The sequence below is a fragment of the Aquimonas voraii genome (assembly GCF_900101825.1).
Lineage (GTDB): Bacteria > Pseudomonadota > Gammaproteobacteria > Xanthomonadales > Xanthomonadaceae > Aquimonas > Aquimonas voraii.
Genome location: NZ_FNAG01000001.1, coordinates 229945 through 286497 on the forward strand (window position 1 = coordinate 229945; position 56553 = coordinate 286497).

Below are 56553 nucleotides of genomic sequence, written 5' to 3' on the forward strand. Positions count from 1 at the left end.
ATCGTGCATAAGGGCAGCCCAAGGCGAAAGCCGGGCCAAATCCTTGACGTTGCCGCAGGGCTCGCGAGCGAACGGCTTCCGGAACCGCCTTCGTACCTAAAACCATCGGTGAACATAATGAGCAAGCGAAAAGCAGAAGCCGCGGCCAACGAAGCCGCTGACCTCCAAGCCGGCGAAATGCCGGCGGGAACCTCCCGTCTGGACGAACTGCTGGGCCTGTCCCTGCGCCGTGCCGAGTCGGCCGCTTCGGAAGTTCTGGCCGCGCAGCTGAACGCGCACGACAGCACGCCCACCCGCATGATGGCGCTGATGATCGTGGCCGAACGCCCGGGCCTGAAGCTGGTCGATCTGGCGCGCGCGCTGGGCATCGCCCGTTCCGGCGCGGTCGTTCTGGTCGACGAGTTGGAGAACCGTGGCCAGGTCAAGCGTCGCCCGATGCCTGGCGATCGTCGCGCGCACAGCCTGGTGGCGACGCCGCGCGGCCTGAAGGTGCTGGAGAAGCTGGTCGACGTGGCCAAGGCCTCCGACGACAAGGTCTTCGAAGTGCTGGGGCCGCGTGATCGCCAGACCCTGCTGAAGCTGCTGTCGAAGATCGCGCCGCTGCCGGCGGCCTGATCCCGACAGCGATGCGCCCGGCCGGGAAGCCCGGTCGCGTCGAGATGGAATCGCGAGGCGGCGCCAATGGCGTCGCCTCGCTGCTTTTGGGGAGCGCCGGAGGTCGATGTCCTCGCGAGCAGCGTATGGTGCGGGATTCAGTGAATTGGCCCGAGCCGAAGTGCGGACGTCTCAGCCGTCACCGAGCATCCAGCGAACGAAGTTGAGCGACGCCAGCACCACGACCACGATCAGCAGCGCGAGGCGGACTTTGCTGGCCGTCGAGACACGTTTCTTTTCAAGAGTCAACGGGGTGTTATGACCTCCAAGGGCCAAGGCTGACTCTCTGCGTTCTGTTTCCAGAAGACCCGCGTCAGCCATCACCTGCCGAGCGCGGGTGATGTCATCCCCGTGCACGATCCACAGCGCGGACTCCGTGGCGTTGTCGTCGGTGAAGCTGAAGCTGCGGCGACGGTTGCCCTTGTAGGAGCGCGGCTGGCTGATGTGGGTCTCGATGCCATGCTCGGCGAGCAGGCGCGCCACCCCCTCGACGTTTTCCAGCCGGCGCGAGCGGAAGATCTGGCGCATGCCTCAGCCCTCCTTCTCGACCAGGCGGATCAGCCCTTCCTGCGCGGTCGAGGCCACCAGCACGCCTTCGCGGGTGTAGAAGCTGCCTCGCGCCAGGCCGCGTGCGCCGTGGGCGCTGGGGCTGTCGCAGGCGTAGAGCAACCACTGGTCGACGCGGAACGGGCGGTGGAACCACATCGCGTGGTCGAGACTGGCCATATGCATGTCGCGCGACAGGTAGGACATGCCGTGCGGGAAGGTGCTGGTACCGATCAGATGGAAGTCCGACACGTAGGCCAGCAGGCTGCGGTGCAGGATCGGATCGTCCGGAATCTGGTCGATCAGCCGCACCCAAACCTGGTTGTAGGGCGGACGTTTGGCGGGGTGCAGCTCGTCGCGCGGATACACCGAGCGGAACTCGAAGGGCCCGCTGCGGGTGAGCCAGCGCTGGGTGATCGCCGGCAGCTGCGCCAGCGCTTCGGCCGAGATCGGCGACGGCGGATCGATGTCTTCGGGCTTCGGCACGTCCGGTGCCGAGATCTGATGGTTCACCCCGTCCTCGGGGCGATGGAAACTGGCCGAAGCGACGAAGATCGGCTGGCCGTGCTGGATTGCCGTGACCCGGCGCACCGAGAAGCTGCCGCCGTCGCGCGAGTTCTCGACCTGGTAGACGATCGGATGCTCGATGTCGCCGGCGCGCAGGAAATAGGCGTGCAGCGAGTGCAGGGCGCGCTCGGCGGTGACGGTCTGCTGGGCCGCCGACATCGCCTGGCCCAGCACCTGGCCACCGAACACGCGCCGCGTACCGATGTCGCGGCTCTCGCCGCGGAACAGGTTGACTTCAAGGCGCTCCAGGCGGAGCAGGTCGATCAGTTCCGATACCAGAGGATGCATGGGGCGGGCTGCAGCTGGGTTGGCCGCGGAGTATACGGCCCCGCCTGTCGAGCCCCGGTTCAGTCCCCGGCCGCGGTTGCGGCGATTCGCGCAAGTGGAAGATCGGCGAGCACCTTGCTCCACGGGAACAGCGGGCCCGGATCGCGCTTGCGGAACACGAGGCGGCTCGGGTCATCGCTGGCCGGCACCTGCTCGGTGTCGAGGTCCTCGTGGCCCGCGATCTCGCGCAGGTTCGGCAGTCGGACCTGCAGCTCGCGCAGCAGCGCGCGCAGGGCGGCGATCTGCTCGGCGGGGTAGGGCTGGTCCATGCGCTGGCTGCCGCTGGCCAGCCAGTCCGGATAGCGCCCGCGGTTGACCAGCTCGATGCCGACCGAGCGCGCGTTGTGGCCGCGCACGTGGTGGGCGACGCGGTCCAGCGGCACCCACACGTGTACTTGGCCGTCGCGGTCGATGTAGAAATGGCCGCTGTTGCCGGTGCCGCTGGGATAGAGCACGCGCTCGCCGGCGACGCGCGCCTCGGCAAGGTCCGGCAGCTCGGTGCAGTGGATGACGACCAGCTCGATCGACTCGACTGGACGCGCTTCGAGTTTCTCGATGTAGGCAAGCGGCGCCACGTTCCAGGCAGGATCAGTCGGGGGCAGATCGGGCGTCATCGACAGCGTTCCAGGGCGCGCTCCGCAAGGCCGGAAGCGGGCTGCATGCTACCATCCGGCCCCATCTCGAAAGCCCGCCGCAGGGCGCTGGAACCCGCATGAGCCCTCGCGGCCACGTCATCCTCTCGCATGGGCTGGAGAGCGGCCCGCAGGCCACCAAGGTCACCGCGCTGGCCGCCGCCGCAGAAGCCCTGGGCTGGACCAGCGAGCGCCCCGACTACCTCGATCTCGACGCCACCCGCGATGTCGCGCGCCTGCCGGATCGGTTGGCGCGCCTGCTCGGGTGTTGTCGCGCGGCGCTCGCCGCGGGCCGCGGCCCGCTGGTGCTGGCGGGCTCAAGCATGGGCGCCTTCATCTCGGCGCTCGCCTCGCTGGAGGTCGACGTGCGCGGTCTGTTCCTGCTGGCGCCGCCGGTGCGTATTGCCGGGTATCGCGATCTTGATGCGGCGCGCGTGCCGACGTCGATCCTCCACGGCTGGCGCGACGAACTGATTCCCGCGGCTGACGTCGTGACCTGGGCCGCGCCGCGCTGCGATGAGCTGACGCTTGTCGACGACAGCCACCGTCTCGCCGAGCACGTCGAGTACGGCGCGCAGGCCTTCGCACGCTTTCTGGAGCGACTGTCGTGAGCGAGTCCGAAAGCCGCCGTTACTTCGCGACCTGCCCGAAAGGGCTCGAGTACCTGCTGGTCGACGAGCTGAAGGCGCTGGGCGCCGAGGGCGTGCGCGAGGCCCTGGCTGGCGTCTACTTCGAGGGCCCAGTCGAGATCGCCTACCGGGCCTGCCTGTGGTCGCGGCTGGCCAGCCGCATCCTGCTGCCGATCGCCGAGTTCGCCTGCGCCGATGAAGAGGCCCTGTATTCGGGCGTGCAGGCCATCGACTGGCGCACCCACCTGCGCGCCGACGGCACGCTCGCGGTCGACGCCAGCCTGGTGCAGTCGCAGCTGAAGCACGCGCGCTATGCCGAGCAGAAGACCAAGGACGCCGTCGTCGACCAGTTCCGCCAGGCCAGCGGCCAGCGGCCTTCGGTCGATACCGATCAGCCGGATCTGCGCATCAACCTGTTCGTGAAGCGCGACCGCGCCACCGTGTCGATCGATCTGTCAGGCGACGCGCTGCACCGCCGCGGCTGGCGGCTGGAGCAGGGTGCGGCCCCGATCAAGGAGAACCTCGCCTGCGCGGTGCTGATCCGTGCCGGCTGGCCGCAGCGCATGCGGGACCAGGCCCTGTTCGATCCGCTGTGCGGCAGCGGCACCCTGCTGATCGAAGGCGCCCGCATGGCCGCCGACATCGCGCCGGGCCTTGAGCGCGATTACTACGGGTTTCTGGGCTGGCTGGGCTTCGACGCGGTGCTCTGGCAGGGCCTTTTGGACGAAGCCCGCGAGCGCGCGCGGATCGGCCGCGAGTCCTTGTCGCCGCGTTTCTTCGGCTCGGATGCCGACCGTCGGGTGATCGAAGCGGCGCGTGCCAATGCCTCCGTGGCCGGCGTCTCGGCCTTCGTCCGATTCGATGTGCGCGCGCTCGAGGACATCAGTGAGGCGCCCGCGCCGAAAGGCCTGGTGGTGAGCAATCCGCCCTATGACGCGCGTCTCGCCGCCGACCCCGGCCTGTACCGCGCGCTGGGTGCGCTGCTGCGCGGGCCCTGCCGCGCCTGGGCGGCGGGATTCATCGTCGCCGACGAGGCGCCGGGCCAGGCCATCGGCCTGCGCGCCGAGAAGCGCTATGCGCTGTACAACGGCGCCATCGCCTGTTCGCTGCTGCGCTTCGCGCCGGTGGCCGAGCAGCCCGAGCGCGCCCCGGCGCTGCCGAAAGAGCTCACGGCCGGCGCCGAGATGGTGGCCAACCGCCTGCGCAAGAACCTGAAGAAGCTCTCACCCTGGCTGAAGCGCGAGGGCGTCAGCTGCTACCGCGCCTACGATGCCGACCTGCCGGAGTATTCGGCGGCGATCGACGTGTACACGGCGGCTGACTCTGCGCCGGTCGAGGACCGCGGCGTCTGGCTGCACGTGCAGGAATACCAGGCCCCGCGCGAGATCCCCGAAGAGACCACGCGGCGGCGCCTGTCGGAGCTGCTGCAGGCGGCGATGGCGGTGTTCGAGCTGCCGCGCGCGCGCATCGCGCTCAAGACCCGCGCCCCGCAGACCCGCAGCACCCGCTACCAGAAGCAGGACCTGCGCGGGCACTGGCTGCCGGTCGAGGAGGACGGCCTGAAGCTGCAGGTCAACCTGTTCGACTATCTCGACACTGGCCTGTTCCTCGACCATCGCCCGGCGCGGCGGCTGATCCGCCAGCAGGCGCGCGGCAAGCGCGTGCTCAACCTGTTCTGCTACACCGGCGTGGCCAGCGTGCATGCGGCGGCCGGCGGGGCGGCCTCGACCACCAGCGTCGACCTGTCGACGACCTATCTGGAGTGGGCCGCGCGCAACCTCGGCATGAACGGTTACACCGGCGAGCGTCATCGCTTGATCCAGGCCGATGTGCTGGCCTGGCTGGCGCAGAACCGCGAGCGCTTCGAGCTGATCTTCTGCGACCCGCCGACCTTCTCGAACTCCGCGCGCGCGGCGGATTTCGACATGCAGCGCGACCACGCCCGCCTGATCCGCCTGTGCATGGATCGGTTGGCGCCCGGCGGCCAGCTGCTGTTCTCCAACAACTACCGGCGCTTCCGCATGGACGCCGGGATCGAGGCCGACTTCCAGGTCGAGGAGATCGGCCCCGCATCCGTGCCGCCGGACTTCGCCCGCGACCTGAAGATCCACCGGGCCTTCTGGATCCGCTGATCCCGATGCAAATTGCCGCCGCCAGGTTCACCGTGGCGGCGGTGTTCACGCTTCGGTCATACTCGACGCCCGGTCTGCCCATGGACGGGGCAGCCGTAGAGAATCGGGGAGGAGATCGATGTCCAACCAGCGCCACACACCTTCGCGCAGACCGGCGCGCACCGACCACTGGACCTTCTTCAGGCAGTGGCTGCGCAATCCGCTGGCAACCGCGGCCATTTCGCCCTCCGGTGCGCAGCTGGCGCGGCTGATGCTGGCCGAGCTGCCCGTCGATGCGCGTCGCGTGATCGAGCTGGGCGGCGGCACCGGCGTGTTTACCGCGGCCCTGCTGGATCACGGCATCCGCGAGTCCGACCTGATGGTGGTGGAGCTCAACGAGGAGCTGCACCAGCACCTCAGCCAGCGCTTTCCCGGTGCCCACGTCGCCTGCGGAGACGCCCGCGAGCTTGCGAGCCTGGCCGAACGCTGCGGCTTCCCCGAGGGCGGCCTGGCGGACGCCGTGGTCTCGGGCCTGGGATTGCTGTCGATGAGCCGCAGCACCCAGCAGGCGATCGTCGCCTCGGCCTTCGAGTGCATGCGTCCCGGCGGCTGTTTCATCCAGTTCACCTACGGGCCGACCTGCCCGGTGGGCCGTGATGTGCAGCGCGCGCTCGGGCTGCAGGTCAAACGTGCGGGCGTCGCCCTGTGGAACGTGCCGCCGGCGACGGTCTACGTGTTCTCCCGCGCGGCCTGAGGCACGCGGGCTCGCGCGCCGGGCGCTGTGGACTTGACGCACGTTCTGGTCCGTCAATTGCAGGCAGGCTTCCCGACCATGCGCGCGCCCGCTTCCGCCCCCTTCCTGCTGTCCATCCTGCTGCTCGTGCTGCAGTTCGCCGGCGCCGTGGCCCGTGCGCAGGAGGCGGTGGAGGACGCCGTGGAGTCCACGCCCCCGGCTGCGGCCCTGCACGAGTTGGCCCGGCGCACCTGGACCACCCGCGAAGGCCTGCCGCACAACTCAATCAATGCGCTGGCGCAGACCGCCGACGGCTACCTCTGGCTGGCGACCTGGGAAGGCGTGGCCCGCTACAACGGCCGCGAGTTCAAGCTGTTCGGCCGTGAGCAGCTGCCGCCGCTGGAAGACGTCGCCATGCGCAGCCTGCATGTGGACCACGAAGGCGGGCTCTGGGTCGGCGGCGTGCGCGGCGACCTGCTGCGCTACCACCGCGGCGAGTGGACCCGGCTGGAGCCGGCCTCGGCCTTCGTCAATGCCCTGCTGCTGGACCGCGCCGGCCGCCTCTGGGTCGGCCAGGAAGGCGGTGGCCTGCTGCGCGTGGACCCGGACGGCAGCCGCCACGCCTATGGGCGGGCCCAGGGCATGCTGGGCGACAGCGTGTTCGAGCTGGTCATGGATTCGTCCGGCCGCGTGTTCGCCGGAACCTCTGGCGGACTGGTGCGGATCGAGGGCGAACACGCCATCGAGGTGCGCTACAGCGAGGATGGCGGCAATCCCGCAGTGCTTGGCCTGAATCTCGATCGGCAGGGACGCATCCTGCTGTCCACCGCGCGCGGCGCGTTCCGCACCCTGAGTGCGGACTACGCCAGTGGCTTCGAGCCGCTGCACCCGCAGCTCAGCGGCCGCGGCGTGTTCCGTATGGTCGAAGGCCCCGACGGCGCGCTTTGGATCGGCCTGGCGGTGGATGGCCTCGGGCGCCTGCTGGATGGCGAGCTGCAGACCCTGGGCACGACCGAAGGCCTGCCCAACAGCCGTGTCCTGTCCCTGCTGCTGGACCAGGAAGGCGCCCTGTGGACGGCCACCAACGGCGGCCTGATGCGGCTCGGCTCGGCGCCATTTTCGACCCTGACCGACGCCCAGGGTCTGAGCGACAACTTCGTGCGCGCGGTGCTGCGGACCACCGGCGGCGAGCTGTGGATCGGCACGGGCCGCGGCTTGAACCTCTGGAAGGAGGGCCGCCTGCAGCCGCCGCTGGAGGACCCGCGCCTCGCCGGCGCCTCGGTGCTGAGCCTCGCCGAGGATCGCGACGGCAGCCTGCTGGTCGGTACCTTCGACCGCGGCGTGCTGCGCGCGCGCGACGGTCGTGTGGTCGAAACCATCGATACGCGCCGCGGGCTGGCCTACAACCAGGTACGGGCGCTGGTGGTCGATCGCGAAGGGGCAATGTGGATCGGCACGATTGCCGGGCTCGCCGTGCTCGACCCCGGCGCCGAGCGCGTGCGACCGATCTTGGCTGGCCCGGCCGGCGATTTCGTCAACACGCTGCACGAGGACGCAGCAGGGCGGATCTGGGTCGGCACCACCCGCGGCCTGGATCGGGTCGTCGACGGCAGTCGCGCGGAGGCTGGGGTGGCACTGCCTGCGGATGCGCGCTCGGTATTCTCGATCACCGCCGACAGCGCGGACGACGCGCTGTGGGTGGCGAGCGATCGCGGCCTGATGCGCCTGAATCCGGAGAGCGGCCGTCTTGGCTTGATCAGCCGCGCCCAGGGCCTGCCGATGGAGAAGGTGTTCCATGCGCTCGCCGACGGCAGTGGCCACCTCTGGCTGTCGACCAATCGCGGCGCCGTGCGCATTCGCCGCGAGGACGCGCTGGCGGTGCTGGGCGGCAGGCTGCCGCGCCTCACCGCTGACCTGTTTGACGAATCGCACGGCATGGCCAGCAGCCAGTGCAATACCGGCAGCCCACCGGCCGATCTCGATGCCGAGGGCAATGTCTGGATCGGCACTGCGATCGGCGCCGTCCGCATCCGCCGCGAGCGCCTCGCCGAACGTACTGCGCGGCCGCTGCCGACCGTGCTTGAGCGCGCCGCCGCGGAAGGCCGCGAGCTGCCGCTGGATCGTCCCGCCCAGCTGCCGCCCGGCACCAGCCGCATCGACTTCAGCGTCGCCGGGCTCGGCTTCGTGATGCCCGAGCGGATCAGCTACCGCTACCGGCTGGAAGGCTTCGACACCGACTGGGTGGAACGTGGGCGCCTGCACGCGGTCGAGTACACCAACCTCGCGCCGGGCAGCTACCGCCTGCGTGCCCAGGCCGCTTATGCCGGCACCGCCTGGGACTCTCCCGAGGCCAACTTCGAGTTCGAGATCCTGCCCGCACCCTGGCAGCGCCCCTGGGTGCAGGCTCTGATCGCCCTGCTGATGCTGGCGTTGGCCTTCGGCATCTACCGCCTTCGCGTGCGCGCGTTGCGGACCCGTGCGGAAGGCCTGCAGGCCGCCGTGGAGCGCAAGACCGCCGAGCTGCGCGCGTCGACCGAGCGCCTGTTGGCCGCCGACGCCGACAAGACCCGGCTGATGGAGCAGCTGCGCGAGCAGGCCGAGGCCTTCGAACGGCAGGCGCGCGAAGACGCCTTGACCGGGCTTGCCAACCGCCGCGCGTTCGATGAGACGGCGGCCCGCGAGTTCAGCCGCGCGCGCCGCATGGGCACGCCGCTGTGTCTGGCGATGATCGACATCGACCACTTCAAACGGGTCAACGATACCTACAGCCATGCGGCCGGCGATGCCGTCATCGTGCGCCTGGCCCAGCTGATGAAGCGCCAGTGTCGCGGCATGGACGTGATCGCACGCTGGGGCGGCGAGGAGTTCGCCCTGCTGCTGCCGCAGGCGCGCCTGCAGGATGCCGAAGGCGTCTGCGAACGCCTGCGCGCAGCTTTCGAGGAGCAGCGCTACGAGGACATCGATCCGAACCTGCGCCTGACCATCAGCATCGGTCTGGCTTCGGAGGAAGGTGTCAACAGCCATGAGCAGCTGCTGGTGCGCGCCGATGCCGCGCTGTACGCGGCCAAGCGTGGCGGTCGCAATCGCGTGGTGCTGTCCTCCACCGAATAGTCGGCTGCAGGCCTGAGCCGACATCCTGCGCCGGATTCAGCCGCCGCGGTCGGAGCGCAGGGCCTTGAGCGCGGCCTCCCGTCCCGCCGCCTCGCGTCCGGCCAGCAGGCCGAGTGCGACGATGCCGGCCATCACGATCGCCGCCCCGGTCCAGGCGGTCGCGCCGGGCAGGGCTTCGGCGAACAGCAGGGCGCCCAGCACCGAGGCGAAGACGATTTCCGCGGCCTGCATCGCTTCCACCGCACCCAAGGCACCCGGTTGGTCCTGCACGCGGCCGGTGGCCTCGAAGAACAGCACGGTGGCGATGATCCCGGCGAACAGGGCGACGCCGCCGGCCAGCCAGACCTGCTCCGCGGGTGGCGCCCCGCTGCGGGCAAACGCGAGGGCAGCGATGGCGAACCACAGCGGCTGGCTGGCCAGCGTCATGCCGAACACGCGCTGGGTCGCGTTCAAGCGCTCGCCGGTCTTCTCCAGATGCAGCAGCAGGCCGCGATTGCCCAGCGGGTAGGCGAAGGCCGAGACCCCGACCACGCCGAGCGCGATCCAGTCGGCGAGACGCAGCGCGCCGCCGGCGGCATCGAACTGCATCAGCAGCACGCCGCCGATCATCGCCAGCGCGACCGCGAACACGGCCCGCGGCACGCGAGCTCTCGAGTCGCGATACAGCAGCGGCGCGCACAGCATTCCGGCCACCACGGTCAGCTGGAAGCTGCCGGCGATCAGCCAGGACGGCCCGGTCGAGGCCGCCCAGGCGAGGCAGACATAGAACAGTCCGAAGCCGATGCCGCTCCACAGCAGCCAAGGCCCCGGTCTGCGGCGAAGGCTCGCCCACACGGGTGCCACGCCGCCCTGCCAGGCCATCAGCGGCAGCATCAGCGGCAGGGTGATCAGGTAGCGCAGGCAGGCCGTCCACAGCCAGTCGCCCTCGGCATCGGCGGCGGCGCGGTTCAGCACATAGGTGGCGCTGAAGAACAGGGCCGAAGCCAGACCCAGCGCGATCGCGAGATACGCGCCGCGCTTCGCGCTCGCCGGCATGTCAGTCCTGGGCGAAGCGCCGGTAGGCGCCGCGCAGGTAGAGCAGGGGTTCGAGCTCGGAGGACTCGAAGCCTTCGACCTCGGCCAGCAGGATCACGTGATCACCGCCGGCGTAGCGCTCGACGATCCGGCAGGCGAAGCGAGTCACGCAGCCCGGCAGCAGGGGCAGCCCACCCGGCCCGCGTTCGAGCTCGATCCCCGCAAAGCGATCGATGCCGTGGGTGGCGAAGCGCTGCGACAGCTCGCGCTGATCGGCGCCGAGCACATGCACCGCGTAGTGGCTGGCGCGCTGGAAGGCCTCGAACGAGGCTGCGCGCCGGGCGATGCACCACTGCACCAGCGGCGGCTCCAGCGAGACCGAGGAGAAGCTGTTGACCGTCAGGCCGACATCGTGGGCCGCCACGCCGTCGGCGCCGGGGTCACGCGCGGTGACGATGGTGACGCCGGTGGCAAAGCTGCCAAGCGCGCGGCGGAGTTCGGCGTGGGGTTTGGTCATTGCCGGGGCTGTGCAGTAGGGATGGCGATAGTAGCGTCGGGTGGTCGGGATTGGGCGCACGGACCGCGCGTCAAGCCCCTCTCCCCGTGTGGAGCGGAGCGGGCCGTGATCAAGCTCCCGATGGGAGCTTGAGGCCCGATGAGCCCGAGCGAAGCGAAGGTAGGGGTTGGGGAGAGGGGGAGCAGGCCTCGCGGGGCGTTTGCCCCCTCTCCCCCGACCCCTCTCCCACGAGGGGAGAGGGGAGACAGGCTCTGGCTTGCCCGCCAGAGATCAAGTCCCTTCAGCGCTCGACTTCACCAGCGCCTCCACCTGCGGCCACACATGCGCCAGCAGCCGCGGCTGCGCCTCTGCGGTCGGATGCAGGTTGTCCGGAAGAAAAGCCTCGCGATCGGTGGCGATGGGCTCCAGCAGGAAGGGCAGCAGCGCCGTGCCGTGGGTCTCCGCCAGCTCTGCGAACATCCCGTGGAAAGCCTGCGTGTAGTCCGGGCCATAGTTCGGTGGGATATGCATGCCGATCAGCAGCACCTTGGCGCCCGCGGCCTGGCTGGCGCTGATCATGCGCGTCAGATTGGCGCGGGCTTGCCCCAGGTCGAGGCCGCGCAGGCCGTCGTTGGCGCCGAGTTCAATGATCACGACCGAGGGCTCATGCGCCTTCAGATCCGCCTCGATGCGCGCAGCGCCGCCAGCGGTGGTTTCGCCGCTGATGCTGGCGTTCACGACGCTCCAGCCGGGGTGTTCCTGGGCGAGCTTCTCGCCCAGCAGATGCACCCAGCCCTGTTCCTTCGACAGGTTGTAGGCGGCCGAGAGCGAATCGCCGACCACCAGCACCGTGCGTTTGGGCACTGGGCTTTCGGCCATCGAGGCCGCAGAAAGCAGCAGGGCCAGCAGCATCACCACGAATGTGATGACGCCACGTTCAGATCGGCTGGGCGAGGCTGCGCGGGTTTGCAGGATCAAAGACATGGAGTTCCCGTGATGGATGGATCGAGCGAGCCGCGCCGCGAGGGCGCTGGCAGTGGGGCGGCTTCGACGCGCGAGGCGCTGCGTGCGCAGGCCTTGGGCAAGCGGGTACAGCTGCCGACCGGGCCGCTGACCATACTTGAGGACGTCAGTTTCTCGATCAAGGCGGGTGAAACCGTTGCGATTGTCGGCGCCTCCGGTTCAGGCAAATCGACCCTGCTCTCGCTGTTGGCCGGGCTGGACACGCCCTCTTCGGGCGAGGTCGAGCTGGCCGGCGAGCCGCTGTCCAAGCTCGATGAGGACGGGCGCGCCGCGGTGCGTGGGCGCCATGTCGGCTTCGTGTTCCAGAGCTTCCAGCTGCTGCCTTCATTGACGGCGCTCGAGAACGTGATGCTCCCGCTGGAGCTGTCCGGCGCGAAGGACGCCGAAACGCAGGCCCGCGAGATCCTGCGCCAGGTCGGCCTGTCCGAGCGCCTCAGCCACTACCCGCGCCAGCTCTCGGGTGGCGAGCAGCAGCGCGTGGCCCTGGCCCGCGCCTTCGTCACCCGGCCGGCGGTGCTGTTCGCCGACGAGCCCACCGGCAACCTCGACACCAAGACCGGCGAGTCGGTGGTCGAGCTGCTGTTCGAGATGAACGCCAGCAGCGGCACCACGCTGGTGCTTGTCACCCACGACCCCAAGCTCGCGGCCCGCTGCGGCCGCGTGCTGCGCATCGATGCCGGGCGGCTGCTGGCATGAGGCTGCTCAAGCTCGCCTGGCGCTTCACCCGCCGCGACCTCGCCTCGGGCGAGGTGCGCGTGCTGCTGGCGGCGCTGATGCTGGCCGTGGCCGGCGTCACCGCAGTGGCTGCGCTCACCGATCGCGCCGAGCGCGCGCTGGCGATGGAGGCCAACCGCCTGCTCGGCGGGGATGCCGTGCTGCGCGCCGACCAGCCGATCGGCGAGGGCCCGCGCGCGCTGGCCGCCGAGCTCGGCCTGCAGGTCGCCGAGACCCACGGCTTTCCGAGCATGGTCCGCGCCGGCGAGGCCCTGCGCCTGTCCGACATCCGCGCTCTCTCCGAGGGCTATCCGCTGCGCGGCGAGTTCCTGCTGATCGACGCGCAAGGCCGCGAGTACGCGGCCGACGGCATCCCTGCGCGTGGCGAGGTCTGGATCACCCGTGCGGGTGCCGAGGCCCTTCAGGTGGGCATCGGCGATACGCTCAAGATCGGCAGCAGCGAGCTGAGGCTGTCGGCCCTGATCGCGCAGGAGCCGGACGCCGCGCTCGACTACTTCAACGTCGCACCCAAGGTCTCGATCAACCTCGCCGACCTCGAAGCCACCGGCCTGGTGCAGGTCGGCAGCCGCATCAGCTATCGCTTCGCGGTGGCCGGCGATGCGTCCGCGGTGGCGCGCTGGATCCGCGCCCAGCGCGAGGACCTCGGCCGCGGCCAGCGGCTGGAAACGGTGCAGGACGCCCGCCCCGAGCTGCGCAACGCGCTGGAGCGTGCGGATCGCTTCCTCGGCCTCGCCGCCCTGGTCGCGGTGGTGCTGTCGGCCATCGCCGTGGCCATGGCCGCACGCCGGCACAGCGCGCGCCATCTCGATGCCTGCGCGGTGCTGCGCTGCCTCGGCGCCGACCAGCGTGCGATCGTGGTGATCCAGCTCGGCGAGCTGCTGTTCCTCGGGCTGATGGGCAGCCTCGTCGGCGCCCTGATCGGCTACGGCCTGCAGGCCGGAGTCACCGCCTGGCTGGCGCAGGTGCTCGGTCTGTCGGTGCCTGCCCCCGGCCTGCTGCCGTTGGCGCAGGGCTTGGCCGTGGGCCTGATCGTGCTGTTCGCCTTTGCCGCGCCGCCGGTGCTGGCGCTGCGGCGGGTGCCGGCGCTGCGCGTGCTGCGGCGTGATCTCGGCGGCGTCGAGGCCAGCGCGGTCGCGGTGTCGCTGCTCGGGCTGGGCGCGCTGGCGGCGCTGCTGTGGTGGAAGGCCGGCTCGGTCAAGCTGGGCGCAGCCATGCTCGGCGGCATGCTCGGCACCTTCATCGTGCTGGCGCTGCTGGCGCTGGCGCTGGTGGCCGTGCTGAAGCGCGTGCGCGGCCGCCTGCGCGGCGTCTGGCGCTACGGGCTGGCCAACGTCTCGCGGCGCGCGGCGGTCAGCGTGGCGCAGATCAGTGCGCTGGGCCTGGGCCTGATGGTGCTGCTGATGCTCGGACAGGTGCGCGGCCAGCTGCTGGACCGCTGGCAGCAGGCCATTCCCGAGGACGCGCCAAATCGCTTCGTGGTCGGCGTGCAGGCCGACCAGGTCGAGGGCGCGCTGGAAGTCATGCAGGCGCGCGGCGTCGAAGCGCCGGGCCTGCTGCCGATGGTGCGCGGGCGCCTGGTGCAGCACAACGGCGAGGCGGTCACAGGCGAAAGCTATGCGGAGCGCGGCCAGCGCGCGCGCCGGCTGGCCGAGCGCGAGTTCAACCTGAGCTGGGCGCAGGATCTGGCCGTCGACGGCAACCCCGTGGTCGCCGGCCGCGCCTGGGATCCGTCCGGCACCGCGCCCGAAGTCTCGGTGGAGCAGGGCATTGCCGAGACGCTGGGCTGGTCGCTCGGCGACCGTATCGCGTTCGATGTGGCCGGCCGCGTGTTCGAGGCCGAGATCACCAGCCTGCGCGAGGTGACCTGGGAGGGCTTCCGACCCAACTTCTTCGTCATCGCCAACGCGCCGGCGCTGAAGGATTCGGCGGCCAGCTACATCACCGCGGTCAATGTGCCCCGCGGCGATGTCGAGTTCACGCGGACCCTGGTCGGGCGCTTCCCCAATGTCTCGGTGATCGACGTCGACGCCATCATCGAGCAGGTCCAGCGCACCGCGCGCCAGGCCACGCTGGCGGTGGAGTACGTGTTCTTCTTCACCCTGGGCGCCGGCCTGCTGGTGCTGGTCGCTGCGGTCACCAGCAGCCAGGATGAGCGCCTGCTTGAGGGTGGGGTGATGCGCGTGCTTGGCGCGCGCGGCCTGCAGCTGCGTCTCGCCCAGGCCAGCGAGTTCCTGGCGATCGGCATCATCGCCGGCGGTATCGCTGCGCTGGCGGCGACCGGGCTGACCGCGCTGGTGGCGGACATCGTGTTCGAGCTGCCCTTCGCACCCGATTGGGGGCATGTCGCCGCCGGCTTCGGTGCTGGCGTGCTGGCGGTGCTGGTGACCGGGCTGGCCGCCACGCGGCGTGTGGTCAGCACCCCGCCGGCCATCACCCTGCGGGCGCTGCAGGGGTGAGACCCGTCGCCGGAACATAGGGTGGGGCCCTGGCCCACCGCGGCATCAAGTCTCGCCGGAGGCTCGGAGAGACGAGTCATAGGGTGGGCCCTGGCCCACCGTGAGCTTTGCGCTCGCCTCGGTCCACCGTGTTTGTCGCCCCATTGTTCGCGCACCGCGGCAAAGTTCAAGGCCATGGTGGGCCAGGGCTCACCCTATGCGCTCGGCGTTGGCTCGCGCCGCGCCGTGCTCCGGCTAATCCCGAATCCCGAATCCCGAATCCCTCGCCGCAGCGTTGAGTTTCGCTGGGGCAGGACCCACTCTATGCAGGCTCGAAACACCGCCGTGACGCAGCACCTGCCCGCGGCACGCCCCAAGGAACTGGAATGCCCGACATCAAGATCTACAGCACGGCCGTCTGCCCCTACTGCGTGGCGGCCAAGAACTTCCTGAAGCAGCGCGGCCAGAGCTGGGAGGAGGTCCGTGTCGATCTCGACCCTGCCGTCCGCAAGGAAATCGTGGAGAAGACCGGCCGCACCTCGGTGCCGCAGATCTTCATCAACGGCCAGCACATCGGTGGCTTCGACGACATGGTGGCGCTGGACCGCGCGGGCGGCCTCGCGCCCCTGCTGGAGGCAGGCGCATGAGCAGCCGCGTGCAGGAGTTCACCGATTTCCGCAAGCGCATGAACGAGCGCATCCTGTCCGAGGACAATCAGGTGGTGCGCCGCTTCTTCGCGCTCGACACCCAGACCTACAAGGACGGCGCGCTCGACCACAAGACCAAGGAGCTGCTGGGTCTGGTCGCCTCCATGGTGCTGCGCTGCGACGACTGCATCAGCTACCACATCGCCCAGTGCAAGGAAGCCGGCGTCAATCGCGAGGAGTTCTTCGAGACCTTCTCGGTGGCGCTGGTGGTGGGCGGATCGATCGTGATCCCGCACCTGCGCCGCGGCGTGGATTTCCTGGATCAGCTGGAGGCTCCGGAGAGCACCTGACGGTGCTCTCCGGAGCGGGGATTCGGGAGTGGGGATTCGGGATTCGCTCGCGGCCTTCGACACCAGGGTGCGGCGACTCCGAAGCGCCTTGCCTCAGTCGGGAGACCGCTGGACCCCCGTTCCCATCTCCGCGAGCACAGGCTCTTCGCGGAGATGGCCCGCCAAGATTTCTCAAGAACAGGTGAGCCGCTACGCGGGGCAGGCTGTTCCCAGGTCAAGCACTCGCTTGGCATCCGCGACGCGTCATGCTCTGAACCGATTCCCGATTCCCGATTCCCGATTCCCGATTCCCGGCTCTCCATCGCACAACATCAACGCCCCAACAGCGAGGCCGCGCCCCATGAGCTCCCTCTACGACTTCAGCGTGCAGGACATCGACGCCCAGCCCCAGTCGCTGCGCGACTACGCCGGCCGCGTGCTGCTCATCGTCAACACCGCGAGCAAGTGCGGCTTCACCCCGCAGTACAAGGGGCTTGAAGCCCTGCATCGCAAGTACGAGGGCAAGGGCCTTACCGTAATGGGCTTTCCCTGCGACCAGTTCGGCCATCAGGAGCCCGGCGACGAGGCGGAGATCAAGAACTTCTGCAGCCTGAACTACGACGTGCACTTCCCGCTGTTCGCCAAGGTCGAGGTCAACGGCAAGGACGCCCACCCGCTGTTCCAGTACCTGAAGAAGGAAGCCAAGGGCATCCTCGGCAGCGAGGCGATCAAGTGGAATTTCACCAAGTTCCTGATCGACCGCGAGGGGCGGGTGGTCCGTCGCTATGCGCCGACGGACACCCCGGAGTCGATCGAGCGGGACATCGTAGAACTGTTGGGGTGAGACGCCGCGGTGCGTGAATAGGGTGGGCCCCGGCCCACCATGGGCTCCGCTCTCGCCTCGGTATTGCTTCATCGCTTCATCGCTCGAAGCGCGAAGGAACACCAAGAGCCTTCTGTCGGCCCTTCGGCCGGCCCGACCTTGGTGTTGTCATAGGGTGGGCCCTGGCCCACCATGAGCTCGACGGTCTCCTCTGTTCTGTTTCGCCGTTTCGCCGTTTCGCTGCTTCGTCGCGTGAAGCGAAGAGCAAGAGCTTTCGGTCAGCCCTTTGGGCTGCCCGACCTACCTTTCTTTGCGTGGCCAAAGAAAGGTAGGCCAAAGAAAGGCCACCCCTCGTCCGCGCCCTTCGCGCATCCGTGCGCGAAGGGTTCGCGTGAGTCGGTCGGGGTTTTCGGACAGGCCGTCCCTGGCCTGTCGAAAACCTTGGCCGCATCCCTGCGGCCAACCCTGCGGGCGATTCGACCGCCTCCCGCCGCTCCCCAGGGGCCCCGTTGAAGAGCGCGGGCTCCTGCCCGCAGAAGCCAAAACCAAAACCAAAGCCAAAGCCGAAGCCGAAGCGCAAAGCCGAAGCGCAAAGCCGAAGCGCAAAGCCGAAGCGCAAAGCCGAAGCGCAAAGCCGAAGCGCAAAGCCGAAGCGCAGGGCCGGGTGAGGGCTGGCGCCGCGCGAACCCAGGCACTGAACCTCGCCACTGCCCGCCCCAACGCCTTCGTGCCGCACAATACGCGGCTCTGCTCTCGAACCCCTCTCCCCGCGGGAGAGGGGCAGGGGTGAGGGGTCGGCCAGGCGACAGCCCTGACACCGCCGGCTCCGAATCCCGAATCCCCGCTCCCGAATCCCGGCTCCCCAATGCCCCTACTGCAACTGCTCAACCTCAGCCACAGCGTCGGCGGCCCGCCGCTGCTCGACCATATCGACCTCACCATCGAAGCCGGCGAGCGTGTCTGCATCGTCGGCCGCAACGGCGCCGGCAAGTCGACCCTGCTGCGCATCATCGCGGGAGAAATCGCGCCGGATGAAGGCGAGCGCCGCGTGTCCTCGGGCGTGCGTGTGGCACGGCTGGCGCAGGAAGTGCCGCAGGCGACCTCGGGCAGCATCTTCGAGGTGGTGACCGCGGGCTTGGGCGATCTCGGGCACTGGCTGGCGCGCTACCACGCGCTGCTGCCGCGCATCGAAGAGCCTGCCATCGCCAACGAGATCTCCGACCTGCAGGAGCGCATCGAGTCTGCCCAGGGCTGGGACCTCGACCAGCGCGTCGAGGCCGTGCTGACGCGGCTCGGCCTCGATGGCGAAGCGCAGTTCGCGGCGCTGTCGGGCGGCATGAAGCGCCGCGTGCTGTTGGGCCAGGCGCTGGTGTCGGCGCCGGACATCCTGCTGCTGGACGAGCCCACCAACCATCTCGACATCGACTCCATCGACTGGCTGGAAGAGACGCTGAAGTCGCTGCAGACGGCGCTGGTGTTCATCACCCACGACCGTCGCTTCCTGCGCGCGCTGGCCACGCGGATTCTCGAGATTGATCGCGGCCAGCTCACCAGCTGGCCCGGCGACTTCGACAACTACCTGCGGCGGCGCGAGGAGCGCCTGCATGCGGAAGCCCAGGCCGCCGCGCATTTCGACCGCAAGCTGGCCGAGGAAGAGGTGTGGATCCGCCAGGGCATCAAGGCGCGGCGCACCCGCAACGAGGGCCGCGTGCGTGCGCTGAAGGCGATGCGCCGCGAGCGCATGCAGCGGCGCGAGCTGCAGGGCCAGGTGAACATCCAGATGGCCTCGGCGGCGCCCTCCGGCAAGCGCGTGGCCGAGGCCAAGCACGTCACCCATGGCTACAACGGCCGCGTGCTGCTGCGCGATTTCTCGGTCAGCATCCAGCGCGGCGACCGCATCGGCCTCGTCGGGCCCAATGGCGTTGGCAAGACGACCCTGATCCGATTGCTGCTGGGTGAGGCCAAGCCCGATGTCGGAGAGATCGAGCTCGGCACCCAGCTGGAGATCGCCTATTTCGACCAGCACCGCCTGAGCCTGCGCGAGGATTGGAATGCGCTGGAGAACGTCGCCGAAGGCCGCGAGTACATCGAGCTCGACGGCCGTCGCAAGCATGCGCTCGGCTATCTGCAGGACTTCCTGTTCACGCCCGAGCGTGCACGTGCGCCGATCACCATGCTCTCCGGCGGCGAGCGCAACCGCCTGCTGCTGGCCAAGCTGTTCGCCCAGCCCAGCAACCTGCTGGTGATGGACGAGCCGACCAACGACCTCGATGTCGAAACCCTGGAACTGCTCGAAGAAAAGCTCGGCGAGTACCCCGGCACGCTGATTCTGGTCTCGCACGACCGCGAGTTCCTCGACAACGTGGTGACCAGCTGTCTCGTCTTCGAAGGTGAAGGCGTGGTCCGCGACTACGTCGGTGGCTACAGCGACTGGCTGGCCATGCGCGACGCGCAGGACACGGCCGGTACGGCCGGCACGGCCGCGTCCGCGCCCCCTGCGGTCGTCTCTGCGAGCGATGCATCGCCGGCCAAGAACGTCACTGCACCCGGGTCCGCTGCCGCGCCAAGGAAGAAGCTGAGCTACAAGGACCAGCGCGAGCTCGATCTCTTGCCACTGCGCATCGAAGAGCTCGAAATCCGCATCGCCGAACTTGGGCAGCGCATGGCGGATCCCGGCTTCTATCAGCAGCCCGCGGCCGAGGTCGCGGCCGCAGGCGCCGAGCTGTCCAAGCTGCAAGCTGAGCTGGAGGCTGCCTACGCGCGCTGGAGCGAACTCGACGGCTGAGAGCCTGTGAGACCCGCCGCCGGCTGCGGTCGCCGCTGGACGCCCGTGGCCGCTGTGCGCATCGCGAATTCCGCGGTCATCGGGTCCAGCAAACGCCCTTGAATCCACGTGCCGCGCTTTGCCACGAACGCCCAGCGACGCCCTCGCTGCGGCGTCTGGGTCTTCTCACACGCCGGGAGACCCCACGAGGCTGGCGTCGAGCTTGCCGAGCATCGCCTGGGACATCCGTCGCGGCAGGCACACCTGTGCGCAGGCGATTCCGCAGTCTCGACCACGGCCGCGCTGCCCGCAGCGGTTCCGGAGTCCGTCGCACCTCTGCGGAAGGCTCGCATCGGCTTTCCTCTTCGGACTAGGAGTTGCGCATGGCCGCCAACGGCGATGAGTTCCTGCAGAACAAGATCGGCAATTTCCACAAGACGCTTCCGCACGACGCCGAGACCGGGCTCGTCGAACCCAGCGCCTATGTGCACTTCGCGCGTATCGCGGAGAGCCGCGAGCTCGACTTCGATGAGGTCGCGCGCGGGCCCTGTTCGGAACCTTTCCATCCAGGGTTCGCGCGCGCCCGCAACGAGGCCGCGCGTCTGGTCAATCCCTTGGCCTCGCGCTCGCGTGAGCACTGCGGCCCCGATCCCGCCGAGATGGACATGCTGCCTGCGCCGGGCGTGCAGAGCTGCTCCACGGCCGCCGAGATGGTGGAGCTGTACTGGATGGCCCTGCTGCGCGACGTCGAATTCTGCAAATGGTCGTCTGGCAAGCCCTCGTCCGATCTGACGCTTGCGCTGACCCAGGTGCGCGAAGCGTACGACGCTGCGTTGGTGTCGGATGCGAGTCTGGGGCGGCTGCGCCTTGGCCTCGATCTGCCCGCGCGCGAGGGCAAGCTGGATCTGCGCCTGCAAACGCTCTTCCGCAGTGGTCTGCCGGACGAGGACAAAGGGCCTCTGGTGAGCCAGTTCTTCCTGCACAACCCCAGCTTCGGCACGCAGACCATCGATCAGAGGCAGCGCCCGTATCGCAAGGCTCAGGATTTCCTGTGGTCCTGGCAGGACTGGCTGACCGCGCAGAATTGCGGCCGCGATTTTTCAGGCGCCGACTACGGCGATGCCAACACCTACGACGACGCCTTCTTCCTGGAGAAGGAGCCCCGCTTCATCTGCACCATGCGTGACCTGGCGCGCTTCGTTCACAAGGATGCCCTGCATCAGGCCTATTTCAATGCCGCGCTTCTGCTGCTCGGCTGGGGTGCGCCGCCGGATCCGAACACGCCCTATTTCAGGATGCTGCCGCGGCAGACCGCGTTCGCCACCCTCGGCCCGCCGCATCTGCTGACCCTGGTCTCGGAGGTCGCCTCGCGCGCGCTCAAGGTGGTCTGGCGGCAGAAGTGGGCGGTGCACCGGCGGCTTCGCCCCGAGGCCTACGGCGGCGTGCTGGAAGCCCAGCGGCGTACCGGCCGCGATCTCGGCCTCGCCGATTGCCTCAAGCGTTGCGGGCTTCCGTACTCCGACCTGTTGAAGCGCGTCGCCCAGCACAACAAGGCGCAGTCGCGGCCCAAGCTGCAGGGCGAAGCCAGCTGGCTGCTGCCGATGGCCTTCTCCAGCGGAAGCCCCGTGCACCCGGCCTACGGAGCGGGCCACGCCACGGTCGCAGGCGCGTGCGTCACCGTGCTGAAAGCCTGGTTCGATGAAGATCGGCTGATCGGAGACATCGCGCCCAAGGTGCTCGCGGGATGCTGCGAGGGCGCCGCGCTCTACAAGGGCGATGACGTGAATCAGATGACGGTGGGCGGCGAACTGAACAAGCTCGCCAGCAATGTCGCCATGGGGCGCTCGATGGGCGGTGTGCATTGGCGCAGCGACAATACGCGCAGTCTGCGCCTGGGCGAACAGATCGCCACGGTCATGCTGCGCAGGCAGTGCCGCGACTACGCCGAGCCGGGCTATGCCTTGAGCTATCGCAACTTCGATGGGCGGCTGGTCAGCATCGACGCCGGCGGTCGCGTGCAGGTCGACGGGGATCCGGGTTTGCAGGCCTTCTACATGCAGGACCGCTTCGCGCCCCGCTCATGAGCTGAAGGCGGGCGCGGCGAGGCCACGGCTTCGCTGCGCCCGCGCAGAGTCGCGCGCGTCAGGCTTCGGTGCCGTCCTTGAGTCGCAGCAGACGGTCCGAGCCCGGTGCCTCAGGGCGGTTGCGCGCGGCATCGAGCAGGTCAGGCAGGTCCGATGGGCGCACGCCGTCGGCGGCGGAGAGCACGATCCAGCGATCGCGGCCGCGCCGCTTGGCCACGTAGACCGCGGCGTCGGCAAGGTCGACGACCTGCTCCCACTCGAGCGCATCCGGATCGCCCGGCAGGAAGGGCAGGGCCGCCGCGCCGACCGAGCAGGTGCAGTTCAGCAGTTCGCCGCTGTCCAGGCGGAAGTCATGATTTCGCACCGCGCTCACGATGCGCTCGGCCAGTACGCCAGCCTGCGCAGCGTCCGCCTGGCGGGCAACCACTAGGAACTCCTCGCCGCCCCAGCGCACGGCGTAGTCCGACTCTCGCACGACCTCGGTCAACAGGCTGGCGAACTGGCGAAGCACGGTGTCGCCGGCCGCATGTCCGTGCTTGTCGTTGATGGCTTTGAAGTGGTCGATGTCCACCAGCAGGAAGATCAGGTCCCGCTGCAGCCCCGGTGCTGCTGCACCGCGATGGGCGCGGCGACACTGCGCAAGATCGGCCTGGACCTGGCGCAGCAGGTAGCGGCGATTGGCCAGGCTGGTCAATGGGTCGGTCAGGGAGGCCTGCTCCAGCTGGCTGTTGGCCTGGGCCAGCGCCTGGGTGCGGAGTTCGACCAGCTGCTCCAGTTCGCGCCGTCGCGCAGCCAGGTGACGCAGACGCAGGCGCATGAACAGTGCCACCAGCAGGGCGACCGAGATCAGCAGTGCGAGCTGGGTCGAGGCGCGTTGCCAGGGCGAGGGTTCGATCGCGAACGTGAATTCGGTCGAGGGCCCCCATTCACGCAGTCCATCGCGTGCCTGCACCTCGAAGACGTAGCTGCCCGGCGCCAGCGCGGAGAAGGTGATCGGCTGGTAGGGCTGGGGCGCCGACCAGTCGCCGCCGTCGCCACGGAGGCGATAGCGGTAGCGCAGCTGAGTTCCATGGCCAAGGCGGAGGGCCGCGAAGCTGAAACTGAGGTCGCGGGTGCCAGCAGGCAGGCGGCTGCCCGCCGACACGTGGTCTTCGCCTGCGCTGACCCGTTCGATCACGACGCGCGGCGGGGCCTCGACCGGACGCGCACGCTCCACATGCCGCACCAGGCCGAAACCGCTGCCGAACCACAGGGTTCCATCGCGGGTGCGCAGAGCCGCGGTGGCGGTGCCTTCGGGGTGGAGCAGTCCGTCGGCCTCGGTGAAGCTCTGGACCTCGCCCCGCTCCACCCGCGCGAGGCCGCGGCTGGTATAGGCCCAGACTCGGTCAGAGCCATCCACCAGCACGCTCCAGACGAAGTTGTCGGGCATGCCCTGCTCGCGGGTGTAGCGTTCCACCTCGCCAGTGGGCTTGCGGTGGAACAGGCCGTCGCCGTTGCTGCCGACCCACAGACCGCCCGTCGAGTCCACGGCGAGATCCCAGAGGATTTCGTTGCTGAAGCCTTCGTCGCGGCCCAGCCGCTGCACCCCTCCGTCCGCTGCCATGCGCAGCAGGCCGTGGTGCAGCGAGGCGAACCAGAGACTGCCGTCCGGTGTCGGCTCGATCGCCAGCACGCGCGCCACCGACAGCAGCGGATCGGCCACGGGCCGGACGCGAGCGTCCTCCAACAGAGCCACGCCAGTCATGGTGCCAATCCAAAGTCGGCCGCGGCTGTCGCCGTGCAGCGACCGCACAGCATTGACCGGCAGGCCGTCCCGCTCGGTCCAAAGGCGCACGATCCCGCGCTCGGCCCGCCACTCGGCGAGGCCGTCCTCCGTGCCGATCCAGGCTTGGCCTGGTGCGGGCAGCTCGATGTCGTACACGCGCTCGTCGACCAGACCGTCAGCGGCCGTGAGAGTGAAACCCTCGCTCAGGTCCAGGCGGTCGTCGCGCAGCCGCAGCACCTGGACGCCTTGACGCGTCCCAAGCCACAGGCGGCCGGCGGCGTCCTCATCCAGGCTGCGGACGAAGTCGGCCAGCAGCCCGTCGCGCCGGGTGTAGCCATCGAAACTGCCGATCTTGTAACGGCTGAGCCCGCCATCACCACCGACCCAGATCGCGCCCTCGTTGTCCTGCAGCACGCTGTGGTTGACCAGGCTGGCGAGTCCGTCCTCGGGCGTCTGCAGGCGCAGAGCCTGTTCGGTGCCGCGAAGCAAGCCGCGGTTGCCGGTGATCCACAGCTCGCCCGCGGCGTCGCGAGCGATCCCGCTGATGGCCATTCCCTGCGCCGCGGGCGGCAGTCCCGTTGGCGCGGAGAGCTGCTCGCCTTGGCGCAGCAACAGGCCGGAGCTGGTGCCGATCCAGACCCGATCGCCCTCGATCAACAGCGCCGAAACCATGGGCGCGTTGGCCAGCGGCAGGGGCACCGAGGCGTACTGGCCGGTCACCGCGAACCAGCGCAGCAGGCCGTTGGGCGTACCGACCCAGATGCTGCCGTCCTCGGCGCGAGCGAGGCTGGTGATGTGGATGTCGGCGATGATGGTCGCCACGGTCGGTGGGTCCAGACCTTCCGAGCCCTCGACGGGTTCGAGCTGGAACAGGCCTCGCGCCGTGCCGACCAGCAGGCTGGTGCCGCGGGCAGCCAGCGCCTGCACCGAGACATTGCTGATGCCGGGCAGTTCGCGGCAGTCGAAGCGCGTCGCGCCCGGCGCCAGGCTGCACAGCCCGCGCGTGCTGCCCACCCAGACCTGGCCATCGGCACTGCTCGCGATGGCCTGCACCGAGTTGCTGGCCAGCCCGTCGGCCGTGCTGAACACCCGGAACTCGCGACCGTTGAAGCGCCCGAGTCCACTGTAGGTGCCCACCCAGAGGTAGCCCTCGCGATCCTGGTGCAGGGCGATCACCTGCTGCTGCGGCAGGCCGTCCGCGGTGTCGAACCGCTGGGGCTTGGCGTGCACCTCGGCGCGTGTGCCGAACAGCGCGAGGGAGACGAGGGCGAGTGCCTGTAGGGCGGCGGCTGCGAAGCGCGCGCGCAGTCGGGCGCAGGCGAAGGTCTTGAGCGTGGCTGCGTTTGGCATAAGCCGCGCAAAATGCGATCCGGCCCAAGCTCCACGCTGTGCTCTGGCGCACAGTTTCGCGGTGGGCCGGCGCGGGTAGGAAAATTCCTACCCGCAGCCGGGTTCATTCACCCATGTCGTTTCGCGCAGGGCGCGGGCAGTCTTCGGCTCTCGCCGCGTAGCGCCAGAGGGGCTGCCGGCTCCGCCCTCCGCCACCGGCTCTCTCCATGCACGCGACCGCATCCGCGACTGCGCCCAAGCCTGTCACCGACGAACTGCCCCGGCCTCGGCTTCCGGCCACGCTGACGATGCAAAGCGCAGACTGCCGCTTCGAACCCGGCAGCGCCGGCCACACGCTCTGGCTGATCGCCCGCCAGCGCCGAGAGTCGGCAGCGCAGCCTGAGCCTGAGCCGGATTCCGCCAGCCCCTGAGCCGGGGGAGTCCTGTCTACTGCTGCCAGGCGGGCGGGCCATCGCCCCCGCGTCGATAGCGTGCGCGGGCGGCCGCCACGGCGGCTTCCGGCAGCGCGCCGTCCTCCTGCAGCGCATACAGCGCCGCGATCACGATCGACACGGCATCGACCTCGAAGAAGGCGCGCAGGCCCTCGCGGGTATCGCTGCGGCCGAAGCCGTCGGTGCCGAGGGTGACATAGCGTCGCGGCACGAAGGCGCGGATCAGCTCGGGCCAGGCGCGCACGTAGTCGCTGGCGGCGATGATCGGTCCGCGCGTTCCGGCGAACGCGCGGGTCACGAAGGCCGCATCGGAACCCTTGCCTAGTCGCGCTTCGCGCTCGCGGGCCATGCCCTCGCGCTGCAGCTCGCTGTAGCTGGTCGCGCTCCACACGGCCGCCTCGATGCCGAAGTCCTCGCGCAGCAGGCGCTGGGCGCGCAGCACTTCGGCGAGGATCGCGCCGGAGCCCAGCAGCTGCACCTGCGCGGATTCGGCAGTGCCCTCCGGCAGGCGATACAGGCCACGCACGATGTCGGCGGGCTCCACGCCGGCCGGCAGCGAGGGCTGCGGCAGGTTCTGGTTGACCACCGTGAGGTAGTAGAAGACATCCTCCTGCCGCTCCAGCATGGCCTGCATGCCGTGCTCGAACAGCACCGCGACCTCGTAGGCGAAGGCCGGGTCGTAGCTGCGGCAGTTGGGTACGCAGGCAAACATCGGCAGCGAACTGCCGTCCTGGTGTTGCAGGCCCTCGCCGTTGAGCGTGGTGCGGCCGCTGGTGGCGCCGAGCAGGAAGCCGCGCGCACGCTGGTCGGCGGCCGCCCACACCAGATCGCCGACGCGCTGGAAGCCGAACATCGAGTAGTAGATGTAGACCGGCAGCATCGGCACATCGTGCGTGCTGTAGCTGGTGGCCGCGGCAATCCACGAACTGATGGCGCCGGCCTCGGAGATGCCTTCTTCCAGGATCTGCCCGCGCGTGTCCTCGCGGTAGTAGAGCATCGAGCCAAGGTCTTCCGGCTCGTAGAGCTGGCCCTGCGGCGAGTAGATGCCGACCTGACGGAACAGGCTGGCCATGCCGAAGGTGCGGGCTTCGTCGGCGACGATTGGCACGATGCGCGGGCCGAGCGCGGCATCCTTCAGCAGGTTGCCGAGCATGCGCACGGCCGCCATGGTGGTCGACATCTCCTTGCCCTCGGCCTCGAGCGCGAAGCCCGCCCACTGCGCGCGCGGCGGCACCGGCACCGGCGCGCTGGCCTGCGGCCGGCGGCGCGGCAGGTACCCGCCCAGCGTCTGCCGTCGCGCCTTCAGATAGCGCAGCTCGGGGCTGTCCTCGGCGGGCCGGTAGAAGGGCAGCGACTCCAGGTCAGCGTCGCGCAGCGGCAGGCCGAAGCGATCGCGAAAGGCGCGCAAATGCTCGACGTCGAGCTTCTTCTGCTGGTGCGTGGTCATGCGGCCCTGGCCGAGGCTGCCCATGCCGTAGCCCTTCATGGTCTTGGCGAGGATGACGGTCGGCTGGCCGCGATGCGCCACGGCCGCGGCATAGGCCGCGTAGAGCTTGCGCGCGTCATGGCCGCCGCGGCGGAGGCGATCGATGTCAGCGTCCGACAGATCCGCCACGAGCGCGGCGAGCTCGGGGTTCTGCGCGAAGAAGCGCTCGCGGTTGTAGGCGCCGTCATTGGCTGAGAGGGTCTGGAACTGGCCGTCGACGGTCTGCGCGAAGGCGCGCAGCAGTTCACCCGTGGCGTCGCGCGCGAACAGCAGGTCCCAGTCCGAGCTCCACAGCACCTTGATCACGTGCCAGCCGGCCCCGGTGAACAGGGCTTCGAGTTCATCGACGATGCGGCCATTGCCGCGCACCGGGCCGTCCAGACGCTGCAGGTTGCAGTTGATCACGAAGGTCAGGTGGTCGAGGCCCTCGCGCGCGGCGAGGCCGAGCGCGCCGATCGATTCCGGTTCGTCCATCTCGCCGTCGCCGAAGAAACCCCAGACGCGGCGCCCGCCGCCCTCGCGCAGGCCGCGATGATGCAGATAGCGCAGGAATCGCGCCTGGTAGATCGCATTGATCGGGCCGAGTCCCATCGAGCCGGTGGGGAACTGCCAGAAGCCCGGCATCAGCCAGGGGTGCGGGTACGAGCTCAGGCCCTGTCCGCCGATCTCGCGGCGATAGTGGTCGAGCTGGGTCTCGCTCAAGTGCCCTTCGAGAAAGGCGCGGGCGTACACGCCGGGCGCGGAATGCGGCTGGAAGAACACCAGATCGCCGCCGTCGGGGTGGCCCTCTCCCTTGAAGAAATGCTGGAAGCCGACTTCGAACAGATCGGCCGCGGAAGCATACGAAGCGATATGCCCGCCCTGCTCCAGCCCGTCGCGGTTGGCGCGCATCACCATGGCCATCGCGTTCCAGCGCAGGGCCGCATTGAGCTTGGCCTCCAGCGCCTCGTCGCCGGGGTAATGCGGCTGCCGCGCCAGCGGAATGCTGTTGCAGTAGGGCGTGACCCGTGCGCGCGCCGACTGCACCCCGCGGCCCAGGGCGTGGTCGGCCAGGCGGTCGAACAGGAACTGCGCGCGCTCGCGGCCCTCGCGCGCGATCAGCGCATCGAAGGCGTCGAGCCACTCGCGGGTTTCCGTGGGATCGATGTCGGCCTGGCCGTGGCTGGCCGAGATCAGATGACCTGAGGCATTGAAGCGGGGCTGCATGCGGGGCTCGTGCGTCGACGAATGAGCCGCGCAGACTGCCGCGTAGCGGCCGCGATGTCATCTGCTGTCGTCGTGTCGCCGTGCACGCCTGTCAGGACCACGCCCGTTGTCGCCACAACGTCGTGTGCCACAGGGAGGGCGCTTACCCACCATGGCCCTCATCCCGCGGTGACCGGCGGGGAGGCCTCGCGATCAAACCGACGCGAGGCGACAAAACAAAAGGCCCCGGCGTGAGCCGAGGCCTTTGTCTGAAACTGGTGGGCAGTACAGGGATCGAACCTGTGACCCCTACCATGTCAAGGTAGTGCTCTACCGCTGAGCTAACTGCCCGTCGATGCGGGGCGCGCACTCTAACACAGTGCATTCGCGAATCACAACGCCCGATCCGAGGCCCTCGGTATCGGGCGTGATGATGGCTGCGCGATCAGGCCATCTGGCTCTGCACGAAGTCCCAGTTGACCAGGTTCCAGAAGGCCTCGACGTACTTCGGGCGAGCGTTGCGGTAGTCGACGTAGTAGGCGTGCTCCCACACGTCGCAGGTCAGCAGGGCGCGGTCTTCGCCGGTCAGCGGGGTGGCGGCATTGGACGTCGAAACCAGCGCCAGGCTGCCGTCCGGACGCTGCACCAGCCAGGCCCAGCCGGAGCCGAAGGTGGTCAGCGCGGTCTGGGTGAACTTCTCCTTGAAGGCATCGAAGCTGCCGAAGGCGGCGTTGATGGCGTCCGCCAGCTTGCCGGTCGGCGCACCGCCGCCGTTGGGCTTCAGACAGTTCCAGTAGAAGGTGTGGTTCCAGACCTGGGCGGCGTTGTTGAACATGCCGCCGCTGCTGGTCTTGATGATGGTTTCCAGATCCTTGCCCTCGAACTCGGTACCAGCGATCTGGTTGTTCAAGTTGGTGACATAGGTCTGGTGATGCTTGCCGTAGTGATACTCGATGGTCTCGGCCGAGATGTGCGGGGCAAGAGCGTCGCGGGCGTAGGGCAGGGCTGGCAGTTCGATGGCCATGACGGTTCCTTCAGGCGAGCGTGGAAAGGGAAGGGTGATTCGCATCGCGCCCGGCGGCGATGCCGGCGGGCCACGCAGCCGGCGAGGCGGGTGGCCGAGCAGGATGAAATCGCTGCAGGGCCGGCTGGTGTGGGAAAATTGTAGCAAGCAGGCCGCGTGACCCGTTTGTGAGGTTCGCGCGGGGCCGCTCCCGACTTCCCCAAAGACCGCGCCCGCCCGCATGCCGGGCCGCGCTGGAGACCGCATGAACGCCACCGTCGATCGCATCAAGGCCGTGCTGGCCGAACACCCCATCGTCCTCTTCATGAAGGGGACGCCGCAGTTTCCGATGTGCGGCTTCTCCTCGCGTACCGTCGAGGCCTTGAAGGCCTGCAATGCCCAGTTCCACGCGGTCAACGTGCTGCAGGACCCGGAAGTGCGTGCCAACCTGCCACGCTTCTCGAACTGGCCGACCTTTCCGCAGCTGTTCATCAACGGCGAGCTGATCGGCGGCTGCGACATCACTCTGGAACTGCACCAGGCCGGCGAGCTGGCGCGCATCGTCAGCGAAGCGCAGAAGCCGGCATGAGCGAGTCCGCGAAGCCGCTGGCGGGGCGCTCGCTACTGGTCGTCGGCGCGCACGGTGCCTTCGGCTCCGAGGTCGCGCGTGCGGCCGGGCGTGCCGGCGCTCAGGTCGTGCTGCTCGGCCGCCGCGTACCGAAGCTGGGCCAGGTCTACGACCAGCTGGTGGCCGACGGTTCGCCCGAGCCCGCGATCTATCCGCTCGATCTCGAAGGCGCCACGCCCGCCGACTACGCGCAGCTCGCCGATACCCTGCGCGCCGAGCTCGGCGGTCTGCACGGCGTCCTGCACGCCGCCGCCGACTTCAAGCATCTGGCCTCGATCGAGAACAGCGAGCCGCTGGACCTGGTGCGCGCCATCCACGTCAACCTGACCGCGCCGCTGATGCTGAGCCGCGCCCTGCTGCCTCTGCTGCGCGAGAGCGGCAGCACCGAGCGGCCGTCTTCGCTGGTGTTCATGCTGGACGACCTCGAGCGCGTCAGCCGCGCCTATTGGGGCGGCTACGGCATCGGCAAGCACGGACTTGAGGGCGCCTTCCGAATCCTTGCGCAGGAGCTCGAAGGCTCGACCGTTCGAGTGAACGCGGTGCGGCCGGCACCGACCCGCACCAACCTGCGCTCGCGCGCCTACTTCGGCGAAGACCCGGGCCTGCTGCCGCCGGCCGCCGAGCGCGCGCCCGCGATCGTCGCGCTGTTCGACACCTCCGCCGCATCGCGCCACGGCGAGGTCATCGCCCCGTGAGCACCCTGTCGGCGGCGATCCTGCTGTTCATGATCCTCGACCCCTTGGGCAATGTTCCGATCTTCCTGAACCTGCTCAAGAGCCTGCCGCCGGCTCGGCGGCGCTGGGTGCTGGCGCGTGAACTGCTGATTGCGCTGGTGGTGCTGTTCGCTTTCCTCTGGGGCGGTCAGCACATCCTCTCCGCCATGCACCTGCGTCAGGAGTCGGTGGCGATCGCTGGCGGCATCGTGCTGTTCCTGATCGGCATCAAGATGATCTTCCCGACGCCCGAAGGCCTGTTCGGCGAAACCCCCGAGGGCGAGCCCTTCATCGTGCCCATGGCGATCCCGCTGATCGCCGGGCCCTCGGGCATGGCCGCGGTGATGCTGATGTCCAGCAACGAGCCGGAGCGCATGTTCGACTTCAGCCTGGCCCTGTTCCTGGCCTGGCTGGCGACGGCGGTGATCCTGTTTTCGTCCACCTACCTCTACCGCCTGCTCGGCCGGCGCGCGCTCGCGGCGATCGAGCGCCTGATGGGCATGCTGCTGGTGGCGCTGTCGGTGCAGATGTTCCTCGACGGCATTGGCGCGTATCTGGCGCGTTCGGCGGGCGCCGGCTGACGTTCAGCGCACGAACGTTTGCCACGCGGATTTCATCGAGGCCCCCCATGCTGTGCCGGACTCGGAGACGTGCATGAGCTGGAAGACGCTGGACGCACAGCCGCCGCAGGTGATCGCCCATCGCGGCGCCAGTGGCGTGCTGCCCGAACACACGCTTGCGGCCTACGCGCTCGGCCTGGGGCAGGGCGCGGACGTGATCGAGCCCGATCTGGTGCCGACGCGTGACGGCGCGCTGATCGCCCGCCATGAGCCGAATCTAGCGCGCAGCACCGACGTGTTCGACCGCGGCGAGTTCTCGCACTTGAAGCGCGAGGGCGACTGGTGGAGTACGGACCTCGCGCTGGACGAGATCCGCCGCCTGCGCGCACGCCAGCCCTTCGAGGGCCGCAGCGATCGCCATGACGGCCACCACGCGGTGCCGGGCTGGCAGGACGTGATTGATTGGGCTGCGCAGGCGGCCCTGGAGCGCGGGCAGACGGTGCGCCTGTACCCCGAGCTCAAGCATCCCGCGCAGTTCACTGCGCTCGGGCTCGACCCTGTCGCCCTTTTCGCCGAATCGGTGCGCTGCCTGCCGGGCAGCGTCGAAGTGCGCGTGCAGTGCTTCGAGATCGAGGCCCTGCGCCGCGTACACGAGGCCACGCGCCTGCCCTGCACCCTGCTGCTGGAACAGGGCACCGACTGGCGCGCCGCCATCGCCGAACACGGCGCCTGGCTGTGGGGCGTGGGCGTCGACAAGCGCCTGCTATGGAGCGCGCCGGCCCGCAGCAGTGGACTCGTCGAAGCGGCACACGCGGCGGGCCTGCGCGTGCATCCGTGGACCTACCGCGATGACCGAGTGGGCGAGAACTACGCCGATGTGCGGGATGAGCTGCGCGCGGCTTTGCGCCTCGGCGTGGATGGCGTGTTCTGCGACTTCCCGGCCACCGGCATCGAGGTGCGCGAGAGTCTGCGTGCCGTCGTCGAGTGAAGCCGGATGCCGGCTGGACTTCCGGCAGGCGCCGCGAGGCCGCAGACTTCCCGCGGACCCGCGCGATGCGGGCCGCGCAGTCGCGCCGGGATGCCCGGGCAGGGTCTTGAAACCGAGCGGGCCAAGCGGCCGCGCTATTCCTGATCCAGGTTCAGCCGCACGCCCTCGACGCTGTTGCTCACCAGCGTCACGTTGAAGCGCGGGCGGCCCCAGCGCCGCTTGACCAGCACGTCCTCGCCGTCGTCGACTTCGACGCGGTAGTCCTCGCCGATCGCCTCGCGCAGCACGTCGCGCACGCGTCGGGCCACGCCGTTCTCGCTGGTGCGGTGTTCGACTTCGACGCGGACCTCCGTCCTGGCGCCGTCCTTGGGCGTGAACGCAAGCACCAGCTCACCGCTGGACTCGGCATTGCCGCTGAACTGGAGGCGCCATTTGTTCTCGATGGGGGCAGCGTGGGCAATGCCTGCCAGAAGCAGCAGGAGGGACAGCAGGATCAGTCGCATGGGGGCGCTCCGCGCGGGCTTGGGGTGTGCACATCATCGCTCCGAATGCCCCGCCTCGTCATAGCCCCCGCGGGCGAAGGCCGCGGGCTTGATCTGGTCGACGAAGGCGCGCGCCTGCGGGCTCAGGTACTTGCCCTTGCGGATCACCACGCCATAGCTGCGCGGTGGGAAGTACTCGCGCATGTTGTGCACGAACAGGCGCTCACGGTCGGCCTCGCTGATGCAGATGCTGGTGACGATGCTGATGCCCAGCCCCATGGCCACGTACTGCTTGATGACCTCCCAGCCGCCGACTTCCAGCGCCACGGTGTAGGGCACCTTGCGCTGCTGGAAGATCAGGTCGACCAGCCGGTAGGTGGTCAGGCGCTTCGGCGGCAGGATCAGCCCGTAGGGCGAGAGATCCTCCAGCGTCGGGTGCTTCGCGCGCGCCAGAGGATGATCGGGTGGGGTGATCAGCACCGGATCGAAGGAATAGAGCGGCGCATAGTCGATGTCGTTGGGCACGTCGAGCATCGAGCCCACGGCGAGATCGACCTCGTCGGAGCGGATCAGCGCCAGCCCATCCTTGCCGGTGACGTTGTGCAGTCGCAGCTGGACCTCGGGATGGCTGCGGCGGAACTGGGCGATCAATTCGGGCAGCAGATAGAGGATGGTCGAAGCACCGGCGGCGATGTTGAGTTCGCCGCCCTCCAGGCCCTTGAGCCGGCTCTTGAACTCGGTTTCCAGCCCGTCGAGGCCGTCGACCAGCGGGCGCGCCAGTTCATACAGCACCTGGCCTTCGCGGGTCAGATTGAGGCGACGGCCGTGGCGTTCGAACAGGCTGCAGCCCAGCTCGCTTTCGAGCGCACCCAGCTGCAGTGAGACGGCCGGCTGACTGAGAAAGAGTGCTTCGGCAGCCCGGGTCACCGAGCCGAGCCGCGCCGCGTGGCAGAAGGCACGCAGCTGCTTGAGCCGACTGCCCTTGTAGTAGAAGCGCGCGGGCGACTTGCTCATCGCCGCCGGGGCTTCAGGCGTCTTCGAAGGCGTCGGCGGATGCCTGTGCCTGCCACCAGTGGCCGAGCTGGCGCAGGCCTTCAAGCACGCTGACCCGCGGCTGGTAGCCGAAGTCGCGGCGCGCGGCGCTGATGTCGTAGAAGTGCGTGGTCGACAGCTGCTCGGCGAGGAAGCGCGTCATCAGCGGCTCGCCTTTCAGCGGCAGCAAGGTCCAGGCGGCTTCCATGGCGGCGCCGATCCAGTAGGCCGCGCGGAAAGGCAGCAGATCCTTGACGATCGGCGCACCGGCCGCGCGCAGCAGACCGTTGACGATCTCGGAGATCGGTTTGGGCTCGCCGTTCGAGATGAAGTAGGCCTTGCCCGCGCAGCGCGCGCCGGGGTTGCCGTGCAGGGCGTCGAAGGCATCGAGGTGCGCCTGCGCGGCGTTGTCGATGTAGGTGGTGTCGATCTTGTTCTGGCCGTCGCCGACGAATCGCAGCCGCCCTGCCTTCGCGCGCTCGACCATTCGCGGCAGCAGGTGGTTGTCGCCGGGGCCCCAGATCAGACGCGGGCGCAGGGCCACGGTTGAGAGCTCGGTGCCGTTCGCTTCCAGCACGGCTTCTTCGGCGATGCGCTTGGTGGCCGGGTACCAGGCCTTGAAGCCCGTGGCCAGCGGCACCTTGGCTTCGGACAGGCCGACTACCGGCGTCGAGGCGTGATGGGTGACGCTGGGCGTGCTGGTGTAGACGAGCGTGCGCACGTCGTTCAGGCGACAGGCCGCGAGCACGTTGCGGGTGCCGCGCACGTTGGCGTCGAAATAGTCGCGGAAGCTGCCCCAGGCGCCGGCCTTGGCGCCGACGTGGAAGACCGCGTCGACACCCGCGGTGGCCTCGGCCAGCGCATCGAAGTTGGCGAGGTCGGCCTGCACCTGCTTGACGCCCAAGGCCGCGAGCCCCGGATAAAGGCCGCGATTGAAGCTGACGACGGTGAGCCCGCGGTTGACCAGGCGCGTGCAGATCGCCTGTCCGAGGAAGCCGCCGCCGCCGGTGACGAGAATCTTCATGCCTTGCCCCTGCCAAGGATGTCCGCGGCCCAGCGCGCCAGCGCTTCGCGGCCGATCTTTGCATTGTGCCGGATGTCGACCGGAAAGCCCGCGTGGAACAGCACGCGGTGGATGCCGCGGGTGTGCGCGTGCTGGCCACCGAGGTTCAGCAGCTCAGCCTCGATGGCCGAAGCTTCCCGCTTGACCCCTGCTTTCAGTTCGACACACAGCACCGGCGTCTGCGCACCCAAGGCGCCCACGCCGACCAAGGCCGTGCGCCGCACATCGGCATGGGTGTTGAACACGGGTTCGACCTGCTCGGTGTAGAGCGGGCCGCTCGCGGTTTCGACGCGCTGGCTCTTGCGGCCGCAGAACCACAGCCGGCCGGCTTCGTCGAACCAGCCGAGATCGCCCATGCGATGCACGATGCGCTCGCTGCCGTCGGGCAGCCGCTCGCGGATCTTCGCGAGCCGCGTGGCCGCCTCGCGCTCGAAGTAGGCGTCAGTCGCGCTGGGGCCAGCCACGGTGATTTCGCCAACCGTGCCCTGTGCCAGCTCCTGCACCCCGCTCCAGTCGGCGATGGCTTCATCGGTGATTGCGATGATGCGCACCGTATTGGCGGCCACCGGACGGCCCACACAGGTGCCGGCACCGGCCTCGGTGGCGGCGCGGGTCTCGGCCAGCTCGCGGCCTTCGATCACCGCCACCGGCAGGCATTCGGTGGCCCCGTAAGGCGTCCAGATCTGCGCATCGGCCGGTAGCATCGCCTGCATGCGCTGGACCACGGCGAAGGGCACCGGCGCGCCCGCTGAAGTCACGCGCTTCAGCGTCGGCAGGGTGACGCCATGCTGCTCGCCGTAGCGCGAAAGCGTGTCCAGCAGGGCCGGCGAACCAAACATCTGGCCGACACCGAACTCGCGGATCGCGGCAATGAGCCTTTTCGGATCGGCCTTGGCCGGGCGGGTCGGGTCCATGTCCGGAATCACGCTGGTCAGGCTGAGTGCCGGGTCGAACAGCGCGAAGGGCGGGAAGGTCGGCAGATCGACACCGCCGGGCTCGATGCCGAAGGCGCTGCCCAGCAGATCGATCTGGGCCACGAAGTGGCGGTGACGGTAGACCACGCCCTTGGGCACGCCGGTCGATCCGGAGGTGAACAGGATCGCGGCCATTTCATCGGGTGCGGTGTCCGCGAGCTGCGGCCCGGCGCCGGCGCCCAGCGCTTCGACCTCGGCCAGGCTGTGGCCGCCGAAGGGAAAACGCCGGCCGACGGTGACGATGTGCCGCACATGGCCGCGACCCCAGCCCAGCAGCACGCGCGCCAGCTGCGCGAGCGGAATGCCGATGAAACCGGCGGGGGCGGCTTCGCCCAGGCATTGCTTGAGTGCGCGCTTGTCGATGCCGGGGTCGATCAGCACCGGCACCGCGCCCGACTTGAACAGGGCGAACATCAGCAGGAAGAGTTCGGGCGAGGGCCGCACCATCAGGGCCGTGCGCACCCCGCGGCCGATGCCTATCTTGGACAGCCCTGCCGCGATTGCATCGCTGCGGCGATCGAGCTCGGCATAGTTCAAGGTGAGGCCATACTCGGCGCTGCCGTCCGCGCGTCGGCCGGAGGGGCAGCGGATCGCGATCTGGTCCGGGCGCTCAAGCGCCAGCCGCGGCAGGCTCGCGGCGATATTGCAGGAGGAGGTCATGCCGGGGATTCTAGCCGCTGGGCATTGCAGAGCTGCGCCTGATCGATCCGGTGTCCTGCGTGCTCACCCTGCACCGGCGTGAGCGCGAGCAGTTTCCGGCCGCCGGCATCCGCGTGAGTCAGGCACGCTTGGCGGTGCAGTCGGTGCCGGGACTGGTGCTGGCGCTGGACTTCCTGCTTCGATTCGCAGCGCTGAAATCGCGGAAGAAGCCGCGGCCTACGAGGCCTTCATGGCCTGAGCGCGGTGTCGGCGCTTCAGCCCCGCCACTCCAGCCCAAGCACGTAACTGCGCGGCGCGCCGGGAAAGTAGCGGCGCTCGCCGAAGCCGAAGTCGGCGCGTTCGGCGTAGCGGATATCGCCGAGGTTGCGGATCGCTGCACTGACCCGCCAGCGCTCGCGGAGCGCGCGCGACCAGCGCAGATGGACGAGGTCGTGGCCGGCGTGCCAGAAGGTGTTGCCGGCATCGGCGAAGTAGCCGCCCTGGTGCTGCCATTCCAGCTCGAAATCGCCAAGGCCATCGAAGGCACGGCGCAGGCGCAGGCCGCCCAGCCATTCGGGCGCGGTATCGACGCGGTTGCCGAAGCGGATCCGCTCGCCGCCGCCCAGCGCGCGTTCGAAGCGGTAGGTCTGCTCGGACCAAGCGAGATTGGCATCCAGCTGAACGGCCAGCGGCAGGGTCAGCGCCAGCTCCAGCTCGACGCCGACGTGCCGGCTGCGACCGTCGCCGACGTTGAAGCCGGCGGCATCGCGGAAAATGCTGCCGCGCTTGTCCATGGCATAGACGACCGCCTCGACGCGGCCGTGGGGCAGGGGCAGGCCACCGCCGAGCTCCAGCGATTCCGCGCGCTCGGGCCCGAGCTCCGCCACCGACTGTCCGCGCTGCAGGCGGTACAGCTCACCCACCTGCGGTGCGCGGAAGGCGCTGGCCGCGCGCAGGAACAGGCGGCGCCCGTCCTCGTCGACCCGCAGCAGGCCGAGGTTGGCGGTGGGGCGGGTGTAGCGGTCGCTGCGGTCTTCCGGGCGCTGGTAGAGGCAGCCGCCGAATCCGCAGGCGCTGCCGTCCTCGGCGAGGTTGCCGGCGTCCATGCGGTTGTCGTAGCGGTAGCCGATCGACTCGATGCGCGCGCCGCTCTGCAGGCTCCACAGGGCGCCGAGCGGCGCATCCCACTGGACGAAGGCCGCGGCGCTGTCCGAGTGCACGCGGTAGTCGTAGTGGCGGCCGGCGGGGCGAATCGCGTTCTGTGCGGCCGTGCCGGTGCTCAGCGGCTGCGCCTGTCGCTGCAGCAGATCGCCCTGGGCGAATTCGAGGTCGACGCCGCTGCGCAGTGCGCCGCCCAGCGCGGCCACGCCCAGCTGCAGGCCGAGGCTGTCGCTGCCGTTGTCTTCGATCGGCTTGCCGAGCAGGAAGTGCTGGATGAACTCGCCGCGATCGCTGCGCGCATACGGCGTCAGCGAGAGATCGAGCGCGTCGAGCGCGAACTGCCAGCGCCCGGACAGCCGCGCGGACTGCGCCTTGCGATAGGCCTCGGGATTGGGGTTCAGGCGCCGGCGCGCATCGGCAAAGGCCCGGTCGCCGGTGATGTAGCCGGCGGTGTCCTGGTCCAGCGCCTGCGCCGAGAACAGGAACTCGGGCGCGCCCGGCGCCTGCGGCAGCGCGAACTGCGCAAGGACTCGCTGCTGGGTGTAGCCCTCGTCCGCGCGGAAGCTGCCGCTGTCGGTGGCTGACACATCAATGCGGAGGGGCCGCGCCGCACTGTCGCCGGGCAGGCCGGCGATCAGCTGTGCGTAGTCGAAGCTGCCGGCGCGCAGGGCCACGCGCGCTGGCGCGCCGAGGCGCGGCGCACGCAGCTCGATCACGCCGTGCAGGGCATTGCTGCCGTGCACCGCCGTGCCCGGGCCGCGCAGCACTTCTACGGCGCCGGACAGCTCGATCGGCAGCTCCAGGAGCTGGTTGACGTTGCAGAAGCCTGCCGGGCGGATCGGGATGCCCTGTTCCAGCACGAGGAAGGCGCCGCAGGCGCCGGTGCCGGCCAGCACCGGCGAGCGGATGGCCAGCAGCTGCTCCTGACCGCTGCCGCGGCTGGCCCAGGCGCCGGGCACGCGGGCAAAGGCTTCCTGCGCATGCTGGGGCGCGATGCGATCCAGCGTGTCGGCATCGAGGCGCGAAGCCGAGACGGTTTCAGCGGCCGCCGAGCGCGGTGCGCGGGCGGTGACGTGGATGGCATCGAGCGCGGCCGGGTCTTGCGCGGCCAGCAGCAGGGGCAGGGCGATCAGCACGGGCGTGTTCGCAGGTCTGGACAGGGCGCGCAGCCTAGCCGCAGCGAGGTGGTGGCCACGGCAAGGACTGCAGCTGGGCGTGCACTTCCTCGGCCCAGCGCGAATGGCCGAGTTCGGAGGGATGGAAGCCATCGCTGGCGAACAGCTCGGGCGCGGGCTGCACGCGCACCGGCGAATGCAGGGCCTCGTGCCTTCGCGCCGCGGCGACGCCGAGCGCTTCGAGCCTGCGGCTGCGTCCACCCAGCCAGGCGCGCAGCGGCTGCGGCAGCAGTGGGAACGCCTGCATCGGCGGGATGCCGAGTAGCACGATCTGCGCCTGTGGAGAGTGCGCGCGCAGATCTGCCAGCAGGGCGTCGATCGACTTTGCAAAGCCGCGTCCGCGCGTCAGCCCGGTGACGTCGTTGACGCCGACCGAGACCAAGATCAGGTCGAAGGCGTTGGGCTCGATCTTCGGCAGCAGGCGCTGGCGCAGGCTGCCTGCGGTGGCGCCGTTCTTTGCGAGGATGCGCCAGTCCACGCGCAGGCCCTGAGCCTCCGCGATCCGTTCCGCCAAGCGCACCGGCAGCGTGTCCACGATCCGCGCGATGCCCACGCCTTCGAAAGGCGAATCGCCCAGCGCGAGCAGGCGCAGGCGCGGTGCATCCGCAGCACCCGCAGAGCCCTCGCGCCTACCCTCGGCCGCGGTCGCGCGCGGCGCCGAGCGCTTCAGCCGCAGCGCCTGCGGCAGCATCAGCGGCAGGACCGTCCAGAACAGGGCGCTGCGCGCGAACAGGCGATACATGGCCGGATCAGTCGAGGTCGATGATCACCGGCGCATGGTCGGAGGGCCGTTCCCAGGTGCGCGGCTCGCGGTCGATGACCGAGGCCTTGCAGCGGGCCTTGAGCGCTTCTGAAACCAGGATCAGATCGATGCGCAGGCCGAGATTGCGGCGGAAACCGGCGGCGCGGTAATCCCACCAGCTGAACTGGCCGGCCTCCTCCGAATGCAGGCGGAAGCTGTCGTGCAGACCCAGCCCGCACAGCCGCTGCAGCGCCTCGCGCTCTGGCGTGGAGCAGAGGATCTGCTCATGCCAGGCGGCCGGGTCGTGCACGTCGCGGTCGTCCGGCGCGATGTTGAAGTCGCCGAGCACGATGAGGTTCGGATACCGCGCGATCTCCTGTGCCACCCAGTCATGCACGGCGGCCAGCCAGCGCAGCTTGTAGTCGTATTTCTCGTCGCCCACGGCCTTGCCGTTGACCACATAGAGATCGATCACGCGCAGCTCGCCGAAGCTCGCGGCGATGACGCGTTTCTGCTCGTCCTCGAAGCCGGGGATGCCGACCTGCACCTCGCTCGCCGGCGTTTTCGACAGCAGCGCCACGCCGTTGTAGGTCTTCTGCCCGGCGAACACGCTGCGATAGCCGAGCGCGGCCAGCTCGGAGTCCGGAAACTTCGGATCCTCAAGCTTGGTTTCCTGCAGACCGACGATGTCGGGCTGAGCCGACTTCAGCCAGTCCGACAGATGCGGCAGGCGTACGTTGAGCGAATTGACGTTCCAGCTGGCGATGCGCATTTGAAGGCCGGGAATGGGGAATCGGGAATGGAGAATCGTGGGCTGCGCTTCAGGATGCGACGAGCCCTTGCGGGAGCGGGACTATAGCCTTTGCGCGCCGGGCATCGGCAGCTTCGTGATCAGGCAGGTCGGGCCAAGCGCTGCGAGCCCGAAACCGCTCCCCCAATACGGGTCGCGGGCATCAATGCCGTTGCGTTCACGTCCGTTGCCCGTGTTGGGCCAGCCGTGTTGGGCCGTGCTGCGCTTGTGGCCCAAGCTGCGGTAACCCCGTCAGGCCGAAGCCTGCGAGCGGCGATTCCCGATTCCCGATTCCCGATTCCGCATTCCCGGCCTCCAGGCTTCACCGCGCCGTCCAGCCCCCATCCAGCGTCAGCGTGGTGCCGGTGATGTTGTCGGCCGCCGGGCTGCACAGGAACACCGCCGCACCGCCGATGTCCTCGGGGCGGGTGAAACGCAGGCTGGGCTGCTTCTCGGCGAGCAGGGCGCGTTCCGCGGCGGCGTTGTCCAGACCTTCGCGTTCGGCGCGGGCGTCGATCTGCTTCTGCACCAGCGGGGTCAGCACCCAGCCGGGGCAGATCGCGTTGCAGGTGATGTTGGCCTCGGCATTTTCCAGCGCGGTCACCTTGGTCAGCCCGACGATGCCGTGCTTGGCGGCGACATAGGCCGACTTCTCCACCGAGGCCACCAGCCCGTGCACCGAGGCGATGTTGATGATCCGGCCATAGCCGCGCGCCTGCATGCCGGGCAGGGCACAGCGCAGGGCGTGGAAAGTCGCTGAGAGGTTGATCGCGAGGATCGCGTCCCAGCGCTCAGCGGGGAAGTCCTCGATGCGCGCGGTGTGCTGGATGCCGGCGTTGTTGACCAGGATGTCAATGCGCCCGAAGCGCGCCTCGGTGGCGCGTACCAAGGCCTCGACGCCTTCGGCCTTCGCCAGGTCGGCGCCGTGGAAGTCGACCTCGACCCCGTGGGCTGCGACCCTGGCGCGCGCAGCCTCGATCTGCTCCGGTGTGCCGAGTCCGTTCAACATGATCCGGCAGCCTGCCTGGGCCAGCGCTTCGGCCACGGCCAAGCCGATGCCGCTGGTGGAGCCGGTGACGAGTGCGATGCGGGGCTGATTCATGGCGCCGTCCTTCAACAGCTGGGGAGGAGGTGCGAGTCTGGCAGCCGACTCGGATCGCTGCCATCGTGCTTTGGACCAGACATGCGTTCCGGCACACAGCAACGAGCCAGGCCTTGGGGCGGGTATCTCGATGTCGACCGGTGCGCGACGGTAGCGGTAAGCGGCAAGGCCGATGACCTCGCCTTTGTCGCCCCTCGCCGTGCAGCGAGCGACCCAACGCAGCGAAGGCATCGCGGCGAAGCAGCCGATCGAGCGCGCAAATGCGTCGGAGGCGCGGCCTCAGATCAGGGCCGGAGTGGATCTGATAGGCGTAGCCAGAACTGTCTTTTCAAAGCCCTGTTTTGCTGGCAACCTGCGCCCGCTCCCTCGCGGCGTCCGCCCGCGGCGGAGCGTGGGCCTGTGTCCGCTGTGCCTACTTCCATAGAGATTTCTTCCATGTTGAATTTACTGGTGCGCGCACTTGCTGGCGCGCTGCTGTTGCCGGCCTCGATGCTGGCCGACGCCCCCGCCTTCGCGGCCACCGTGACGCCGCCGCCGGTCGAGCACTTCGTCGAGCGCGACGCCTTCCTCGATATCAAGATATCGCCCGACGGCAAGCACCTGGCCGCCAACATGCCGGTTGAGCGCGGCACCGCGCTGTTCGTGCTGGACACTGAAACGCTGGCCAAGCGCGGCGACTTCTACGCCGGGCGCGATATCGAGGTTGCCGACTTCTGGTGGTCCAGCAACGAGCGGTTGCTGATTTCTCCTGCGCAGCGCTTCCTTGGTGATGAGGCGCCCACGTATACCGGTGAAATCTTTGCGGTCAACGCGGATGGGACCCAGCCGACGGCGCTGGTTGGCTATCGTGCCGATGACGGTCGTCGGCACACGCGCATAAAGGCCCGTGAGAGTGAGCGGGTGTGGGCCTCACCCATCGATCTGCTGCCCGGTGCTGATCGACATGCGCTGATCCAGATTGAGCCCTGGTCGAGCCGCACCAGCAACTTTGCCAGCATCGAGCGGCTGGAAACCCAGACGGGCCGTCGCACGCGTGTGGCGATGTCCCCGGTGACGCGCGCGCAGTTCCTGACCGATGCGGCTGGCAATCTCCGTTTTGCCCAAGGGCTCACTTCCGAGAACGACCTTGAGCTCTATCACCTGTCGCCCGGCAGCGAGAGCTGGGAGCTCATCAGTTCGCAGGCCCGTGCCGGTCAGCAGGCCTTCGCGTTGGGCTTCAGCAGTGACGGCGCAGTGGCCTACCTGCAGGTCTCGCGTGCCGAAGGACCGGATGCGATCGAGCGTCTCGATCTGGCGACCGGCGAGCGTACCGAGGTCTATCGCCATGCGCGTCGGGATCCTGCAGGCGCGATCTACAGCCTCGACGGCAATGCCGTGCTCGGCGTGTTCGTGCGCGATCCGCAGGTGAGCATGCATTTCTTCGAGCCTGAGCATCCCGAGGCCAAGCTGAGACAGAGCCTGGCCGCGGCGTTCAAGGGGCATGACGTGTTCATCACCTCGGCGACCGAGGACGGCCGCAAGGCCATCCTGTATGTCTACAGCGACCGCAACCCCGGTGAGTACTTCCTCTTCGATCGCCAGACCAAGCACGCGCGCCATATCGGCAGCCGCGGGCGCGCGCTGGTGCCAGAGCAGATGGGGGAAACCCGGCTCGTCCAGATCCAGGCGCGTGACGGACTGCTGCTGGATGCGCTGCTGACCCTGCCGCCCGGCGCCGAGCCGCGCGATCTGCCGCTCGTCGTACATCCGCACGGCGGGCCTTTCGATATCCAGGACCAGTGGGGCTTCGATCCGCGCGTGCAGCTGCTGGCGACGCGTGGTCTGGCGGTGCTGCAGGTCAACTTCCGTGGTTCGGGGGGCTATGGGCGAACCTTCGTCGAGGCGGGCTACAAGCAGTGGGGACGGTCCATGCAGGACGACCTGACCGATGCCACCCGCTGGGTCATCGAGCAGGGCATCGCCGACGCCCGTCGCATCTGCCTGTTCGGTGCCAGCTATGGCGGGTATGCCAGTTTGATGGGCGTGGCCAAGGAGCCTGATCTGTATGCCTGCGCCGTGGGCGATGTCGGCGTCTACGACCTGGAGTCCTGGGCACGTCGTGTCGACTTCCAGAAGCTGCGCTGGGGCAAGAACTACCTGCAGGATGCCGTGGGCAGCGAGGGCCTGCGCGAGGTCTCGCCGGTCCATCTGGCCTCGCATATCAAGGTGCCGGTGTTCCTGGCCGCCGGCGAGAACGATCGCCGCGCCCCGGTGCAGCAGACCGAAATGATGGAAGCCGCGCTCAAGCGCGCCGGCGTGCCGGTGCAGACCCTGTACTTCCGCGGTGAAGGCCACGGCTACTACTCGACGGACAACAAGCTCAAGTTCTACGGCGAGCTGCTCGCCTTCCTTGATCGCCACATCGGCAGCGGCTGGCAGGCGCCTGCTGTGCCCTGAGATTCAAGCGCAGCTTCGAGCCCAGCGGCCCGGCGTGCCTCGCGCACGTCGGGCCGCTACACTTTGCGCCCTTCGCGCGGGTGTTCGCCCGCCGCCGTTTCCCCCGGAGCGCCGCATGAGCATCAAGTCCGACCGCTGGATCCGACGTATGGCCGAGCAGGGCATGATCGAGCCCTTCGAGCCGGGCCAGGTCAAGCAGAACGCGGCCGGTGAGCGCATCGTCAGCTTCGGCACCTCGAGCTACGGCTACGACGTGCGCTGCGCGCGCGAGTTCAAGATCTTCACCAACATCAACAGCACCATCGTCGACCCCAAGCACTTCGACCCCAGCAGCTTTGTCGATGTGGTCGGCGACACCTGCATCATCCCGCCGAACTCGTTCGCGCTGGCGCGTACGGTGGAGTACTTCCGCATTCCGCGCGATGTGCTGGTGGTGTGCCTGGGCAAGAGCACCTATGCGCGCTGCGGCATCATCGTCAACGTGACGCCGCTGGAGCCCGAATGGGAAGGGCATGTCACCCTGGAGTTCAGCAACACCACCCCGCTGCCCGCGCGCATCTACGCCGGCGAGGGTGTGGCGCAGATGCTTTTCTACCAGTCGGATGAAGTCTGCGAGACCAGCTACAAGGACCGCGGCGGCAAGTACCAGGGCCAGACCGGGGTGACGCTGCCGCGGACCTGAGGGCCCGCGGGCAGCGGAATGGTTCGGAGGAGCGTCACGCCGAAGCGGCAGGCGGCCGTGCGGTCGGTCGGGCGTGCTGGCGACGCTTGCCCTTCGAAGTGGCACGGATTCGAGTCGCCTGCGAGCTGACGGAGGCGGTGACGAGGACCGGGGCAGGCGTGGGGCTCATGGTGGGCCAGGGCCCACCCTATCCGATGGGCTTGACCGCGAGCCCCGCCTCTCGATGCTTGTCCCGAATCCCGAATCCCGAATCCCGAATCCCGAATCCCGAATCCCGAATCCCGAATCCCGAATCCCGAATCCCGAATCCCGCCGCGCCGAAGGCGCGGATCACACCTCGTCCGAGCCCTCGTTGATGCCCTCGAACAGGAAGGTCGAGAGGTAGCGCTCGCCGGTGTCGGGCAGCATCACCAGAATCTGCGTGCCGGGCTCGACATCCTTGGCCAGCTCAAGGGCTGCGGCATAGGTCGCGCCCGCCGAGATGCCGACGAAGATGCCTTCCTTGCGGGCCAGTTCCAGCGAGGTATCGCGGGCGACCACGTCGTCGACTGGGATGTTGCGGTCGAAGATCTGCCGGTTCAGCACCGGCGGGATGAAGTCCGGCGTCCACCCCTGGATCTTGTGCGGCTTCCACTCGTTGCCGGCGAGCAGCGCAGCGCCCGCGGGCTCCGTGGTGCAGATCTTGATGTCCGGCCGCGCCAGCTTGAGGATCTCGCCGGCGCCGGTCATGGTGCCGCCGGTGCCGTAGCCGGTGACGTACCAGTCGAGGCGCTTGCCGGCGAAATCGGAGAGGATCTCCGGCCCCGTGGTGTTGCGGTGGAAGGCCGGGTTGGCGGGGTTCTCGAACTGCCGCGCGAGGAAGCCGCCGACGCGCTCGGCGTACTCCTTGGCCGCGCGCACCATGCCGCTGGCGCGTTCGGCGGCAGGCGTCAGCACCACCTTGGCGCCGAGTGCACGCATCAGCTTGCGTCGCTCGATCGAGAAGGTTTCGACCATGAAGGCGACGAAGGGATAGCCGCGCGCCGCGCAGACCATGGCGAGCGCGATGCCGGTATTGCCGGAAGTCGCCTCCACCACGGTCTGGCCGGGCTTCAGCAGGCCCTTCTGCTCGGCGTCCAGAATGATCGCCAGCGCCAGGCGGTCCTTGACCGAAGCCATCGGGTTGAAGGCCTCGATCTTGACGAATAGATCGACGTTCTCGGGCTTGTAGCGGTTGATGCGGACGATCGGGGTGCGGCCGATGGTGTCGAGGATGCTGTTGTAGATCATGGCGGGGCCTTGGTTTGCAGTCGGGCGATTGCACGCGCTGCGGCAGGGGCGGGCCAGTGTTGCCCTCGCCTATAGTCCGGCGCGTCATGTCGAGTGGCCGCGCAGGCCCGGCCTGGCGCCCCCTGGTTCAGCCGAGTCGAGCACCGACTGTCTGTCTCGCGGGGCCTCAAACGCAGACGCCCGCCAAGGTGGCGGGCGTCTGCGTTGCACTTCGAGTTCGGCCAATCAGTCGATGGTTTCGAAGCCGTTGGCGAAGATCGCATCCGGCAGCGGCGGGCTGACGAAGATCACGAAGCCATCGTGGTCCGAGCTGCCGGTGGGCACCCAGGGCTGCGGCGGATTCGCGATCGGGCCCTGCGGGCAGAGGTTGAGGTCGCGGTTGGTGAAGTTGCACACCCGGAAGCGCTGCGCCGAGGCGTCGACGTTGGCGCGGCCATAGGCCATGCCGGTCACGAACGGCGATGCGACGCTGTTGAACAGGCCGTGGTCGAGCACCTGGTTGGTCGCCACGTCGCGCCCCGTGCTGCCCTGGATGGCGCCGAAGTTCTCGGTGAACTTGTACGAGTAGCGCTCCGCGGGATCGATCACGTCCACCGCGTTCACCAGCGCCGGGCTGACGATGTTGGAACCGCCATCGAGCTCGCAGTTGGTGACCGCATTGGCGGGGGCGCAGGTGTTCTCTTCGTTGCTGTAGGTGCCGGCGATCAGGCCGACCACGTCGACATAGCCGTCGGTGAACTGGTAGGCATTGTGGTCGCCGATGACGAACAGCGGCACCTCGGCGGTGGCCGCGTCGGTCTGCAGTTCCTGCACCAGGTTGGCAATCGAGACGGCCTGCAGGAAGCGCTTGGCGCGAACGCGCTCGCCATCGGGGTCGCTCACGTCCACGCCACCGCGCGAGCGGGTGTGGTTGTTGATCACCTGGAAGTCGAACGGACGGCCGTTGCCGGTGAACGTCGCCTGCAGCAGCAGGGGCGGACGATCGTGCAGGATCGCCGTGGGGCTGCCGCTGGGGTCATTCCAGGTTTCGGTGGCCGCCAGCTGGGTCACCACCGCATTGGTGATGCGCGCGGTGTTGACCAGGTAGCCGACATCGATGCCGCCGACGTCGTTGCCCTCGACCAGATAGGCCTCATACGTCGGGCCGCCGTCGTCAACGATCTGGGCGGCCAGCTCTTGCAGGATGGCCAGATTCTCGACTTCCTGCAGGCCGACCACATCCGGGCTGCGCAGCACCTCGCGGATGTAGGCGCTGACCTGGCCCAGCTGGTGTTCGACACGGGCGGTGTTGGTTTCGAGGGCGGTGGTGGCCGCGCAATTGCTCGGGCTGTTGGCCAGGGCGTCGCAGAAGCGGAAGGCATTGAAGCTGCCGATCGTGAGTTCGCCTGTGGCCGGGGCGGGAACGGGGCGCACGACTTCATTGGTACCTTCCACCACGGTCAGGCTGCTGGGCCAGAACTCGTAGTCGCCGAAGTCGAAACCGATCACGCCGATGGCGGAGAACCGCGTGCCGCCAGCCAGCTCGGTATCGAGCAGGCCGGGAATCAGGAAGTCGGCGTCCATCTCGAGAATTTCCGGGTTGCCGTCCCACACGCCCGCTGCGGCATTGGCAGGCGTCAGCGTCGAGCCGAAGCGAGCGCCCTTTTCGCGCAAGCCGCGCTCGCCGTAAGGCGAAATCCAGACCTCGGCGTACTGCTGGCCGGCGCCGCTGAAGCGCTGATTGGCGACGGTCACCGCCGCATTGTCCATGCGCACGCGCATGCCCTCGAAGCACTCGAAGTTGCCCAGCGCGCCGCAGCTCAGCGCGTCCGGGTCCTTGGACGGAATCGCCTGGCCCAGGGCGCGTGCGGCATTGCCGAAAAACACCGTGGGCGGAAGCTCGTTGCCTGAGCTCTGGACAAGGATGCTGTTGGCGCCATCGCGGGTGCTGGCCACGACGATCTGGGTCAGGCTGAAGAATTCGGCCGCCTGCCCAATCACTTCGACCGCGTCGCCCACGGCAAGCAGCTCGCCCGCATCGTTGCGCGGCGCACCCGCGGTGAAGACATAGATGCCGTTCGAGGTCAGCGGGTTCTGGTCATCGCGTGCGTCCGGCGTCTGCATGGTGAAGCCGGAGGCGCCGATGGCGGTGACCACGTTGTTCTGGCTGCGAACCGGATCGCCAGCCACGTTCGCCGAGGGGTTGCACACGGCGACGAAGGGCGAGCAGACGCCGCTGCCCTGGATGTTGAAGATCTCGGTGAAGGGCAGGTCGTCGTCGAGGATGACACCCTCGGCCTGCGAGGTGCCCAGGGTCACCGCCATGCTGGACGTGGCGATCGTGACCCGATAGGCCTCGTTCGATTCGTCGGTGCGGTCGCCGATGATCTGGACCGGAACGTCGACGCTGGTCTGGCCGGCGGCGATGCTGAACGGCGCCGAGGCCAGGGCCACGTAGTCCTGGCCTGCTGTGGCACTGATATCCGAGGTGGTGGCGGTGAACTCGACGGCCTCCGCCAGCGGCGCGCTCAAGCTGACCGTGAAGTTCTGGTTCGTGGTGCCCGAAGCGCCTTCGCCGATGTCGGCAGGCGCGACGATGTTCAGGGTCGCGGTCGAGGCATCGTCGTTGCGGATCGTGCCGATGGCTTCGGCGTCGCCCAAGGTGGCCCCGACGGGATTGCTGAGCGTGACGCGGAAGGTCTCGTCGGCTTCGTCGACCGTGTCGCCTTGGACGATCACGTTGACCGTGATGCTGCTCTGGCCTTCGGCGATCGTGACGCCGGTTTCGATGCGCGGCGAGTAATCGTTACCCCCCGGCAGGGCCTGGGCGGTGATGTCGCTGGTGATGAAATCGAACTGCACGCCGCCCGCCGGCGCCGGCGCGCTGAGGCTGACGGTGAATTCGAAGTTGACCGGGCCTGCGTTGCCCTCGAACTGGCTGACGTCGGCGACGCTGAGTTCGGGCGTGGCGGACGGACACTCGACGCTGTGACTTCCGAGCCCAGTGAACGTGTCGGTAGCGAAGCCGTCCCACTCGTTCGAGGGCTCGAAAGCGTCGGAGGAATCGGTATCGCCGGCGCACACGGTGCCTTTGCGCCGCAGCGTCCGGTCGGCGGTAAATGTGTCTCCGGATCCCCAGCCAGTGCCAGGATCAAAGCCGACTTGGCCAAACGCATCAACGAGCACGCCGCCGGTCTTGAAAAGCAGAACGGCGTCATCGCCGTTGAAGCCTGTCGCGGTCGAGTTCTGGAGATCGGCGAGATCGCGCAACGCTTGCGCAGCGGAGGTGTTGACGATGACGAAAACGTCGCCGGAGGCGAGCGATCCGGACAAGTTCACCGCATTGCCGAGCGTGGTGCTTCCGTTCGTCGCAAGTCGAATCGAGTACCCCGACAGGTCGACGCTTGCGCCGGTCCCGTTGTAGATCTCGATCGCCTTGTTGTTGCTCGTGCCCTCGACGTACTCGCTTATGATCAAGTCCGTCGGCTGCGCGGAAGCCCAGCTGGCCCCCGCAAGCCCCAGCGCCAGCAGCGCCGCTTGTACCGCCCTCAAACCCTTCATGCCGCAACCCCGCGAACGATGGAAAACCGCCGGAGTGTAGCGGCCGGGGCTTACAGATTCATTTCAGGTTTAGCTGGGGTGTCACAAAAGCGGCTTTGCCGTGATGGGGTTCACGCTTTGGCGTCGGTCGGTCGACGTTCGGCGGCGGGAAGAGTGCGGTCGAGGGGCCAAGCGGCGAAGTCGTCCACGTGCATCGGCGCGATTGGCGGTGACCCATCCGGCAGCTTGCGTTGTCCAGCTGCGCATGCAAGGCCACTCACAGGCGCTCCTCGATCAACGCAGCTCGATCAGTCGAAGCTCGTAGGCGTCCTCACCATCCTCGCGCTGCAGCACCCGCAGCGGTGCGGGCGGTAGGCTGGGGTCGATCCACAGGGTGATCTCGCGGTCCTTGTCGGTGCGGCGGTGGTGCAGGGCGATGGCTTCGCGTTCGCCCATCGGTACGCGCACGGATTCGCTGCCGCGCACGCGGTACTCGACTGCACTGCTGTTGCCGCGGTTGACCATGTCCAGGCGGATGACGCCAGCGGCCCCCGCGCGCAGACGCTGGGCCAGTGCCAGGTTCAGCAGCTGCGGGTTCACCGTGTCCGCGCCCAGTGGGGCCGGGCCGCGGTGCTCGGGCTTGGCATCACCGTTCCAGCGGACTTCCTTCGCGCCCCAGTCGAACTCGGTGCCGATACTGCGACGGCGCAGGCTGATGCCGCCCTCGGCGCGCGCCGACAGCGGTTTCAGCCTGCCATCCGGCAGGGCTTCGAAGTCGGTGCTTTCGCGCATCTCGAAGCCGGACAGCCGGGCCATGCCCGAGGTGCCGCGCACATCGCTGCTGAAGCGCCAGCGTGCATCCTCAATGTGTTCGAGGCGCATCACCGCCTCGCCCTGGGATTTGCCGTCGCGCAGCACTTCATAGCGCGCGGTGAAGGGCTGCAGCGTGCTGGCCTGGGCGTGGCCGCTGGGGGCAGCAAGCGCCAGCGCCGCCATCGCGGCATAGCGGAACAGTCTCAGGCGCATGCGTAGACCTCGCTGTCGCTCAGTTCGAATCGGGAGTCGAGGAAGCGGATCGCATCGCCGTGGCGAACGCGGCCCGAAGCCAGCGCGCGCATGGTCGCCAGCAGCAGCGGGCGTTCAACCTGGCGCACGCGCGCTTCCAGCGTGCGCTCGTCATCGCCGGCGTGCACCGGAACCCGCGCCTGCGCGATCACCGGCCCGCCATCGAGCTCGGCGGTGACCCAATGCACGCTGGCGCCATGTACGGCATCGCCGGCGTCGAGACACTGCCGATGCGTGTGCAGGCCGCGGAACTTGGGCAGAAGGGACGGGTGCAGGTTGATCATCCGACGCTCGAATCGCTGCGCCACTTCGGCGCTGATGATGCGCATGTATCCCGCGCACACGATGAGTTCGGGCTGAACCTGCTCGACCCGCGCGAACAGCGCGCGGTCATGCTCGATGCGCGAATCAAAGCCTTTGGGGCTGAGCGCGCAGACCGGCATGCCGGCGGCCAGGGCGCGTTCGACCGCGCGTGCGCCGGGCTTGTCGGAGAACAGGCCAACGAAGTCGACGTCGAGCTGTCCCGCGTCGCGGGCCTCGATCATCGCCTGCAGGGTGCTGCCCTCGCCCGAGGCCAGCACGGCCACGCGCAGGGCCATCGGCTTAGACGATGGTGACGCGGTGTTCGCCGCTGGCGGCCACCACTTCGCCGATGCGCCAGTGCTTCAGGCCGAGGCGGTCGAGATCGGCTTCGATGGCCCCGGCGGCGGCAGGGTCGACCAGCAGGGTGTAGCCGATGCCGCAGTTGAAGGTGCGCCACATCTCGCGCTGGGGCACGGCACCTTCGCGCTGCAGCCAGTCAAACAGAGCGGGAAGCCGCCAGCTGCTGCTGTCGATGTGCAGGCCCAGGCCCTCGGGCACCACGCGGATGATGTTCTCTTCGAGGCCGCCGCCGGTGATGTGGGCCATGGCGTGGATGGACTCCGGGCGCGCGCCGGGGTTGTGCTTGCCAAGCAGCTCCAGCACCGGCTTCACGTAGATCTCGGTCGGCGCCATCAGCGCGTCGACCAGCTTCACGCCGCCCAGGTCCATCTCGAACGGCCGGCCGGCGCGATCGACGATGCGGCGGATCAGCGAGTAGCCGTTCGAGTGCGCGCCGCTCGACGCGATACCGAGGATGAGGTCGCCGGCCTTGACCGCCGCGCCGTCCAGCAGGGCCGACTTCTCCACCGCGCCGACGCAGAAGCCGGCAAGGTCGTATTCGCCGGGCGGGTACATGTCTGGCATCTCGGCGGTCTCGCCGCCGATCAGCGCGCAGCCCGCGAGCTCGCAGCCGCGGGCGATGCCGCCGACCACACTGACCGTGGTGTCGACGTCGAGCTTGCCCGTGGCGAAGTAGTCGAGGAAGAAGAGCGATTCCGCCCCCTGCACCAGGACATCGTTGACGCACATGCCGACCAGGTCGATGCCGATGGTGTCGTGGCGGTTCAGCTGTTGGGCCAGCTTGAGCTTGGTGCCGACGCCATCGGTGCCCGACACCAGCACCGGCTCGCGGTACTTGCCGGACAGGTTGAACAGCGCGCCGAAGCCGCCCAGGCCACCCATCACTTCCGGCCGGAAGGTGCGCTTGACCAGCGGCTTGATGCGTTCGACAACGGTGTTGCCGGCGTCGATGTCGACGCCCGCATCGCGGTAGGTGAGGGGCTGCTGCGGGGTGCTCACAAGGATGTCCTGGGCCGGCAGGAAAGCCGCGCATGATAGCAGCCGCCTCCGATCGGCCGGCCGCTGCGGGGCGTGATGCGGCCCTCGGTTACCATGCACGCCTGTTCATTCGACGACTTCCGGGGCCTTTCCGTGCGCCTGTCCGTGCCGTTCCGTCCCTCGCTTCGCCTGCCCAAGATCCTGTCCATGCTCTGCCTGTGGGTGATGGGTGCCTCGCTGGCGCTGGCCCAGACCCTTGATCCGGCGGCCCTTTACGAGGGCGAAGCGGCCGTGCCCGACCAGTCCGAGGAAGCCCGCGCGGCGGCCTTGCCGGAGGCCTTGGCGCGGGTGCTGGTCAAGCTCACCGGCAGCGAGGACACCCCGCTGCAGCCGGCCGTGCGCGAGCAGTTGGTCGGGGCCGCCGGCCTGCTGCAGCACTTCCGCTATCGCAGCGAGGTGGCGGTGGTGAACGGCCTGCCCGAGCAGCGCGCGGTGCTGGTCGCGCGCTTCGACCGCGCCAAGGTGGATGCCCTGCTGGGCGGGGCCGGCATCGCCTTCTGGCCCGGCCCGCGCCCGCCGCTGATGCTGTGGCTGGGCATCGACGACGGCCGTGGTCCGCGCCTGGTCAGCGAGGCCCAGGCCCAGGCCGTGGCCGCGCTCAGCAACCGGGCCGCCAACGAGGGCGTGGGCCTGATCTTCCCGCTGCTCGATCTGGAGGATCAGGCGGCCGTCAGCGCGCAGGCGGTCTGGGACGAGAACGTCGCGGCCCTGGTCGCCGGCAGCGCCCGCTATGCCAGCCAGAGCCTGCTCTCCGGCCGGCTGGAGCGGGCCGGCAGCGGCTGGCGCGTGAGCTGGCTGGTGATAGACGGTGGCGAGGTGCTGCGGCGCTGGAGCGATGCCGGCGGCGATGCCCAGGCCCTGCTCGCCAACGGCGCCAGCCAGGCCGTGGCGGCGCTGACCCTGCGCTATGCGGGGCTGGCCGCGCTGGGTGAGCCAGGTCGTTATGCGGTGCGCATCCAGGGCATCCAGAGCGGTGCCGACTACGCCCGCGCCCTTGCCTATCTGCGTTCGCTCAGCCTGGTCCGCGGCATCGAAGTGCGCTCGGCCGAGGGCAGCGTGCTGGTGCTGATGCTCGACCTCGGCGCCGGGGTCGAGGCCCTGCAGCGGCTGGCCAGCTTCGGCCAGGTGCTGCGCCCGCTGGGCAACAGCCCGGGCGGGGCCGCCGAGTTCCAATTGGAACCCTGAGCCGATTGATCCCATGACGGCCCTGCGCCATCTGCCGAATGCGCTGACGATCCTGCGCCTGCTGCTGGTGCCGCCGCTGGCGGTGCTGCTGCTGCGCGGCGAGTACGAAGCGGCGCTGTGGGTGGCGGCCATCGCGGGACTCACCGACGCGCTCGATGGGGCGCTCGCGCGGATGTTCCGCTGGCAGAGCTGGCTGGGCGGCGTGCTCGACCCGCTGGCCGACAAGCTGCTGGTGGTCACTGGCTACGCCTGCCTGTGGTGGCAGAACGTCATCCCCGACTGGCTGGCCGCCCTGGTGGCCTTGCGCGATCTGGTGATCGTCGCCGGCGCTACCGTCTGGCACCGTCGCATCGAGCGCCTCACGCCCGCGCCCAGCCTGCTGGGCAAGCTCACGACTTTCCTGCAGCTGGTGTTCCTGCTGGCGTGCCTGATCCACGTCGGGTCACGCGCCGATTTCGGCTCCGTCCTGCCGCAGCTTGCAGCGGTGACTGGCCTGGCCACCCTGCTCAGCGGCATCGATTACGTCTGGCGCTACGGCCGCCGCGCCCGCGCCTCGCTTGGAGCTCCGCATGACTGATACCCACAAGTGGCAGCTGCTGGCCCTGACCGTCCTGCTCGGCGGCCTGCTTTACCTGCTGGCGCCGGTGCTGACGCCCTTCGCCGCCGCGGCCCTGTTCGCCTATCTGGGTGATCCGCTGGTCGATCGACTGGAGGCGCGCAAGCTCTCGCGGGGCACCGCCGTCGGCATCGTGTTCCTGTTGATGACGCTGGTGGCCGTGGGAGCCGTGCTCCTGTTGATCCCGATGCTGCGCACCCAGATGGCGGCCTTCGGGGAAAAGCTGCCGGTGTTCGCCGAATGGGTGCAGAACACGGCTCTGCCGTGGATCGAAGTGCAGACCGGCTTCAGCCTCGACCACCTCAAGGCCGAGAATCTGGTCGCGCTGGCCAAGGACTACTGGCAGGAGGCCGGCCAGGCCGCAGGCCAAGTGTTCACTCATCTGTCGCGGTCCAGCCTCGCCGTGCTCGGCTTTCTCGCCAACCTCGCGCTGATCCCGGTGGTGAGCTTCTACCTGCTGCGCGACTGGGATGTCCTGCTCGGCCGCGTGCGCGAGCTGCTGCCGCGCACGGTCGAGCCGACCGTGGTGAAGCTTGCGGGCGAGGCGGACGCCGTGCTCGGCAGTTTCCTGCGTGGCCAGATCAGCGTGATGCTCTCGCTCGGCGCGATCTATTCGATCGGCCTGTGGCTGGTCGGCGTCGACCTCGCCCTGCTGATCGGCATGCTGGCCGGCCTGGTCAGCTTCGTGCCCTATCTGGGCATGGTCATCGGCCTCGGCGCGGCCCTGATCGCGACCCTGGTGCAGCACGGCGATCTGTTCCACATCGTGCTGGTCTGCGCGGTGTTCGGCGCCGGCCAGATGGTCGAGAGCTTCCTGCTCACGCCCTGGCTGGTCGGCGACAAGATCGGCATGCATCCGGTAGCCGTCATCTTCGCGATCATGGCCGGCGGCCAGCTGTTCGGCTTCCTCGGTGTGCTGCTGGCGCTGCCGGTGGCGGCGGTGGTGATGGTGGTGCTGCGCTGGCTGCATGCGCGCTACACCGAGAGCTCGCTGTATGGGGGCGACGGCGACCAAGCGCACCGCCAGAGCCGACGCGAAGTTCGCGCATCGGCACGGCGAGCTGAAGACACCGATGCCCGCATCGAGGCCCAGCCCCTGCGCGGCGCGAAGGCCAACGCTGCGCCGGGGCCGCGCGTCACCACCGCGAAGCCCGACGCGGCCGACGATTCCGCGGATGCTTCGACGACTCCACGCGAGGGTAGCGGCAAGCGCCGCCGTCGCCGCCGCGGCCCGCGCGGCGGCGGAGAACAGCCGGCGTGAGCGTGCCCCAGCTCCCGCTCAACCTGCGCGCGCCGCAGGTCGCGGGTTTTGAGGACTTCGAAGGCAGCGTCGAGGCCGTGGCGCTGCTGCGGGCCTGCGCCCGCGGCGAGGCCTCCGGGCATGTCTTTCTCGACGGCCCGCCAGGCAGCGGTCGCAGCCATCTGCTGCTGTCCACCGTCGCCGAGGCCCGCCGCGCTGGCCGCGAAGTGCAGTACCTGCCGCTGGCCGTGCTGGGTGAGCGGGCTGTGGATGCGCTGCAGGCGGTCGAAGGCACGGGTCTGATCGCACTCGACGATCTGCAGGCCGTGGTCGGTGAGCGCGAGCGCGAGGTCGCGCTGTTCGCCCTGCACAACCGTGCCCACGACCGCGGCGGCCAGTTGGTCTACGCCGCGGACGCCTCGCCGCAGGGCCTGCCGCTCGTGCTTCCCGATCTGCGCTCGCGCCTGCAGCAGTGCAGCCGCTTCTCGCTGGGCGCGCTCGATGACGAGGCCCGCCGTCGCGTACTGAAGCACCGAGCCCACGCACGCGGGTTGGAGCTCGACGAGCCCGTGCTCGATTACCTGTTCCGCCGCCACTCGCGCGACCTGCAGACCCTGACCCGCCTGCTTGATCGCCTGGACCGCGAAAGCCTCGCGGCCCAGCGTCGGATCACGGTGCCGTTTCTGCGGACGCTGCTCGGGCTGGGCGCCTAGCTCGATCGGCATGCCGATGCCAGCGCGGCGTCTCTCGCGGTCCCAGGGGGGACAAGCGCGGCGCTTCCACCAGAACCTCGCCCAGGTCCGCCTGCCCCTTGGCTTGGCCCGGCGCAGGGCAGGGCATCCGCGTTTCTATCCCAGCTGCGACCACTCCACCGCCTCATCGGCCAGCAGCACCGGGATGCCGTCGTCGATCCGGTAGGCGCGGCTGCCGTTGGCGGTGACCAGGGCTTCCTTCCAGGGCTGGCTGAGCGCCTGGCCGTCGGCCTGCTTCACGCTGCCGGCCGCGATCGCCGCGTTGAGCGAGGCCAGGCGCTGCGCGTCCAGCATCTGCAGGGGCTGGCGGGTCAGCGGGCAGCACAGGATTTCAAGCAGGCGCGGATCAAGGGCCATGAGGGTCGCCGGGAGTGATGACAAGCCCGCGATTGTCGGCCAAGCCGCCAAGCCCTGCAAAGCGCGCATCGGCCCAGCCGTCTACACTGTGCGGCTTCTGGCGGGGCGGGGTGCCCGCGCCGGGTTCGCTATCGCCATGCGGAGGCCGCAGCCGATGACGCAGCACACGCCCGCCGCCCACACGTCCGCGCCGCTGGTCGGCGTGGTAATGGGCTCGCGTTCCGACTGGGACACCATGCAGCACGCAGTGCAGCGCCTTGAGGCCCTGGGCGTGCCGCACGAAGTGCATGTGGTCAGCGCACACCGCACGCCCGACCTTCTGTTCCAGTACGCCGAAACGGCCGAAGCCCGCGGCCTGCGCGCGATCATCGCCGGCGCCGGCGGCGCCGCCCATCTGCCGGGCATGCTGGCCGCCAAGACTGCCGTGCCCGTGCTCGGCGTGCCGGTGCAGTCGAAGGCGCTCAATGGCCTCGACTCGCTGCTGTCGATCGTGCAGATGCCGGCCGGCATCCCGGTCGCGACCTTCGCCATCGGCGTCGCCGGCGCCGCCAATGCCGGGCTGTTCGCGGCCAGCCTGCTGGCAGCCGATCACCCGGGCATTCGACAAGCACTGGCGTCGTTCCGCGCCAAGCAGACCGACGACGTGCTGGCCCACCCGGACCCGAGGCAGGCATGAGCGAGCGCAGCCTGATCCGCGTCGGCGTGCTCGGTGGCGGCCAGCTCGCGCGCATGTTGGCCCTGGCCGGCGCGCCGCTCGGCACGAAGTTCCTGATGCTCGACACCGACGCCAAGGCCTGCGGCG

General features: G+C 69.0%; 47 protein-coding genes and 1 tRNA gene (1 of these 48 only partly in view). 24 read left to right on the top strand and 24 right to left on the bottom strand.

Features of this window, described 5'->3' with window-relative positions:
- Positions 1–117 precede the first annotated feature (117 nt).
- Positions 118–615 carry a MarR family winged helix-turn-helix transcriptional regulator gene (locus tag BLP83_RS00955; RefSeq protein ID WP_176763955.1) on the top strand — a complete coding sequence of 166 codons (498 nt, stop codon included), beginning with the start codon at positions 118–120 and terminating at the stop codon, positions 613–615.
- A gap of 171 nt (positions 616–786) precedes the next feature.
- Here the strand turns inward: BLP83_RS00955 and BLP83_RS00960 are convergent, their stop codons facing one another.
- The 3 genes from BLP83_RS00960 to BLP83_RS00970 are packed head-to-tail and all read right to left on the bottom strand — an operon-like array spanning position 787 to position 2708.
- On the bottom strand, positions 787–1182 hold the full coding sequence (locus BLP83_RS00960; protein WP_091237744.1) for a hypothetical protein: 396 nt from the start codon (positions 1180–1182) through the stop codon (positions 787–789).
- Between the two features lie 3 nt (positions 1183–1185).
- The gene (tesB, locus tag BLP83_RS00965) at positions 1186–2055 is read right to left on the bottom strand and encodes an acyl-CoA thioesterase II (protein WP_091237748.1); all 870 of its coding nucleotides are present in this window, start codon (positions 2053–2055) and stop codon (positions 1186–1188) included.
- Positions 2056–2114: 59 nt separating this feature from the next.
- Positions 2115–2708 (bottom strand): N-acetylmuramoyl-L-alanine amidase, encoded by a 594-nt coding sequence (locus BLP83_RS00970; RefSeq protein ID WP_091237751.1) that lies wholly within the window; start codon positions 2706–2708, stop codon positions 2115–2117.
- Between the two features lie 98 nt (positions 2709–2806).
- Here BLP83_RS00970 and BLP83_RS00975 point away from each other — a divergent pair, with 98 nt between their 5' ends.
- The 4 genes from BLP83_RS00975 (at position 2807) to BLP83_RS00990 (ending at position 9310) form a co-directional block, all read left to right on the top strand.
- Complete coding sequence (locus tag BLP83_RS00975; protein WP_091237754.1) at positions 2807–3337, top strand: alpha/beta family hydrolase; 531 nt, start codon at positions 2807–2809, stop codon at positions 3335–3337.
- Positions 3334–5487 (top strand): bifunctional 23S rRNA (guanine(2069)-N(7))-methyltransferase RlmK/23S rRNA (guanine(2445)-N(2))-methyltransferase RlmL, encoded by a 2154-nt coding sequence (gene rlmKL / locus BLP83_RS00980; protein ID WP_091237756.1) that lies wholly within the window; start codon positions 3334–3336, stop codon positions 5485–5487. Before BLP83_RS00975 ends, rlmKL begins: the two co-directional genes overlap by 4 nt.
- Positions 5488–5605: 118 nt before the next feature.
- Entirely contained in the window at positions 5606–6220 is a 615-nt protein-coding gene (locus BLP83_RS00985) for a class I SAM-dependent methyltransferase (protein ID WP_091237758.1), read from the top strand.
- Between the two features lie 78 nt (positions 6221–6298).
- The gene (locus BLP83_RS00990; protein WP_091237760.1) at positions 6299–9310 is read left to right on the top strand and encodes a ligand-binding sensor domain-containing diguanylate cyclase; all 3012 of its coding nucleotides are present in this window, start codon (positions 6299–6301) and stop codon (positions 9308–9310) included.
- Between the two features lie 36 nt (positions 9311–9346).
- Here the strand turns inward: BLP83_RS00990 and BLP83_RS00995 are convergent, their stop codons facing one another.
- The 3 genes from BLP83_RS00995 to BLP83_RS01005 all read right to left on the bottom strand — a co-directional run bounded on the left by BLP83_RS00995 (position 9347) and on the right by BLP83_RS01005 (position 11804).
- The gene (locus BLP83_RS00995) at positions 9347–10345 is read right to left on the bottom strand and encodes a multidrug resistance efflux transporter family protein (protein WP_091237762.1); all 999 of its coding nucleotides are present in this window, start codon (positions 10343–10345) and stop codon (positions 9347–9349) included.
- Position 10346: 1 nt separating this feature from the next.
- The gene (locus BLP83_RS01000; RefSeq protein WP_091237765.1) at positions 10347–10841 is read right to left on the bottom strand and encodes a flavin reductase family protein; all 495 of its coding nucleotides are present in this window, start codon (positions 10839–10841) and stop codon (positions 10347–10349) included.
- Positions 10842–11111: 270 nt separating this feature from the next.
- On the bottom strand, positions 11112–11804 hold the full coding sequence (locus BLP83_RS01005; RefSeq protein WP_218121162.1) for an arylesterase: 693 nt from the start codon (positions 11802–11804) through the stop codon (positions 11112–11114).
- Positions 11805–11816: 12 nt separating this feature from the next.
- On the opposite strand from BLP83_RS01005, the gene BLP83_RS01010 reads away from it, so the two are divergent.
- The 7 genes from BLP83_RS01010 (at position 11817) to BLP83_RS01040 (ending at position 21660) form a co-directional block, all read left to right on the top strand.
- The gene (locus BLP83_RS01010) at positions 11817–12539 is read left to right on the top strand and encodes an ABC transporter ATP-binding protein (RefSeq protein WP_091237768.1); all 723 of its coding nucleotides are present in this window, start codon (positions 11817–11819) and stop codon (positions 12537–12539) included.
- Entirely contained in the window at positions 12536–15034 is a 2499-nt protein-coding gene (locus tag BLP83_RS01015; RefSeq protein WP_091237770.1) for an ABC transporter permease, read from the top strand. Before BLP83_RS01010 ends, BLP83_RS01015 begins: the two co-directional genes overlap by 4 nt.
- 365 nt (positions 15035–15399) lie before the next feature.
- Positions 15400–15660 carry a glutaredoxin 3 gene (grxC, locus tag BLP83_RS01020; protein WP_091237773.1) on the top strand — a complete coding sequence of 87 codons (261 nt, stop codon included), beginning with the start codon at positions 15400–15402 and terminating at the stop codon, positions 15658–15660.
- Positions 15657–16010: a carboxymuconolactone decarboxylase family protein gene (locus BLP83_RS01025; protein WP_091237774.1), complete on the top strand. Its 354-nt coding sequence runs from the start codon at positions 15657–15659 to the stop codon at positions 16008–16010. Before grxC ends, BLP83_RS01025 begins: the two co-directional genes overlap by 4 nt.
- Positions 16011–16350: 340 nt before the next feature.
- A complete protein-coding gene (locus tag BLP83_RS01030) occupies positions 16351–16833 on the top strand; it encodes a glutathione peroxidase (RefSeq protein WP_091237777.1) in 483 nt (160 codons plus the stop codon).
- An 844-nt stretch (positions 16834–17677) separates the two neighbouring features.
- Positions 17678–19597, top strand: a complete 1920-nt coding sequence (locus BLP83_RS01035; protein WP_091237780.1) for an ATP-binding cassette domain-containing protein — start codon at positions 17678–17680, stop codon at positions 19595–19597.
- Between the two features lie 362 nt (positions 19598–19959).
- Positions 19960–21660 (top strand): vanadium-dependent haloperoxidase, encoded by a 1701-nt coding sequence (locus BLP83_RS01040; protein ID WP_091237783.1) that lies wholly within the window; start codon positions 19960–19962, stop codon positions 21658–21660.
- A gap of 58 nt (positions 21661–21718) precedes the next feature.
- On the opposite strand, the gene BLP83_RS01045 is transcribed toward BLP83_RS01040, so the two are convergent.
- From BLP83_RS01045 to sodB, 4 genes are all read right to left on the bottom strand, one after another.
- Positions 21719–24775, bottom strand: coding sequence for a ligand-binding sensor domain-containing diguanylate cyclase (locus BLP83_RS01045; protein ID WP_091237785.1), 3057 nt, complete (start codon positions 24773–24775; stop codon positions 21719–21721).
- Positions 24776–25201: 426 nt separating this feature from the next.
- Positions 25202–27898, bottom strand: a complete 2697-nt coding sequence (gene mdeB, locus BLP83_RS01050; RefSeq protein WP_091237787.1) for an alpha-ketoglutarate dehydrogenase — start codon at positions 27896–27898, stop codon at positions 25202–25204.
- 255 nt (positions 27899–28153) lie between these two features.
- Positions 28154–28228 (bottom strand) — tRNA-Val (locus tag BLP83_RS01055).
- Positions 28229–28322: 94 nt separating this feature from the next.
- Positions 28323–28901 (bottom strand): superoxide dismutase [Fe], encoded by a 579-nt coding sequence (gene sodB, locus BLP83_RS01060; protein WP_091237790.1) that lies wholly within the window; start codon positions 28899–28901, stop codon positions 28323–28325.
- Positions 28902–29145: 244 nt separating this feature from the next.
- On the opposite strand from sodB, the gene grxD reads away from it, so the two are divergent.
- From grxD to BLP83_RS01080, 4 genes are all read left to right on the top strand, one after another.
- Entirely contained in the window at positions 29146–29469 is a 324-nt protein-coding gene (grxD, locus tag BLP83_RS01065) for a Grx4 family monothiol glutaredoxin (RefSeq protein ID WP_091237791.1), read from the top strand.
- Positions 29466–30203: an SDR family oxidoreductase gene (locus BLP83_RS01070; RefSeq protein ID WP_091237793.1), complete on the top strand. Its 738-nt coding sequence runs from the start codon at positions 29466–29468 to the stop codon at positions 30201–30203. Before grxD ends, BLP83_RS01070 begins: the two co-directional genes overlap by 4 nt.
- The gene (locus tag BLP83_RS01075) at positions 30200–30802 is read left to right on the top strand and encodes a YhgN family NAAT transporter (protein ID WP_091237796.1); all 603 of its coding nucleotides are present in this window, start codon (positions 30200–30202) and stop codon (positions 30800–30802) included. The genes BLP83_RS01070 and BLP83_RS01075 overlap by 4 nt, the downstream gene beginning before the upstream one ends.
- Before the next feature lie 73 nt (positions 30803–30875).
- Entirely contained in the window at positions 30876–31769 is an 894-nt protein-coding gene (locus BLP83_RS01080; protein ID WP_091237798.1) for a glycerophosphodiester phosphodiesterase family protein, read from the top strand.
- A 134-nt stretch (positions 31770–31903) separates the two neighbouring features.
- Here the strand turns inward: BLP83_RS01080 and BLP83_RS01085 are convergent, their stop codons facing one another.
- From BLP83_RS01085 to BLP83_RS01120, 8 genes are all read right to left on the bottom strand, one after another.
- Positions 31904–32272 (bottom strand): hypothetical protein, encoded by a 369-nt coding sequence (locus tag BLP83_RS01085; RefSeq protein WP_091237801.1) that lies wholly within the window; start codon positions 32270–32272, stop codon positions 31904–31906.
- Between the two features lie 33 nt (positions 32273–32305).
- Positions 32306–33265 (bottom strand): LysR family transcriptional regulator, encoded by a 960-nt coding sequence (locus BLP83_RS01090; protein ID WP_091237804.1) that lies wholly within the window; start codon positions 33263–33265, stop codon positions 32306–32308.
- Between the two features lie 13 nt (positions 33266–33278).
- The gene (locus BLP83_RS01095) at positions 33279–34307 is read right to left on the bottom strand and encodes an NAD-dependent epimerase/dehydratase family protein (protein WP_091237807.1); all 1029 of its coding nucleotides are present in this window, start codon (positions 34305–34307) and stop codon (positions 33279–33281) included.
- Positions 34304–35980, bottom strand: a complete 1677-nt coding sequence (oleC, locus tag BLP83_RS01100) for an olefin beta-lactone synthetase (protein ID WP_091237810.1) — start codon at positions 35978–35980, stop codon at positions 34304–34306. Before oleC ends, BLP83_RS01095 begins: the two co-directional genes overlap by 4 nt.
- Before the next feature lie 254 nt (positions 35981–36234).
- On the bottom strand, positions 36235–38256 hold the full coding sequence (locus tag BLP83_RS01105) for a TonB-dependent receptor (protein ID WP_176763956.1): 2022 nt from the start codon (positions 38254–38256) through the stop codon (positions 36235–36237).
- A 34-nt stretch (positions 38257–38290) separates the two neighbouring features.
- Entirely contained in the window at positions 38291–39037 is a 747-nt protein-coding gene (locus tag BLP83_RS01110; RefSeq protein WP_091237816.1) for an SGNH/GDSL hydrolase family protein, read from the bottom strand.
- Between the two features lie 7 nt (positions 39038–39044).
- Positions 39045–39809 carry an exodeoxyribonuclease III gene (gene xth, locus BLP83_RS01115; RefSeq protein ID WP_091237820.1) on the bottom strand — a complete coding sequence of 255 codons (765 nt, stop codon included), beginning with the start codon at positions 39807–39809 and terminating at the stop codon, positions 39045–39047.
- Between the two features lie 340 nt (positions 39810–40149).
- Positions 40150–40929, bottom strand: coding sequence for a 3-hydroxybutyrate dehydrogenase (locus BLP83_RS01120; protein ID WP_091239367.1), 780 nt, complete (start codon positions 40927–40929; stop codon positions 40150–40152).
- Positions 40930–41364: 435 nt separating this feature from the next.
- On the opposite strand from BLP83_RS01120, the gene BLP83_RS01125 reads away from it, so the two are divergent.
- Both BLP83_RS01125 and dcd read left to right on the top strand, forming a co-directional pair.
- Positions 41365–43365: an alpha/beta hydrolase family protein gene (locus BLP83_RS01125; RefSeq protein ID WP_176763957.1), complete on the top strand. Its 2001-nt coding sequence runs from the start codon at positions 41365–41367 to the stop codon at positions 43363–43365.
- Positions 43366–43480: 115 nt separating this feature from the next.
- On the top strand, positions 43481–44047 hold the full coding sequence (gene dcd, locus BLP83_RS01130) for a dCTP deaminase (protein ID WP_091237827.1): 567 nt from the start codon (positions 43481–43483) through the stop codon (positions 44045–44047).
- 330 nt (positions 44048–44377) lie between these two features.
- On the opposite strand, the gene cysK is transcribed toward dcd, so the two are convergent.
- The 5 genes from cysK to purM all read right to left on the bottom strand — a co-directional run bounded on the left by cysK (position 44378) and on the right by purM (position 51562).
- Entirely contained in the window at positions 44378–45316 is a 939-nt protein-coding gene (cysK, locus tag BLP83_RS01140; RefSeq protein WP_091237833.1) for a cysteine synthase A, read from the bottom strand.
- 225 nt (positions 45317–45541) lie between these two features.
- The gene (locus BLP83_RS01145) at positions 45542–48856 is read right to left on the bottom strand and encodes a Calx-beta domain-containing protein (RefSeq protein WP_091237837.1); all 3315 of its coding nucleotides are present in this window, start codon (positions 48854–48856) and stop codon (positions 45542–45544) included.
- A 273-nt stretch (positions 48857–49129) separates the two neighbouring features.
- Positions 49130–49861: a DUF3108 domain-containing protein gene (locus BLP83_RS01150; RefSeq protein ID WP_091237840.1), complete on the bottom strand. Its 732-nt coding sequence runs from the start codon at positions 49859–49861 to the stop codon at positions 49130–49132.
- Positions 49852–50499 carry a phosphoribosylglycinamide formyltransferase gene (gene purN, locus BLP83_RS01155; RefSeq protein ID WP_091237843.1) on the bottom strand — a complete coding sequence of 216 codons (648 nt, stop codon included), beginning with the start codon at positions 50497–50499 and terminating at the stop codon, positions 49852–49854. Before purN ends, BLP83_RS01150 begins: the two co-directional genes overlap by 10 nt.
- A gap of 4 nt (positions 50500–50503) precedes the next feature.
- Positions 50504–51562 carry a phosphoribosylformylglycinamidine cyclo-ligase gene (purM, locus tag BLP83_RS01160; protein WP_091237846.1) on the bottom strand — a complete coding sequence of 353 codons (1059 nt, stop codon included), beginning with the start codon at positions 51560–51562 and terminating at the stop codon, positions 50504–50506.
- A gap of 93 nt (positions 51563–51655) precedes the next feature.
- On the opposite strand from purM, the gene BLP83_RS01165 reads away from it, so the two are divergent.
- The 4 genes from BLP83_RS01165 to hda are packed head-to-tail and all read left to right on the top strand — an operon-like array spanning position 51656 to position 55355.
- Entirely contained in the window at positions 51656–52786 is a 1131-nt protein-coding gene (locus BLP83_RS01165; RefSeq protein WP_176763958.1) for a DUF2066 domain-containing protein, read from the top strand.
- Between the two features lie 13 nt (positions 52787–52799).
- A complete protein-coding gene (locus BLP83_RS01170) occupies positions 52800–53363 on the top strand; it encodes a CDP-alcohol phosphatidyltransferase family protein (protein ID WP_218121163.1) in 564 nt (187 codons plus the stop codon).
- Positions 53356–54663 (top strand): AI-2E family transporter, encoded by a 1308-nt coding sequence (locus BLP83_RS01175; RefSeq protein ID WP_091237852.1) that lies wholly within the window; start codon positions 53356–53358, stop codon positions 54661–54663. Before BLP83_RS01170 ends, BLP83_RS01175 begins: the two co-directional genes overlap by 8 nt.
- Positions 54660–55355, top strand: a complete 696-nt coding sequence (gene hda / locus BLP83_RS01180; RefSeq protein ID WP_091237855.1) for a DnaA regulatory inactivator Hda — start codon at positions 54660–54662, stop codon at positions 55353–55355. Before BLP83_RS01175 ends, hda begins: the two co-directional genes overlap by 4 nt.
- Before the next feature lie 135 nt (positions 55356–55490).
- Here hda and BLP83_RS01185 read toward each other — a convergent pair whose 3' ends face one another.
- Positions 55491–55751 carry a Trm112 family protein gene (locus BLP83_RS01185; protein WP_091237858.1) on the bottom strand — a complete coding sequence of 87 codons (261 nt, stop codon included), beginning with the start codon at positions 55749–55751 and terminating at the stop codon, positions 55491–55493.
- Positions 55752–55905: 154 nt separating this feature from the next.
- Between BLP83_RS01185 and purE the strand changes: the two genes are divergently transcribed.
- Positions 55906–56427, top strand: coding sequence for a 5-(carboxyamino)imidazole ribonucleotide mutase (purE, locus tag BLP83_RS01190; RefSeq protein WP_091237861.1), 522 nt, complete (start codon positions 55906–55908; stop codon positions 56425–56427).
- Positions 56424–56553, top strand: the 5' portion of a protein-coding gene (locus tag BLP83_RS01195; protein WP_425388952.1) for a 5-(carboxyamino)imidazole ribonucleotide synthase. Its footprint extends 1034 nt past the window's final position; 130 of the gene's 1164 nt are visible here — the first part of the coding sequence; its start codon is at positions 56424–56426; its stop codon lies beyond the right edge, outside the window. Before purE ends, BLP83_RS01195 begins: the two co-directional genes overlap by 4 nt.

What these genes read in the sequence shown, in the direction of transcription:
- BLP83_RS01095 (WP_091237807.1), bottom strand. Translation starts at nt 34,307, where the DNA reads ATGAAGATTCTCGTCACCGGCGGCGGCGGCTTCCTCGGACAGGCGATC.
- BLP83_RS01175 (WP_091237852.1), top strand. Translation starts at nt 53,356, where the DNA reads ATGACTGATACCCACAAGTGGCAGCTGCTGGCCCTGACCGTCCTGCTC.
- BLP83_RS01090 (WP_091237804.1), bottom strand. Translation starts at nt 33,265, where the DNA reads ATGAGCAAGTCGCCCGCGCGCTTCTACTACAAGGGCAGTCGGCTCAAG.
- xth (WP_091237820.1), bottom strand. Translation starts at nt 39,809, where the DNA reads ATGCGCATCGCCAGCTGGAACGTCAATTCGCTCAACGTACGCCTGCCG.
- sodB (WP_091237790.1), bottom strand. Translation starts at nt 28,901, where the DNA reads ATGGCCATCGAACTGCCAGCCCTGCCCTACGCCCGCGACGCTCTTGCC.
- BLP83_RS00960 (WP_091237744.1), bottom strand. Translation starts at nt 1,182, where the DNA reads ATGCGCCAGATCTTCCGCTCGCGCCGGCTGGAAAACGTCGAGGGGGTG.
- BLP83_RS01085 (WP_091237801.1), bottom strand. Translation starts at nt 32,272, where the DNA reads ATGCGACTGATCCTGCTGTCCCTCCTGCTGCTTCTGGCAGGCATTGCC.
- BLP83_RS01125 (WP_176763957.1), top strand. Translation starts at nt 41,365, where the DNA reads ATGTTGAATTTACTGGTGCGCGCACTTGCTGGCGCGCTGCTGTTGCCG.
- BLP83_RS01045 (WP_091237785.1), bottom strand. Translation starts at nt 24,775, where the DNA reads ATGCCAAACGCAGCCACGCTCAAGACCTTCGCCTGCGCCCGACTGCGC.
- BLP83_RS01030 (WP_091237777.1), top strand. Translation starts at nt 16,351, where the DNA reads ATGAGCTCCCTCTACGACTTCAGCGTGCAGGACATCGACGCCCAGCCC.
- BLP83_RS01080 (WP_091237798.1), top strand. Translation starts at nt 30,876, where the DNA reads ATGAGCTGGAAGACGCTGGACGCACAGCCGCCGCAGGTGATCGCCCAT.
- BLP83_RS01150 (WP_091237840.1), bottom strand. Translation starts at nt 49,861, where the DNA reads ATGCGCCTGAGACTGTTCCGCTATGCCGCGATGGCGGCGCTGGCGCTT.
- BLP83_RS01015 (WP_091237770.1), top strand. Translation starts at nt 12,536, where the DNA reads ATGAGGCTGCTCAAGCTCGCCTGGCGCTTCACCCGCCGCGACCTCGCC.
- BLP83_RS01025 (WP_091237774.1), top strand. Translation starts at nt 15,657, where the DNA reads ATGAGCAGCCGCGTGCAGGAGTTCACCGATTTCCGCAAGCGCATGAAC.
- BLP83_RS01070 (WP_091237793.1), top strand. Translation starts at nt 29,466, where the DNA reads ATGAGCGAGTCCGCGAAGCCGCTGGCGGGGCGCTCGCTACTGGTCGTC.
- BLP83_RS01010 (WP_091237768.1), top strand. Translation starts at nt 11,817, where the DNA reads ATGGATGGATCGAGCGAGCCGCGCCGCGAGGGCGCTGGCAGTGGGGCG.
- BLP83_RS00985 (WP_091237758.1), top strand. Translation starts at nt 5,606, where the DNA reads ATGTCCAACCAGCGCCACACACCTTCGCGCAGACCGGCGCGCACCGAC.
- BLP83_RS01165 (WP_176763958.1), top strand. Translation starts at nt 51,656, where the DNA reads ATGCACGCCTGTTCATTCGACGACTTCCGGGGCCTTTCCGTGCGCCTG.
- BLP83_RS00975 (WP_091237754.1), top strand. Translation starts at nt 2,807, where the DNA reads ATGAGCCCTCGCGGCCACGTCATCCTCTCGCATGGGCTGGAGAGCGGC.
- purE (WP_091237861.1), top strand. Translation starts at nt 55,906, where the DNA reads ATGACGCAGCACACGCCCGCCGCCCACACGTCCGCGCCGCTGGTCGGC.
- mdeB (WP_091237787.1), bottom strand. Translation starts at nt 27,898, where the DNA reads ATGCAGCCCCGCTTCAATGCCTCAGGTCATCTGATCTCGGCCAGCCAC.
- BLP83_RS01170 (WP_218121163.1), top strand. Translation starts at nt 52,800, where the DNA reads ATGACGGCCCTGCGCCATCTGCCGAATGCGCTGACGATCCTGCGCCTG.
- BLP83_RS00995 (WP_091237762.1), bottom strand. Translation starts at nt 10,345, where the DNA reads ATGCCGGCGAGCGCGAAGCGCGGCGCGTATCTCGCGATCGCGCTGGGT.
- BLP83_RS00955 (WP_176763955.1), top strand. Translation starts at nt 118, where the DNA reads ATGAGCAAGCGAAAAGCAGAAGCCGCGGCCAACGAAGCCGCTGACCTC.
- BLP83_RS01110 (WP_091237816.1), bottom strand. Translation starts at nt 39,037, where the DNA reads ATGTATCGCCTGTTCGCGCGCAGCGCCCTGTTCTGGACGGTCCTGCCG.
- BLP83_RS01120 (WP_091239367.1), bottom strand. Translation starts at nt 40,929, where the DNA reads ATGAATCAGCCCCGCATCGCACTCGTCACCGGCTCCACCAGCGGCATC.
- BLP83_RS01185 (WP_091237858.1), bottom strand. Translation starts at nt 55,751, where the DNA reads ATGGCCCTTGATCCGCGCCTGCTTGAAATCCTGTGCTGCCCGCTGACC.
- purN (WP_091237843.1), bottom strand. Translation starts at nt 50,499, where the DNA reads ATGGCCCTGCGCGTGGCCGTGCTGGCCTCGGGCGAGGGCAGCACCCTG.
- grxC (WP_091237773.1), top strand. Translation starts at nt 15,400, where the DNA reads ATGCCCGACATCAAGATCTACAGCACGGCCGTCTGCCCCTACTGCGTG.
- BLP83_RS01035 (WP_091237780.1), top strand. Translation starts at nt 17,678, where the DNA reads ATGCCCCTACTGCAACTGCTCAACCTCAGCCACAGCGTCGGCGGCCCG.
- BLP83_RS01145 (WP_091237837.1), bottom strand. Translation starts at nt 48,856, where the DNA reads ATGAAGGGTTTGAGGGCGGTACAAGCGGCGCTGCTGGCGCTGGGGCTT.
- BLP83_RS01005 (WP_218121162.1), bottom strand. Translation starts at nt 11,804, where the DNA reads ATGTCTTTGATCCTGCAAACCCGCGCAGCCTCGCCCAGCCGATCTGAA.
- cysK (WP_091237833.1), bottom strand. Translation starts at nt 45,316, where the DNA reads ATGATCTACAACAGCATCCTCGACACCATCGGCCGCACCCCGATCGTC.
- dcd (WP_091237827.1), top strand. Translation starts at nt 43,481, where the DNA reads ATGAGCATCAAGTCCGACCGCTGGATCCGACGTATGGCCGAGCAGGGC.
- BLP83_RS01000 (WP_091237765.1), bottom strand. Translation starts at nt 10,841, where the DNA reads ATGACCAAACCCCACGCCGAACTCCGCCGCGCGCTTGGCAGCTTTGCC.
- BLP83_RS00970 (WP_091237751.1), bottom strand. Translation starts at nt 2,708, where the DNA reads ATGACGCCCGATCTGCCCCCGACTGATCCTGCCTGGAACGTGGCGCCG.
- grxD (WP_091237791.1), top strand. Translation starts at nt 29,146, where the DNA reads ATGAACGCCACCGTCGATCGCATCAAGGCCGTGCTGGCCGAACACCCC.
- oleC (WP_091237810.1), bottom strand. Translation starts at nt 35,980, where the DNA reads ATGACCTCCTCCTGCAATATCGCCGCGAGCCTGCCGCGGCTGGCGCTT.
- BLP83_RS00990 (WP_091237760.1), top strand. Translation starts at nt 6,299, where the DNA reads ATGCGCGCGCCCGCTTCCGCCCCCTTCCTGCTGTCCATCCTGCTGCTC.
- BLP83_RS01040 (WP_091237783.1), top strand. Translation starts at nt 19,960, where the DNA reads ATGGCCGCCAACGGCGATGAGTTCCTGCAGAACAAGATCGGCAATTTC.
- tesB (WP_091237748.1), bottom strand. Translation starts at nt 2,055, where the DNA reads ATGCATCCTCTGGTATCGGAACTGATCGACCTGCTCCGCCTGGAGCGC.